Raw genomic sequence first — 55,449 nt, forward strand, 5'->3', positions numbered from 1 at the left:
AAACGCCCGGTTACATTCCGAACCCGGAAGCTAAGCCTTACAGCGCCGATGGTACTGCAGGGGGGACCCTGTGGGAGAGTAGGACACCGCCGAACAAAAATTGAGAAAACCCCCGGCCGGGGATACCGGTTCGGGGGTTTTCTGCATTTCAGGACCCTTTCCGAGCCGTCTAGGCTCGTACTCATGCGCTATGACCTCGTCATCTTCGACAACGACGGCGTGCTCGTGGACAGCGAGCCGATTTCCAACAAGTTGCTCGCCGCCTATCTCACCGAGCTCGGGCACCCGACCTCGTACGAGGACTCGCTTCGCGACTACATGGGCGCCGCCATGCATCGCATACACGATCTTGTGCTGGAGCGGACCGGTCAGCGGTTGCCCGAGGACTTCGACGAGGTCTTCCATGAGCGGGTATTCGCCGCATTCGAGCGGGAGTTGGGCCCCGTGGCCGGGGCTGTGGAGGTGCTGGAGAAGCTGGCTGCGGACGGGGTTGCGTACTGCGTGGCGTCCTCCGGGAGCCATGAGCGGATTCGGGTGGGACACCGGGCTACCGGGCTGGAGCAGTGGTTCGAGGACGCACGGATCTTCAGTTCGCAGGATGTGGGACGGGGGAAGCCGGCGCCGGACCTGTTTCTGTACGCGGCCGAGCGGATGGGGGTCCGGCCGGAGCGTTGTGTGGTCGTCGAGGACAGTCCGCTCGGGGTGCGGGCGGCCGTCGCAGCGGGCATGGACGTGTACGGGTTCACGGCGATGACGCCCGCCGAGCGGCTCGCGGGAGCCACGGGGCTCTTCGGCGCGATGCAGGAGTTGCCCACGCTCCTCACCTGAGGCCCTCTCCGGAAGATGAACAAAATTCATCTTCCAATCTGTCTACCCACGAGTAAGCCGCGCCCGTACGCTGATCGGCCATGACAGATGTGCTGCGGCGTGGCCGGGCCTCGTTGGCGTTCAGCTTCTTCGCTCAGGGTGTGGCCTTTGCGCTGCTGGTGACGCGGATTCCCGCGATCCAGGACCAGTACGGGATATCCGACGCCCTGCTGCCCGCCTTTCTCGCCGCTGTGCCGGTCCTCGCCGGCGTCGGGAGTGTCGGCACGGAGTTGCTGGTCAAGCGGCTTAGGCCCAGTCACGTACTGCGCTGGTCGCAGCCCGTCGTACTGCTCGCGCTGCTCGGTGTCGGGGCCGGCGACGGGCTGTGGGAGATCGGTCTTTCGCTGGCGGCGTTCGGGCTGGCCGTCGGTGCGCTCGACGCGTCCATGAACATGCTCGGGGTCAGCCTTCAGCACGCGTACGGGCGCAGCATCATGCTCGGCTTTCACGCGGTGTACAGCCTGGGCGGGATCGTGGGGGCCTCGCTCGCGTGGGTGGGGGCGCACTGGGATCTGCACCTGTTCGTGTCGTATCTGCCGGTCGTCGTGGTGCTGCTGCCCGCCGCGTTGGTGGGGAGTCGGTGGTACGTCGACGGGGGCAGGCCCGGCGAGGAGAGCGAGGAGAAGCCGAAGGACGCGGGTGGGCAACCCGTCGCCTTCAAGCTGCTGTTGCCGCTGTGTCTGGTGATGACCTTCGCGTACATCGGGGACTCGACGGTCTCCAACTGGAGTGCCAAGTATCTGCAGGACGTGCTGGGCAGTTCGGAGCAGTTGGCGACCGTGCCGTACAACGTCTACATGGTCACGACGCTGCTCGGGCGGGCTATCGGGGACTTCGGGGTGCGGCGGTTCGGGGCCGTGACGGTCGTACGGCTGGGGTCGATCATTGCGGCCGTGGGGTTCGCGGTGGTGGCGGTGGCGCCGGGGGCGTGGGTCGGGATGCTCGGCTTTACGTTGCTGGGGCTCGGGTTGTGTGTGCTCGTACCGCAGACCTTCGCGGCGGCAGGTCGGCTTTTTCCGGGTGCGGCGGATGCTGCCATCGCGCGGCTGAATATCTTCAACTATGTAGGGTTCTTGATCGGTTCGCCCCTCGTGGGGGCCTTGGGCGATGCGTGGACGTACCGGGGGGCGATGCTTGTGCCGATGGTGTTGGTGCTGGTGACACTTCTGTACGCCCGTTCGTTCGCTCCTCAACCGGACCGATACGGTGACGGGCATGAGCGGCCGCGCACAGCTGATGTGGGACGAGGCAGTAACGGGCTATGACTTCGGTCCGGATCACCCGATGGATCCGGTCCGGCTGGCGTTGACCCGTCGACTGGTCGATGCCTTTGGGCTCGATCGTGAGATGGACGTGGTCGCGGCGAAGGCGGCCGGGGAGTCGACGTTGCGGCTCGTGCATCGCGCGGACTACGTCGAGGCGGTCAAGGCCGCTTCCGTGAACCCTCGGGCGGCGGACATGTCGTACGGGCTGGGAACCATGGACGATCCCGCCTTCGCCGGGATGCACGAGGTGTCCGCGCTGATCGCCGGGCAGTCGGTGGGCGCGGCCGAGGCAGTGTGGCGCGGGGAGGTCTCGCACGCGGTGAACTTCGCGGGCGGGCTGCATCACGCGATGCCCGGCGGGGCGTCGGGGTTCTGCATCTACAACGACGCGTCGCTGGCGATCGCGCGGCTGCTGGAGCTGGGGGCGGAGCGGGTCGCGTACATCGATGTGGACGTGCATCACGGCGACGGGGTGCAGGCCGCGTTCTGGGAGGACCCGCGGGTGCTCACGATCTCCTTGCACGAGCACCCTCGGACGTTGTTCCCGCAGACCGGGTGGCCGGAGGAGACGGGAGCGGACTCCGCGGAGGGCTCCGCCGTGAACGTGGCGTTGCCGGCCGGGACCGGGGACGCGGGGTGGCTGCGGGCCTTCCACTCCGTGGTGCCGGAGCTGATCGCGGACTTCCGGCCCCAGGTGCTGGTGACCCAGCACGGCGCCGATACGCACTTCGAGGATCCGCTGGCTCATCTGGCCGTCTCGCTGGATGCGCAGCGGGCGGTGCAGGTCGCCTGCCATGAGCTGGCGCATGAGTACGCCGAGGGGCGGTGGATCGCTCTCGGTGGCGGCGGGTACGCGGTGGTGGATGTCGTGCCCCGGTCCTGGACGCACCTTGTCGCCATCGCCGCCGGGCGGGAGATCGCGCCGGAGGCGGAGATCCCTGAGGAATGGCGGCAGGAAGTCTTCGCTCGTACGCGGCAGTTGGCGCCGGCACGGATGACGGATGGGCGGTGGCCGGTGGCCTGGAGGTCGTGGGAGGACGGGTACGATCCGGCCGACCGGCTCGACCAGGCGATCGTCGCGGCTCGGCGGGCCGTGTTCCCGCTGCGGGGGTTGCTGGCGTAGCCGCTTGCCTCCAGCGGTGCGGACGGCCGTGTAGCGCCTTGTACTCCGACCGTGCGGGCTTTTCCCTGTTCTGGGCGTGCGCCAGTGGCACATGCGCCAGCATCGCTGTGTGTTGAGTGCTGGAGCGTTGCGTGCGCATCTGCTGGCGGCGCGGTTGGCCGGGCCTGTGGCGACCTCGCGGGAGCAGAGTCTGCGGAGTTATCGGCTCTTCGCGGCCCGCGATCCTCGCGTGATGATCGGGCTTGACCCTGAATGGACGTGGAAACAACCGGATTTGGTCGCTTTGATGGCGGACAAGTGCGGAGTCTCAGCCGATCCACGGCATACATCGGGCCATGATGTGATCGATCCGGAGCGGACGTTGGCTGCTCTTGATGCCTTCGCGGAGCGGCTCCAGGTGGCGGCCCGTAACCGTTCCCCGGTGCTCCTGGGCACCGGCCACCCGCACCGACTGCTCGGTTTCTACGCCGCTCTCGCGGACGCCCTGTCGGCGGCGGGATGTGCCGTGCTCACCCCCGCGCAGGGTAGCTCTGTCGACATAACGACCCGGTTCGGTCTACGCACGCACAACCTTGACTACGTACAAGGTGTCGCGCTGGTGCGCGAACCAGGGGCCCGGGCCACGGAATGTGAGCCCGGCGCACACTCGCATTCCCCGCTCCCGGTTCGACTCGCGCTGGCCGCCGCTGCGGAGGCCGGCGGCCCTCTCCCGGAACTGGTGATCGGAGACCATGGCTGGGTCTGCGGTGCAGGTCAGCTGGGGTTCGAGGCCATGGGTCTTGGGGATACGGACGATCCGGCGCTGTTCGTCGGGGAGGCGGAGGGGCGGGTGTCCGTCGCCGTTCCGCTTGATGACGCTGTGCGGTCTGCTTACTACCGACCGCTTACTCGCTATGTACTCAATCGAGCGTGTCTGTCACAGTAGGCGCCTGATGGCATCCCCTCTTCCCCACTCGCATCACCCGCCCCTACATTGGGGAGTGAGCACGCAACGACGAAGTGTCACCGGAAGGGGAAGCCGGTGACCGTCGAGTGCGGAAGGTTCAGGTGTGTCATGGCTGCTGGCGAGAGGCCTCTGAACGAGGTTCAGTTCCTAACCGTGGCGGAAGTCGCCTCGGTGATGCGAGTGTCGAAGATGACCGTGTACCGGCTGGTGCACAGCGGTCATCTGCCCGCGATCCGGGTCGGGAGGTCATTCCGAGTCCCGGAGCAAGCGGTTCACGAGTACCTTCGCGAGTCCTACGTGGGGGTGGAAACCGCCTGACGGCGACTCCGGTGGATGCCGGTGACGGCCCTCGCGGTCGTCCCCGGTTTCCCCCCGGATCACCTCGATTACAAGCTCGGAGCTCTGTCGGGGTAGGCTGGCCCCCCGTAGGTCGTGTGGGCCCCAATGCAGCCCCGCACCGAGTGATTGTCCCCGCTGCTGCGGGGGTTGTCCGAGAAGTGAGCGAGGGTAGTCGTGGGCTCTGTTATCAAGAAGCGGCGTAAGCGGATGGCTAAGAAGAAGCACCGCAAGCTGCTCAAGCGCACGCGCGTTCAGCGTCGCAACAAGAAGTAGGCAGCAGGTCGTAGGGCCATGAACCCGCCCCGGCGGATCCGCCCTCACGGCCGTGCCCACGGTGTTGCGCGCCGCTGCGACAAGCAGGCGCTCTGTGGCCTCCCACCTGTTGGTGGGAGGCCACAGCCATACCCGGTTGGCGCGGTCTGGTCGTACGACGTTGGCTTGGTCTGGTCGTACGTCCGCGTTCCGTCGTGACTTCGTGCATCGAGTGGTCACCACAGCGCAACATCGACCCGCTAACGTGGGCCGCCACGGGGAACGCGGCAGAGTACGAGCAGGAAGCCACCTAGGGCTGGAAGGAAGGCGCTGATCTTGGGGAAGGTCGTGCTCGTAACCGGAGTGGCCCGGCAGCTCGGGGGCCGTTTCGTACGGCGGATCCAGCGTGACCCCGATGTGGACCGGGTGGTCGCCGTGGACGCGATCCCGCCCGAACACCACCTGGGCGGAGCCGATTTCGTGCGGGCCGACATAAGGCAGCCCACGATCGCCCGCCTGCTCGCCGAGTACTCCGTCGACACGGTCGTGCACATGGACGTCACGGGCACTCCGTTGGGCAGCGGCAGCCGGACCTCGGTCAAGGAGACCAACGTCATCGGCACCATGCAGCTCCTTGGCGCCTGCCAGAAGTCCCCGGCGGTCAAGCGGCTGGTCGTGAAGTCCAGTACGAACGTGTACGGGTCGGCGCCCCGCGATCCGGCCGTGTTCACCGAGACGACGCCACCCAAGTCGCTGCCCAGCGGTGGCTTCGCGAAGGACACGGTGGAGGTCGAGGGGTACGTACGCGGCTTCGCGCGGCGCCGGCCCGATGTGGCCGTGTGCGTGCTGAGGTTCGCGAACATCCTCGGGCCGAGCGCGGATTCGCCGCTCGCCGCGTACTTCTCGCTGCCCGTGCTGCCGACCGTGTTCGGCTACGACCCGCGGCTGCAGTTCGTCCACGAGGACGATGTGATCGACGTGCTGCGGATCGCCTCGCACGAGCCGGAGCGCGGGACGCTCAACAGTGGGACGTTCAACATCGCCGGCGACGGGGTCCTGCTGCTTTCGCAGTGCGCGCGCAGGCTCGGCCGGCCCACGGTGCCGCTGCTGCTGCCCGCGGTCAGCTGGGTGGGCACGGCGGTGCGTACGCTGGGTATGACGGATTTCTCGCCCGAGCAGCTGCGGCTGCTCACCCATGGCCGGGTCGTGGCGACCAAGCAGATGCGCGAGACACTGGGCTTCCGGCCGAAGTACACGACCGCGGAGACCTTCGCGGACTTCGCGCGCAGCCGCGGACCCGGACTCCTGCCGCCGGAGGCCCTTGCGGGGGCCGTCGACCGGATCGCCGGACTGTCCCTCCTGGGCGGTGGCCACCCCCCGACGCAGAGCGCCAACTGAGGAGCGCATCAACGATGGCGGACGCCAAGGTCATTCCGTTCGACGACGACCGCTCCCGTGGGAGCGCCGCGCACAGGCCGCCGCGGCGCCGCGGTGCGGCGAGCCGGCTCAAGGGCGAGCCCGCGGGGGTACGTGAGGTCCAGCCCCTGCCTGGCCGAACGATTCTGCAGGATGATGTTCCTGTGACAGATGTGCCGGTGACGCACGAGGAACCGACGTCCCCGCCGGAGCGGCAGGGCGGCGGCTGGGATCAGCGCGTCGCGAGTGGTCTGGCCTTCCTGCGGCGGCGGCTGACGGGCGACTACGAGGTCGACGACTTCGGTTACGACCAGGAGCTCACCGACCAGGTCCTGATGTCGATGCTGCGGCCGGTCTACGAGAAGTACTTCCGCGTCGAGGTGAAAGGCATCGAGAACATCCCGTCCGAGGGCGGGGCGCTGATCGTCTCCAACCACTCCGGGACGCTGCCGCTGGACGGCCTGATGATGCAGGTCGCGGTGCACGACAACCACCCCGACGGCCGCCATCTCCGCCTGCTGGCCGCGGACCTGGTGTTCATGCTGCCGGTGGTCAACGAGCTGGCCCGCAAGGCAGGTCACACGCTCGCGTGCGCGGAGGACGCGGAGCGGCTGCTGCAGCGCGGCGAGCTGGTCGGCGTGATGCCGGAGGGCTTCAAGGGCATCGGCAAACCGTTCGGCGACCGCTACAAACTCCAGCGCTTCGGCCGCGGCGGCTTTGTGTCGACGGCCCTGCGCCAGGGCACGCCGATCATCCCCTGCTCGATCGTCGGAGCGGAGGAGATCTACCCGATGATCGGCAACGCCAAGACGCTCGCTCGCCTGCTCGGTTTCCCGTACTTCCCGATCACGCCGACGTTTCCGTGGCTGGGCCCGTTGGGTGCTGTGCCGCTTCCGACGAAGTGGACGATTCAGTTCGGGGAGCCGATCCCGACGGATGGTTATCCGCCGGAGGCTGCTGAGGATCCGATGCTGATGTTCAACCTGACGGATCAGGTGAGGGAGCAGATCCAGCACACGCTCTACAAGTTGTTGGTGCAGCGGAGGTCGGTTTTCTTCTGAGCGCTGCCGAAGAAGCCTGCATACGTCGGTGGGGGCGCCCTCTTCGAAGAGGGCGCCCCCACCGACGTATGCAGCAGAAACCTAGTTCCTGTCCTCGTTCTCGACGCCCACTCCCGGGAGAAGGCCCGGGAGCAGGGGTGGGACGGTGACGTCGGGATCGGTCGGCGTGGTGGGCTCGCTGGACGGGGTCGTACTGGTGTCGTCCTTGGGTGGTTCCAGGAGGCCACCCGTGTTGCCGCCGAGCAGGCCCTCGTCCTGAGTGCCGGAGGTGGACGGCTTGGGGTTGCCGCTGCTGGAGTCGTTGCCGTCGGGGGAGTCGCCGGTGGCGCTGGGGGCGGTCGGGCGGTCCGTGCCGGAGGAGCCGGTGGAGGACTGGCCGGAGTCCGGCCGACGGCTTGTGCCGTCCCGCGAGGGGGGCTCCGGCAGCAGCGAGCGCAGCGGATCGACCTCTTCGTCTATGGCGTCGAAGACCGAGCTGACCTGCCGGCTGACATCGCCGAGCTGCGCGGGCAGCCGGTCGCTCAGCGCGCCCCACGCGTCGCGGTGCGACTGGGAGAAGGCCGAGAGAGTCTGGATGGGGCCCAGGGAGTCGGGGTCGCGCTCGTACGCCTCGTGCAGCAGCCTGTGGCCTTCCGAGGCGTCGTGCCGCATGCCGGACAGCGCACGGCGGATCTCGCCCATGGACTCGTGGTCGAGGGGCCCGGAGCGGTCGCGCTCGATCAGCCGACGCGCCTCGCTCAGCCGCGTGGAGGCCTGGTCGAGGTAGAGTCGGCCGCGGTCGCTGTCGCCGTCGGCCATGCCTCGCTTGAGGTCCTCCATGCTGCGCTTGAGCCCGTAGAGCGAGTCACCGGGCAGGGCGTCGGAACTGGCGGCGGCGACGCCGCTGAACGCTCCCGCCGCCACACCCACGGTGAGTCCGCCCGCGGCGAGCCCCTTGGACAGCCGGGACCTCGGGAAACGCGGTCGCAGCTTCCCAAGGCCGGTCGCCCGATGAGCACCCCGCCCTCGGCGCGACCTCTGCCCGGGCACGGAGGGTTCCACCGCGTCGCCCGCCGCGGCCGTTCCCTCCTGCAGCATGGCCTCCATCGCGGCCACCAGCTGGGCCCGCTGAACGACCTTGACCTCGGGGTCCAGCGCCGGCTTGGGCAGCTCGCCGAGACCGGTCGCCAGGGACAGCATCCGGCTCCGCTCGGACCGACCGGACTGGCCGGACTGGTCCGTGGGTTCCGGCGCCGGACCTTCGGACTGCTCGGCCGCCGAGCCCCGGTCGGACTGCTCCTCCAAGTCCTGGGCGAAGGCGTTCGCCCGCCGGTGTGCCGATACGTTCGCGATCACTGGCGGCACCTCCTCTCGTCATGACGGTCGACTCCCCAGGGGGTCCTGAGGGTTGCACTCTCTGATCAGTTCCACACGATCGGGTGATCGGGGACGGCCAGAGGTGACCACAGGGAGCCTGTATCCCGCACAACGAGCCGCTCGGCGCTTGGGTTACGGACGACGGATGATCGGACCGCGGAGCCAACGGGCGGCGACAAAGGGTGAGTTGAGCGTCGCTGAGGGTGAGGGGGTGCACGGGGTGGGTGAGAGTGCGCTTACGGTTCTCAGCGGGCGTCGTCGGGCAGGAGCCGGGCCAGCGTGCGCACGGCCCGGTACTGGAGGGTCTTGATCGCGCCCTCGTTCTTGCCCATCACGCGGGCGGTCTCGGCGACCGAGAGGCCCTGGAGGAAGCGCAGGGTCACGCACTCCTGCTGCTGTGGGTTGAGGCGGCGTACGGCGTCCAGGAGTGCCGCGTTCGACAGGGACTCCAGGACGGAGTCCTCGGGGGAGCGTGCGACCTCGTTGGCGTCGAGCATCTCGCCGGTGGTCACTTCCAGGCGGAAGCGGCTCGACTTGAAGTGGTCGGCGACGAGGTTGCGGGCGATCGTGACCAGCCAGGCGCCGAAGTCGCGGCCCTGCCAGGTGAAGGTGCCGATGCGGCGCAGGGCCCGCAGGAAGGTCTCGCTCGTGAGGTCCTCCGCTGTCGCCTTGCTCCCCACGCGGTAGTAGATGTAGCGGTACACGGTGTCGCTGTACTGGTCGTAGAGGCGCCCGAAGGCCTCGGCCTCGCCGTCCTGGGCGCGCTCCACGAGATCCAGCATCCGGGCGCTGTCACTGTCCGCGGCCGGGCGGCGGGCGGTGGTGGCCGACGCACTCGTACGGCCCCGTCTGCCGACAGCCCGTCCGTCACCAGGCCCCCGCCCCTCAACGACGGCGCTTCGCGCCGGCCCTCGCTCGATGCCGTCGGCCAGTGCATAGCACGGGCCGACGGGCGCGGCGGAGACAGCGAGGGCGGGGACGGCGTACGCGGTGGGGACGAAACCGCGCAGGTGGTCGAGGACCGCCGCGCGGAGCGTAGCCAGGCCCGAGGCGTCAACCCCGACGTGTGGGTACACGGGACTCCCAGAGGCAGAGCTTCCATCACGTGCAGTACCGGAACATTCACTCGTCGTAGCGACGTGTGAGGTCCGTCATGCGTCTGAGGAGAATAACGCTTCGTACAGGCAGCACTACGCCCAGTTGCTCAAATCATCGAATACGTCGCTTCTGTTACGCATTGGCGGCTGATCAAGTGCCACACGGTGACCGGTAGTTGATCGAATCGCTTCGCATTCCGGCCGGGCCCGGGGCGTGTTGTGGCCGTCTGTCGCCAACGGGACTGGCGGGGGCGGTGTGCGGGTAGGACAGCAGAATTGCCCGCGTGTTCGTACACGCGGGCACTCTTCGACGGTGGTGCCGGTGTCAGCGGCGGCGGCGGTGCAGGGCGATCGCGGCTGCCGTGCCGCCCGCCACCGCACCGACGCCGGCTGCCGCGGGGATGCCGACCTTCGCCGCCTTGCGGCCCGTGCGGTAGTCGCGCAGGCGCCAGTCGAGGGTGCGGGCGTGCTTGCGGAGCTTGGTGTCGGGGTTGATCGCGTACGGATGCCCGACGAGCGAGAGCATCGGGATGTCGTTGTGCGAGTCGCTGTACGCGGCGCAGCGGCCCAGGTCCAGGCCCTCCGCCGCCGCCAGGGCCCGTACCGCCTCCGCCTTCGCGGGGCCGTGCAGAGGTTCGCCGACGAGCTTGCCGGTATAGACGCCGTCGACCGACTCGGCGACCGTGCCCAGGGCTCCGGTCAGGCCGAGGCGCCGGGCGATCACCGTGGCGATCTCGACCGGGGCGGCCGTGACGAGCCACACCTTCTGGCCCGCGTCGAGGTGGGCCTCGGCGAGGGCGCGGGTGCCGGGCCAGATGCGCTCGGCCATGTACTCGTCGTAGATCTCCTCGCCGATCGACATCAGCTCGGAGACGCGGTGGCCCTTCACGATGGACAGCGCGGAATCGCGCGCGTCCTGCATGTGCTCGGGGTCCTCGACACCGGCCAGCCGGAACCAGGCCTGCTGCCAGGCGAATCGGTAGAGGTCGCGGGTCTCGAAGAACTTCCGCTTGTAGAGGCCGCGGCCGAAGTGGAACAGCGCGGCGCCCTGCATCACGGTGTTGTCGAGGTCGAAGAAGGCGGCGGCCTTGTCGTCGCCGAGGACCGGGAACTCCGGTTCCTCTGCGGCGGTTTCGGGCGTGGCTTCGTGCGCGAGTTCCTCCAGTTCCTGGGAGGACTTGCGCGCTGCCTCCGCCGAGGCCTCGCCTGCCAACACGCTCCGCGCCGTGGCGGAGCGCCTACGGGGAGTGAGCCATCCGAAAGCGGCCATGGCGTGAGCATAGCCAGTCAGTGCGTTACTTCCGGAGTCGGGAGGTTTGAAGGGTGTGAACTCTCCGCGACCGTGTCGTTACGGCTGCGGGCCGCATCTGACTGTTCGTGCCCAGGTGGTGGCGTCGGATGCGTGAAGAACCCGTACCCGACGGGGTGTGGCCGTGGGGGGAGAATGGCTCGTATGAGTCCCATCTTTCGGCGTACTGACCGCCGTGCGGAGAAGAAGGCGCCGCCTGAGCGGCTGGTCACGCTGATCGGGAAGCCCGACTGTCATCTGTGCGAGGACGCGGAGGTCGTCGTCGAGAAGGTGTGCCGGGAACTCGGCGTGCCTTGGGAGAAGAAGGACATCACGCGGGACGAGGAGCTGTATCGCGCGTACTGGGAGCAGATCCCGGTGGTGCTTGTGGACGGTGCGCAGCACACGTTCTGGCGGGTGAACGAGGAGCGGCTGCGGAGGGCCCTCGCGGAGTGACGGCGTGCGCAACCGCGCACGTTGGCGGGCGCAACCGAGTCGCGAGGGCATGCGCAAAGGGCTGCGGAGGCGTGCGTAACCGAACCGTGGCCCGTCCGGGCACTCCAAGTGGCTCGCAAAGTCACTTAGGATCGGGGGCGGTTTGGCCTCGGGGGCGGGGAGCGTAGAGGAGTGTGTACGGCTTTGCCCCCATCAAGCAGGGAACGAAGGTGCCTTTGCGCCGGTTCCATACACATGTGGCGGAGTCGCGTGACCCCGGTCACGTTGGGCGGGCAAATCGGACACCATCTTTGTGCATGCATTCACAAAGACATAGCCTGCTGTCGACGGGGCGGTCGGACGTGTGACCGCCTGCAGCCCCGCTCTACCCGCAGGAGCACCGTGGCAACTGGCCGAACTCACCGACCGGCGACCCGCAGCCGAGGGATTCCCGAGGCCACCGTCGCCAGGCTTCCGCTGTACCTCCGTGCCCTGACCGCACTGTCGGAGCGCTCGGTACCCACGGTCTCCTCCGAGGAGCTCGCGGCCGCCGCGGGGGTCAACTCCGCGAAGTTGCGCAAGGACTTCTCGTACCTCGGGTCGTACGGGACGCGCGGTGTGGGTTACGACGTCGAGTACCTCGTCTACCAGATCTCCCGCGAGCTGGGTCTCACCCAGGACTGGCCGGTTGTGATCGTCGGTATCGGTAACCTCGGCGCGGCGCTGGCCAATTACGGTGGGTTCGCCTCGCGCGGCTTCAGGGTTGCCGCTCTCATCGACGCCGATCCCGCGATGGCCGGGAAGCCCGTTGCCGGAATCCCCGTGCAGCACACCGACGACCTCGAGAAGATCATCAAGGACAACGGTGTGTCGATCGGTGTGATCGCCACCCCCGCCGGCGCCGCCCAGCAGGTCTGTGACCGGCTGGTCGCCGCGGGGGTGACTTCCATCCTGAACTTCGCGCCGACCGTGCTCGCCGTGCCGGACGGCGTCGACGTACGCAAGGTCGATCTCTCCATCGAGCTGCAGATCCTCGCCTTCCACGAGCAGCGCAAGGCCGGCGAGGAGGCCGAGGCACTGATCGAGGCCGAAGCCGAGGCCGCGGCGGCGAAGGAGACAAGGAAAGGGCCGGACGGGGATGTCCCCGCCGTGATGCCGGCATGAGTCTTCTCGTCGTCGGGCTGAGCCACCGCAGCGCTCCGGTCAGCGTGCTGGAGCGGGCCGCGCTGTCCGCGGACGCGCAGGTCAAGCTCCTCCAGGACACCATCGCCGCCGAGCCGGCCACCGAGGCCGCGGTGCTCGCCACCTGCAACCGGATCGAGCTGTACGCCGACGTGGACAAGTTCCACGCGGGCGTCGCCGAACTCTCCACACTGCTCGCGCAGCACAGCGGCGTCGGGCTCGAGGAGCTCACGCCTTATCTGTACGTGCACTACGAGGACCGGGCGGTTCACCACCTGTTCTCCGTGGCCTGTGGTCTGGACTCGATGGTGATCGGCGAGGGCCAGATCCTCGGCCAGATCAAGGACGCGCTCGCCACCTCGCAGGAGCTGCACACGGCGGGGCGGCTGATGAACGACCTGTTCCAGCAGGCGCTCAGGGTCGGCAAGCGCGCCCACTCCGAGACCGGCATAGACCGGGCGGGGCAGTCCCTGGTGACGTTCGGCCTGGAGCAGTTGACCTCGGGGGCGGACGTCCCGGGCTGGGCCGACGGCAAGCGGGCCCTCGTGATCGGTGCGGGCTCCATGTCCTCGCTGGCCGCGGCGACGCTCGCGCGTGCCGGGGTGGCCGAGGTGGTCATCGCCAACCGCACGCTGGACCGGGCCGAGCGCCTCGCCGAGATCCTGATGGAGGGCGGCGATACGGACGTGGCGGCCCGCGCGGTACCGATGGAAGAGGTGCCGGCCGAGCTGACACGTGCCGATGTAGCGGTGTCCTGTACGGGTGCGACAGGTCTTGTCCTGACGGCCGAGGCGGTCGCCGCGGCGGTCGAGGGCCGTACGGGGGCGCCCGCCGAGGAGCGCACGGCCACCCCCCGTGTCGTACGCGGGGACCTGCCGCCCACCAGCGTCGGCACCGACGACGGCTGCCCGCTGGACGTGTCGGCCGTGCAGGGCGCCACCGGCTTCTCCGTCATGGGGGAGGCCGCGGTGGCGGGCCTGGACGCGGCGGCCCTGGAGCAGCACGCGGCCTGGGTGGACAACGCGACGGTCGATCGGCGCCGTACGCACGATGCTCGCTCGGGCGCTCGTACGCCCGAGTCCGACGCCGAGGTCATCGCCGCGCTGGCCGCGACCGCGGCCGCCATCGGGCGGGTGCCCGAGCGTCGTAAGCCCGAGCCCGTCGTCGAGGCCCCGCGCCCGGCGCCCGTGCTCTCGCTGCTCGACCTCGCCATGCCGCGCGACATCGACGCTGCCGCGCACCGGCTGCTCGGCGTGCGCCTCGTGGACATCGAGTCGCTGGCCGAGGCCTCCGCGGACGTGCCGATGGCGGCGGACGTGGACATGGTGCGGCGGATCGTGTCCGACGAGGTCGCCGCCTTCGGGGCCGCACAACGGGCCGCGCACATCACACCCACCGTCGTCGCGCTGCGCACCATGGCCGCCGATGTCGTCGCGAGCGAGATCGCGCGGCTCGACGGGCGGCTGCCCGGGCTCGACGAGAAGGAGCGGGGCGAGATCACCCAGACCGTGCGGCGCGTGGTGGACAAGTTGCTGCACGCGCCGACCGTGCGGGTCAAGCAGCTCGCGGCCGAGCCCGGCGGCGCCGGGTACGCGGACGCACTGCGGACCCTGTTCGACCTGGACCCGGAGACGGTCGCCTCCGTCTCGCGGGCCACCGATGACATCAGCACCGAGAACGCCAAGAACCGAGGGCGAGCATGACTGAGCGGCGAACGGGGCCGGAAAGCGGCCCCCTGAGGCTGGGGACACGGCGCAGCAAGCTCGCCATGGCCCAGTCCGGGCAGGTGGCTAACGCCGTGAGCCGGGTGACCGGGCGGTCCGTGGAGCTCGTCGAGATCACCACGTACGGCGATGTCTCGCGCGAGAGTCTCGCGCAGATCGGCGGCACGGGCGTCTTTGTGACCGCGCTGCGCGAGGCGCTGCTGCGCGGCGAGATCGACTTCGCCGTGCACTCCCTCAAGGATCTGCCGACCGCGCAGCCCGACGACCTCGCACTGGCCGCGGTGCCGGTGCGTGAGGACGCGCGGGATGTGCTGGTCGCCCGTGACGGGCTGAAGTTCGCCGAGCTGCCGGACGGCGCTCGGGTGGGCACAGGTTCGCCGCGGCGCATGGCCCAGCTGAACGCGTACGCGCGCTGCCACGGGATGACGATCGAGACGGTCGCGATCCGGGGGAACGTCGACACCCGGATCGGGTACGTGCGCGACGGCCAACTGGATGCCGTCGTACTGGCCGCCGCCGGGCTCAACCGGATCGGCCGGACCGACGAAGTGACCGAGTTCCTCTCGGTCGACATGGTTTTGCCCGCCCCCGGCCAGGGGGCGCTCGCGATCGAATGCAGGGTGGGGCACACCCCCCAAGACACTGCGCTCCTCGCGGCGCTCGCCGCACTCGACGACCCGGTCACCCGGGCCGCCGTGACCGCCGAGCGGTCCCTGCTCGCCTCCCTGGAGGCCGGCTGCAGCGCACCTGTGGGCGCGTTGGCCGACCTTCCCCCGGTTCTCGACTCCGCTCGAGCCTGGGGGGACCCCCAGGCCGGCGGGCAGATTGTCAAGGAAATGCGCCTGCGCGGCGTCGTCGGCACGACCGACGGCTCGACGCTGGTGCAGTTGTCCACCACCGGTCCCGTGCCCGAGACGTACGACCAAGCAATGGCGCTCGGCCGTGAACTCGCCGCCGAGATGCTTGCCAAGGGCGCGGCCGGTCTGATGGGGGAGCGAGTACATTGAGCCCCACCACCCTTCCCGCCGGTCTGGAACACGGCTCCGTCACCTTCCTCGGTGCCGGACCCGGAGATCCGGGACTGCTCACACTGCGCGCCGTTCAGGCGCTGGCGAACGCGGATGTCCTGATCGCCGAGCCCGAAGTGCTCGACGTCGTCCGTGCGCACGCCAGACAGGGCGTGACCGTGCTGGACACGGAATCGGGCCCGGACACGCCTCAGCTGACGGTTGTTGACGGCACGTCAACGACCGCTGGTGCCCCCGCGTCGAGGGACGCGGCCCATATTGTCATGGAGGCCGCACGCAGCGGCAGGCGGGTGGTACGTGCCGTCACCGGTGACCCCGGGCTCGACACCCACGCCGCCGAGGAGATGCTGGCCTGCGCCGCCGCGGGCGTGCCCTTCGAGGTCGTCCCCGGTATCGCCGCGGCTGTCGGAGTGCCCGCGTACGCGGGTGTTCCGCTGCGCGACGCACAGGGCGCGGACGTGCGGTTCGTGGACGCGGCCACGGCCTCGGAGCGGCTGTGGACCGAGGTCGGCGCGTCCGACGGGACCGTCGTCGTCTCCTCGACCCTCGACTCCGTCGGCGCCGCCGCGAGCGAGCTCGTGGCCGCCGGACGCAAGCCCGATACGCCGCTGACCGTCACCATCGCCGGTACGACCACCCGGCAGCGGACCTGGTGCGCGACGCTCGGCACGATCGCCCAGACGCTGAAGCAGGCGAAGGTGCTGCCCTCGCCGGAGGGCGGGCGGCCGGTGATAGCCGTGGTCGGTGAGCATTCCGCCGCTGCCCAGCGTGACCAGCTGTCGTGGTTCGAGTCCAAGCCGCTGTTCGGCTGGAAGGTTCTCGTGCCGCGTACGAAGGAGCAGGCGGCGTCGCTCTCCGACCAGTTGCGGTCCTACGGGGCTGTGCCGCACGAGGTGCCGACCATCGCCGTCGAGCCGCCGCGGACGCCTCAGCAGATGGAACGAGCGGTCAAGGGGCTGGTGACCGGGCGGTACGAGTGGATCGCCTTCACCTCGGTGAACGCGGTCAAGGCCGTACGGGAGAAGTTCGAGGAGTACGGGCTTGATGCGCGCGCCTTCGCGGGCATCAAGGTCGCTGCCGTGGGGGAGCAGACGGCGAAGGCGCTGGTCGCCTTCGGTGTGAAGCCGGACCTGGTGCCTTCCGGGGAGCAGTCGGCTGCGGGGCTTCTTGAGGACTGGCCTCCGTACGACCCTGTCTTCGACCCGATCGACCGGGTGTTCCTGCCGCGGGCCGACATCGCCACGGAGACGCTGGTGGCCGGGCTGATCGAGCTGGGCTGGGAGGTCGACGACGTCACGGCGTACCGGACGGTGCGGGCCTCGCCGCCGCCGGCCGAGACGCGGGAGGCGATCAAGGGGGGCGGGTTCGACGCGGTGCTGTTCACGTCGTCGTCGACGGTCCGGAACCTGGTCGGTATCGCGGGCAAGCCGCACAACGTGACGGTGATCGCGTGTATTGGCCCGGCCACGGCCAAGACGGCCGAGGAGCACGGGCTGCGGGTCGATGTGATGGCTCCGGAGCCGTCCGTTCACAAGCTGGCGGAGGCGCTCGCCGACTTCGGCTCGCGCCGGAGGGCTGCCGCGGTGGAGGCCGGGGGGCCGGTTACGCGGCCCAGCGAGCGGAGGCCGGGGTCGCGGCGGCGGCGGACCACCACGTAACCGCTCCGCGGGGCTGTATCCATGCGCGGCTGGTCGCGCCCACGCGGCGGAGCCGCACATTGATACAGCCCCGCGCCCCTGAAAGAGGCCTGCGGTCTCTTTCAGGGGCGACGGCATCACACCCCCCTCAAGCCGCCGCCGGAGGCACCGTATGCCCGAAGCGGAGGAGGTTTTCGGGGTCGTAGGTCTGCTTGGTGTGGCGTAGGTGGTCGTAGACCTCGGGAGTCCAGGCTCGGGCTCGGTCCAGGGCGTCCCCGGGGCGGCCGTGGAGGTTGACCAGGGTGAGGCCCGTGCCGTACGGGGACATCGCGGAGTGCAGGGCGGACGTGGCCGTTTCGGCTGCGGTGGCGATGCGGGAGTCGGGTACGACGGCTACCGAGGCAAGGACGTACTCGGCATCGCGGGCACAGATCGCGTCCTCTACGGCGGCGGGGCGGGCCAAATTGCCGCCCATATGGCGGAGTTCGACGAGCAGGAGCGGGTAGTCGGGGGGCGCCGTCGGCCCTGCGTTCTCCAGGAATGTGCGGATCGCGTCGGGGGTCAGGTCGCGCAGCAGGGTGCTGCACTCCCGTGCGGGAAGCGGGTCGTGCGGATCCGAGTAGATGTCGTCCATGGACGTGTAGTCCATCTCCGCCACCGTGTCGACCGTCACGGGCGCGGCCTGGCGCATCGGGGCGACCAGCCGCTCGCCCTCGGCCGTGTCGCCGGTCCAGGCGATCGCGACGCGGGCCCAGAAGCCGCCGCGGTGGGGGCCCCTCCCACGCCCTTTGGGCAGTGGGGGAGGCTCGGGGATCTCCGGCAGGGGCGGCCGGCGCAGCAGTGTGAACGCCGAGCACATCTCGTTCGGGACGGTGCGGGTCCAGTCGGTCCAGGCGCGCAGCAGGGGTTCGGCGTGCTTGCCCGGGCAATAGATCCCGCCGCCGAGGATGCGGGACAGTGGCAGCAGCTCGCAGACCATCGAGGTCACCACGCCCACGTTGCCCTTGCCGCCGCGCAGGGCCCAGAACAGGTCGGGCTCGTGCTCTGCGTCGGTCTCGCGCGCGGTTCCGTCGGCCGTGACGACCTCGAAGGAGCGTACGTAGTCGGCGGCGTAACCGTAGGCACGGCCGAGTACCGGCAGCCCGCCGCCCAGCGTGCAGCCGACGGCGCCCGAGTCCGTGGACGAGCCGCTGAGCCCGGCGAGGCCGTGCGGCGCGCCCGCCTCCATGACGTGCCGCCACTTGGCTCCGGCGGCGATCGTCGCGGTGCGTTCGCGGGGATCGATCCGTACGTCGGTCATGCGGGCGGTGTTGATCAACAGGCCGCTCTCGATGGGGAAGTTCGCGCCGTGCCCGGTGGCCTGGACGGCGACGGGGGTGCCGGTGGCGTGCGCCCACCGCATCGCGGCCACCACGTCGTCGGCGCCGGTCGCCCCCACGACCAGGTCGGGCGTGTGCCGCGCGGCCAGGTTGAAGCCGGTGACCTCGTCGGCGTAGCCGGGGTCGTCGGGCCGTAGCACCGGGCCGTGGATGTCGGAGAGGGCGAAGAGGTCGGGGAGGTGGTCGGCGGTGGTCATCGCGTCCTCCGGGGAGCGCGGGCGTGCGGGCTGCGCGGTGGAGGGGCCCCTTTTCCACCCAGCATGGACCCGCGGTTTGGGCTTCGCATGCGGAGGCGGATCGTGGGCGCGGGGGCCGGGAAGCGTCCGGTGATCCCCGACTCCGCGTCGGCAAAGGTGGTCCTGGGGCGGGCGTAGCGTAGAGGGCATGACGAAGTACGGATCCTTCCCCGGTACGCGGCCGCGGCGGCTGCGTACGACTCCCGCCATGCGCCGCATGGTCGCCGAAACCCGGCTGCACCCGGCCGACTTCATCCTGCCCGCGTTCATCCGCGAAGGCGTCAGTGAGCCGGTGCCCATCGCCGCGATGCCCGGGGTCGTGCAGCACACGCGGGACAGCCTGAAGAAGGCGGCGGTGGAGGCGGTGGAGGCCGGGGTCTCCGGGATCATGCTGTTCGGTGTGCCGGAGGAGTCCAAGAAGGACGCCCTCGGGACGCCGGGGACCGACCCGGACGGGATTCTGCAGGTCGCCCTTCGTGACGTACGGGCCGAGGTGGGCGACGAGCTGCTCGTCATGTCCGACCTCTGCCTTGACGAGACCATCGACCACGGGCACTGCGGCGTCCTCGACGACCAGGGCCGCGTCGACAACGACGCGACGTTGGAGCGGTACGCGGAGATGGCCCAGGTGCAGGCCGACGCGGGTGCGCATGTGGTGGGGCCGAGCGGGATGATGGACGGTCAGATCGGTGTCGTCCGCGATGCGTTGGATCAGATCGGTCGTGAGGACGTCGCGATCCTCGCGTACACCGCCAAGTACTCGTCGGCCTTTTACGGTCCGTTCAGGGAGGCTGTCGCCTCGTCGTTGAAGGGTGACCGGAAGACGTATCAGCAGGACCCCGCCAACGTACGGGAATCCATGCGGGAGTTGGCTCTCGACCTGGAGGAGGGCGCCGACATGGTGATGGTCAAGCCGGCGGGGCCTTACCTGGACATTCTTGCGCGGGTTGCGGAGTCGGTGGATGTGCCGGTGGCCGCGTACCAGATCTCCGGGGAGTACTCGATGGTCGAGGCCGCGGCGGAGAAGGGGTGGGTGGATCGGGATCGGGCGATCCTGGAGACGCTTACCGGGATCAAGCGGGCGGGGGCCCAGAACATTCTGACGTACTGGGCCACGGAGGCTGCGCAGAAGTTGCGCTGACGCTCCGCGCGGGCGCTCCGCTGTGCCTCGCGCCCCTGAAGGGGCGCTACCGCCGCCGTGGGAAGTCCCGTACTCTCGCGACTCGTTGTGCCGTCGAGCGGGGAGCGTCGCGTATGCCGAGTGGGCTTATCGCGTTGGCGCTCGGCGGTTTTGGTATCGGGCTGACCGAGTTTTTGATCGCTGGGCTGTTGCCGCAGGTGGCGTCTGGTTTTGCGGTGTCCGAGGCGGCGGCGGGGTGGCTGATCTCCGGGTATGCGTTGAGTGTCGCGGTCGGTGCGATCGTGCTGACCGCGGCGACTACGCGGTTGCCTCGTAAGCAGGTCCTGGTCGGGCTGGTCGCCTTGTTCGTCGTCGGCAATCTGTTGTCCGCCGTCGCGCCCAGCTATTCGGTGATGCTGTTCGGGCGGATCGTTGCGGCGCTGTGCCACGGGTCGTTCTTCGGTATCGGCTCGCTGGTTGCACGCAGTCTGGTCGCGCCGGAGAAGAAGTCCCGCGCTGTGGCGGTCATGTTCGCCGGGCTGACAGTCGCGAACGTGCTGGGCGTGCCGTTCGGTGCGCTGGTCGGTGAGCGCTGGGGTTGGAGAGCGGCGTTCTGGGCGGTCACCGCGATCGGCGTGTTCGCGCTGGCGGGAATCATCGCCCTTGTCCCCGGCTGGGCGGGAGAGACGCGGTCGTCGGCGGTGAAGGGCGGCTCGGGCTCGATATCGGCCGACGGCTTGCGGGACCAGTTCCGGGCGTTCCGGTCCTGGCAGGTGTGGCTGACGCTGACGGCCACAGCGCTCAGTTATGGCGGGATGTTCGGGGCGTTCAGCTATATCGCCTACACGTTCACCGAGGTCGGGGGCTTTCGTTCCTCGGACGTCGCCTGGCTGCTGATGGTGTACGGAGTCGGCCTGGTCGTCGGGAACGTGATCGGCGGACGGGCCGCCGACCTCGATCGTGACCGCGCCCTGGTCCTCGCTCTGCTCGGACTCACCGTCACCCTGGCCGTGTTCGGGCTGTTGGCCGGCAGCGCCACGGCGTCGGTGATCCTCGTGTTTCTGATGGGGGTGACCGGGTTCGCCAGTGTGCCCGGAATGATCACCCGCGTCACCGACTTCGCCCATGGAGCGGCGCTGGCCGCCAGCGCCAACGTATCCGCGTCCAACGTCGGCAACGCCCTTGGCGCCTGGCTCGGGGGCCTGGCCATCACCGCGGGCTTCGGCTACACCGCGCCGCTCTATGTCGGTGCCGGGATCGCCCTGACCTCCGTCATCGTCATGGTGGTAGCCGCGCGCCAGGTCAGGTCGCCCGCTCAGCAGGCTGACCACCTCGTGTAGCACGGGAGTCGCGGGCCGCTCCGCGTAACCGCGCACTGCCCTGCCCCGAAGCGCTTCGGGTCCACCCGTCTCTTGCGATGCGTCACTCAGTGACAACACACTCGTGACCCCACGCGGCCTTCACGGCTCAAGCGCCGGCCCACTGGAACCCCGCCCAAGCCCAGCGCGGCGGCCGGGCACCATCAAGTCGCCCCAGGAGTTAGGTTGTTGCCGATTTGATGAGCTGACGTTTGATGAACTGAAGAGGGATGGTCTCCATGAGCGGTGATGCTCTCAGCCAGGACCCCGCCGAGCTGAGGAAAAGGATCGACACCACCAAGGCGCACCCGGCACGCGTCTATGACGTCTTCCTCGGGGGCAAGGACAACTACCCCACCGACCGCGCCGCGGCGGCAGCGGCGCTCGCGGCCAACCCGCGCGGTTACCTCGATGTGCGGCACAACCGGGACTTCATGCGGCGGGCCGTGACCCGGCTGGCCCAGGAGGACGGGATCCGGCAGTTCCTCGACATCGGTACAGGGCTGCCGACCGCCGAGAACGTCCACCAGATCGCCCAGCGGATCAACCCCGAGTCACGGATCGTGTACGTCGACAACGACCCGGTGGTACTCGCGCACGCACGCGCCCTGTTGACCAGCGGACCCGAGGGCAGGACCGACTACATCGACGCGGACTTCAAGTACCCCGCGCAGATCCTCGAACAGGCCGCGAAGACCCTGGACTTCGACGAGCCGATCGCGCTCGCGCTGGTGGCGATCCTGCACTTCGTCGACGACGAGGAGGCATACCCGGTCGTACGCGAGCTGATGGACGCGCTGCCGTCCGGGAGCCGTCTCGTGCTCAGCCACATCACCGAGGACCTCAACGCGGAGAACGTTCGCGCGGTGCAGCGGACGTACACGGAGCGCGGGTTCACGTTCGTGCTCCGCACCAAGGAGGAGGTCGAGCGCTTCTTCACCGAGACGCCCGGCGTCCAGCTCGACGAGCCCGGTGTCGTCCCCGTCCACCACTGGCACCCGGGCCCGGCGCCCGCCCCCGAGGCCGCGGACTCGACTGACTTGGAAACCCTCGACGACATCGACAAGCTCCGCTACCTGGACATCAACGACGTCACGGACGCAGACATCAACGTCTACGGAGCGGCCGGCCGCAAGGCATGAGGCAGGGGCATCACCCCGTGCCGAACCACGTCTCCGCCAGCGCGTCCAGCGTCGGCTTCGGCGGGGCGGGGAGTTCGCGGAGGTACCAGGGCAGATTGCTGTAGATGTGCAGGAGGGCGTAGGCCATGAGGGTGCGGGGGGCGAACGGGGGGCGGCCGTACGCCTCGTAGAACCGCTTGAGCAGGCGCGGGTCGCCGCACGTCACGAACAGGCCCACGCCCACGAAGTCGTACGCCGGGTCGCCGATCATGGCGGGTTCGAAGTCGAACAGTCCGGTCAGGCGCCAGCCTTGGGGGTCCACCGTCAGGTGCTGGCGCATGAACTCGGTGTGCAGCAGCACGCGTCGCGGCGGAGGCGGCAGCGGGACCGAGTCCAGGAACCAGGGGATCTGTTCGAGCCAGGATGGCGCGAGGCCGACGGCCCGCTGCTGCTCGACCACCTGCGCCCGCTGGGCGGCGATCAGCGTCCGCCAGTCCGCAGGGCCCACCGCGGTCGCGATCGGTGCCGGGTTCAGGGCATGCAGCGCGGCCAGGGTCTCGGCGGACTCCGTGATGATCCGGTCCCGGTCCGCGGAAGGGATCCGCGGCCACGCCTGAGCGAGGTCCACGCCGGGCAGCCGGGACATCAGGAGGTAGTGCCAGCCGTTCTTGTACGCGCCCGCCGAGTGCAACTGCGGTGTGGACAGCGGGAGTCTGCCGTACAGATGGCTCAGCACCTGCTCCTCGCGTACGCACTCGGCCTGCTCGAAGGCCGGAAACAGTTTGACCACGTGCGCCTCACCGATGGCGTACACGGGCAGCGAACCCTCCTCGAAGCGGACGATCCGCTGCCCGGCCAGGCGGAGTCGTTCACACAGGTCCGCGACGGCGGGCCGCAACAGCGCCTCGTCTCCGACGACTTCGTCCAGTTCCTCGCCGGTCTCCACGAGTGGCAGCATGGGTGCTCTCCCTGCTCTCCCAGCTAGCGATCCAAAGCGGTCCAAAGCGATCAACAGGGCTTTGAATTCCGCCGAGTTGGGGCTCCCTCGACGGTTAGAGGGCCTGCGCCGCCCCGCAGCATCGCATACTTCGGGACAAGATCAGACACTTCAACCTTTGGCCTTGGCTTGCAGTGCCTTTCCGAACGGTCAGCGTCCCTTTTCGCCGAGATCAAGGCGAAGCCCGGTGACGAACTGCGGCTCCGTCTGTGGAGCGAGTTCGTCACCGGGCAGGTGGTGCTGCCTCAGGCCGAAGCGGCGATCACAGGCGCTCCGGCGTCCTGATGCCCAGCAGGGCCATGCCCTGGTGGAGGGTCTTGGCCGTGATGTCGCACAGGAACAGACGGTTCTCGACCTGGGCCGGCGTGTCCGCCTTCAGGACCGGGCACTTGTCGTAGAACGACGTGTACAGGGACGCCAGTTGGTACAGGTACGCCGTCAGCTTGTGCGGCGCGTACTCGGCGGCGGCCTCCGCGAGCGTCTCGGCGAACCGGTCGATGTGCAGGCCCAGGGCCCGCTCGGCGTCGGTCAGTTCGAGTTCCGGGTGGGCGGCCGGTTCGGTGCTGCCCGCCTTGCGCAGGATGGACTGGATACGCGCGTACGCGTACTGCAGGTACACGCTCGTGTCGCCGTTCAGCGACACCATCTGGTCCAGGTCGAACTTGTAGTCGCGGCTCGCGGACGTCGACAGGTCCGCGTACTTCACCGCGCCGATGCCGACCTGCGCACCGCGCTCGGCGATCTCCTGCTCGGAAAGGTCCTGCGCCTTCTCCCGTACGACGGCCGAGGCGCGCTCGATCGCCTCGTCCAGGAGGTCGACGAGGCGGACCGTCTCGCCCTCACGGGTTTTGAAGGGCTTGCCGTCCTTGCCGAGGACCGTGCCGAACGCCAGCTGTACGGCCAACGCGCCGCCGTTCAGCCAGCCCGCCCTGCGTGCCGTCTCGAAGACCATCCTGAAGTGGAGGGACTGGCGGGCGTCCACCACGTACAGGAGGGTGTTCGCCTTCAGGTTGAAGACGCGGTCCCTGATCGCGGAGAGGTCGGTCGCCGCATAGCCGTAGCCGCCGTCCGACTTCTTCACGATCAGCGGGACCGGGTTGCCGTCCGGGCCCTTGATGTCGTCGAAGAACACGCACAGCGCGCCCTCCGAGCGGACCGCGACGCCCGACTCCTCCAGCAGGCGGCAGGTCTCGTCCAGCATGTCGTTGTAACCCGACTCGCCGACGATGTCCGGGTCCTGGATCTCCATGTCCAGCTTGTCGAAGACCGAGAAGAAGTAGATCTTCGACTCGTCCACGAACTTCTGCCACAGCGCCAGAGTCTCCGGATCACCTGCCTGAAGATCGACCACCCTGCGGCGGGCCCGGGTCTTGAACGCCTCGTCGGCGTCGAAGAGCGTGCGGGACGCCTTGTAGAGCCGGTTCAGGTTCGACATGGCCTCCTCGCCGGAGACCTCGCTCTCCTCGTGATCGAGCTCGTGCGGGTGCTCGATCAGGTACTGGATGAGCATGCCGAACTGGGTGCCCCAGTCGCCGATGTGGTGCCTGCGCACCACTGTCTCGCCGACGAACTCCAGGATCTTGACCACCGAGTCGCCGATGACCGCGGAACGGAGGTGCCCTACGTGCATCTCCTTCGCCACGTTCGGCTGGGCGTAGTCGATGACCGTGGTGCCGGGGTTCTCGGCATACGGCACGCCGAGGCGGGCCACCGGGTCCGTCGCGCGCTGCGCGAGGTTCTCCACGATCGCCTTGTCCGTGATCGTGATGTTGAGGAAGCCCGGGCCCGACACCTCGATGTCCTTGATCACATCACCGGTCACGACCTGCTCGACGACGCCGCTCGCCAGCTCCCGCGGGTTGGCCTTCGCCTTCTTCGCCAGCGCCAGAATCCCGTTGGCCTGGAAGTCGGCTCGGTCGCTCCGTCGCAGCAGGGGGTCGACGTCGGCGTCGGCCGCCGACGCCGGGAGGGCGGCGGTGAGCGCGTCCGCCAGGCGCTGGTGGACGTGGGCGGTGAGGGACGTGACCGAGGCCATGGGATGGGTGCCGTTCTCGTCTTGGGTGCGGTGGATGTCGCCAGTATCCCATGGGGGGTAAAGCGGTTTTTTGTGCGCGTGGGTGGGGGTTGGGCGGGTTGTTTTCACCCAGGCGGCGTCCAGCGGCGGAGCCCCTGGTGGGCGTTCGGGGCGAAGCCGCGGGGATGGGACGGGCAGGGGCGGCGGGGGCGATGAAAAGGCGTTTTCGTGGATGGTGGCGGAGCTGGGAGAATGGTGTGGTCAGCCGGGCGGAACCACATGGCGCCGGGCGATGGCGAACCCCTGAGGAAAGAAGGACGTGCCGATCGTGGGTCAGAGCACCGAGACCACCGACTGGGTCTCCCGTTACGCGGATGAGGTCATCGAGGAGTCGGAGCGTCGGGCCCCGGGCAAAGTGACATCAGTCGCTACCGCTCCGGTCGTTGTCGTCGCGTCCGGCCTCTCGCCCTCCGGGCCCATCCACCTGGGGAATCTGCGGGAGGTCATGACGCCGCACCTCGTCGCCGACGAGATCCGTCGGCGCGGGCACGAAGTCCGGCACCTGATCTCCTGGGACGACTACGACCGGTACCGCAAGGTGCCGAACGGCGTCGCCGGGATCGATGAGTCGTGGGCCGAGCACATCGGCCGCCCGCTCACCTCCGTGCCCGCACCCAAGGGCTCCCCCCACCCCAACTGGGCCGAGCACTTCAAGTCCGCCATGACCGAGGCCCTGGCCGAGCTGGGCGTCGAGTTCGACGGGATCAGCCAGACCGAGCAGTACACGAGCGGCGTCTACCGCGAACAGATCCTGCACGCCATGCGGCACCGCGCGGACATCGACGCGATCCTCGACCAGTACCGGACCAGGAAGACCCCGGACGGTCAGCAGAAGAGCAAGAACAAGCAGCAGCAGAAGCCCGTCGACGCAGCCGAGCTCGAGGCCGCCGAGGGTTCGGGGGCCGCTGCCGAGGACGACGGGACCGGGTCCGCCGGGTACTTCCCGTACAAGCCCTACTGCGGCGGCTGCAACAAGGACCTCACCACGGTCACGGCGTACGACGACGACACCACCGAGCTGACGTACACCTGCACCGAGTGCGGCTACTCGGAGACCGTTCGGCTGAGCGAGTTCAACCGCGGCAAGCTCGTGTGGAAGGTCGACTGGCCGATGCGCTGGGCGTACGAGGGTGTCGTTTTCGAGCCCTCCGGCGTCGATCACTCGTCCCCGGGCTCCAGCTTCCAGGTCGGCGGACAGATCGTCGGCAGCATCTTCGGCGGCAAGCAGCCGATCGGCCCCATGTACGCCTTCGTGGGGATCAGCGGCATGGCGAAGATGTCGTCCTCCCGCGGCGGCGTGCCCACACCCGGCGACGCCCTGAAGATCATGGAGCCCCAGCTCCTGCGCTGGCTGTACGCCCGCCGTCGGCCCAACCAGTCCTTCAAGATCGCCTTCGACCAGGAGATCCAGCGGCTCTACGACGAGTGGGACAAGCTGAACGCCAAGGTCGCCGACAGCACCGCCCTGCCCGCAGACATCGCCGCCCACTCCCGCGCCGTAGGGACCGCCGCGGGCGAGCTCCCGAAGACCCCGCGGCCCATGCCATACCGCACGCTCGCCTCCGTCGCCGACATCACCGCAGGCCACGAGGACCAGGCCCTGCGCATCCTCAGCGACCTCGACCCCACCAACCCGCTCGCCTCGCTCGACGACGTACGGCCGCGGTACGACAAGGCCGAGGCGTGGATCAACACCCAGGTACCGGCCGAGCAGCGGACCGTCGTCCGTCACGAGCCGGACGTCGAACTGCTGAAGTCCCTCGACGACCAGGCCCGCGAATCGCTCCGGCTGCTGATGGAGGGGCTCGACTCGAACTGGTCCCTCAACGGGCTGACCCACCTCGTGTACGGCGTGCCCAAGGTCCAGGCCGGGTTCTCCCCCGATGCCACGCCCAAGGAGCTGCCGCCGGAGATCAAGTCCGCCCAGCGTTCGTTCTTCGCGCTGCTCTACCACCTCCTCGTCGGCCGCGACACCGGGCCCCGGCTGCCCACGCTGCTGCTCGCGGTGGGGGCGGACCGGGTACGGAAGCTGCTCGGAGCGTAGGAGTTGGTGATACGTGGCTGGGGGCGCCCGGAGCCACGCGGCGGTAGCCGCACAATCGGCAAGGTCGGGCGCCCCCAGCCACGTACGCACGACGGCTATGCGATGTGGTCCTCCTCCAGTTCCGTGTTGAAGCGGTTCTGGAAGCGGTCCGAAAGGCGCTTCAGTTCGCTGTCGGTGAGCTTCTCGCCGTACTGGGCCGCGATGTTGTCGCCGAACTCACGCGGAGTGGGGAAGCTGCCGTTGATCGACTGGCGGAACACCTGGTAGTAGCCCTCCTCGGACGGCTCCGCATGCTCCTCCCGCTGGGCGGGGATGGGGAGTTGGCGCGGCGGTGCCGCCGCCGGCTCCGGTGTCCCACCGCCCTCGCCCAGCTGGCGGGTGCGACCGCCCGGGCCCGTCGGGATGCGCCAGCTGCCCGTGTCCTCGGGGCCGGGCTCGTACTCCTGGGCCTGGTCCTGAGCCTGGTCCTGGAGTTGGTCCTGGGCCTGGCGCTGTTCCTCGTACCACTGCTGGTCGTACTGCTGGCCGTCATACTGCTCCACGGGCTCGTACGACGGGTCGTAGCCGCCCTCGTAGACGACCTCCTGGTGCGGGGGTGCGAACCAGGGGCTGGACTCGGGTTGCTGGGCCTGCGCCTGTTCCTGGACCTGCTGCTCCGGAACGGAGTCGTCCTCGGGGACGCGTTGCTCCCTGGCAGGGGTCCCGGGCGTCCCGGCCCGCTGCGAAGGCTCCAGCTCCCGTTCCGGCTGCCGCGGGGCCGGAGGCAGCAACACCGGCTCGATGCCCGCCGCCGCGAGGCCCGAAGGGGCGGTCTCGGCGAGCGGGACGCCATAGCGGGCCAGACGCAGCGGCATCAGGGACTCCACCGGAGCCTTACGACGCCAGGCGCGGCCGTAACGGGAGCGGAGACGGGCCCGGTAGACCAGACGCTCCTGCTCCAGCTTGATCACCGCGTCGTACGAACGCAGCTCCCACAGCTTCATACGGCGCCACAGGAGGAAGGTCGGGACGGGGGAGAGCAGCCAGCGCGTGAGGCGTACGCCTTCCATGTGCTTGTCGGCCGTGATGTCCGCGATCCGGCCGATCGCGTGCCGGGCCGCCTCCACGGAGACCACGAACAGGATCGGGATGACGCCGTGCATACCGACGCCCAGCGGATCCGGCCAGGCGGCGGCGCCGTTGAACGCGATCGTCGCCGCCGTCAGCAGCCACGCCGTCTGACGCAGCAGCGGAAACGGGATGCGGATCCAGGTCAGCAGGAGGTCCAGGGCCAGCAGGACGCAGATCCCCGCGTCGATGCCGATCGGGAAGACGTAACTGAAGTTCCCGAAACCCTTCTCGACTGCGAGTTCCCGCACCGCCGCGTACGAACCGGCGAAGCCGATACCGGCGATGACGACCGCCCCGAAGACGACGACCCCGATGAGGATCCGGTGCGTCCTGGTGAGCTCCATTGGCGCGGCCACCCGTACTCCCCTCCTTTTTGCGACGTGTTGCGCGGAACAGGGTGGCACATGTGTGCGGCTCGCGGGTGTCCGAAAGGGTGCCACAACCGCTTCGGTACGGCTTCGGTATACGGCGTGAGCCCGGCCCCGTGCGGGCCGGGCTCCGTCAAAAGGCTGAGGCGGACCGGGAGTCGGGACCGGCCGCGCCGGCCGCGCCAGTCCTTCCGCAGCCCTTCGTCAGTTCTTGTCCTCGGTCAGTTCTTCGCCGGGGACTTGCTGGCCGAGGCGGAGGGCTCGCTGCCCTTGGCCGGGGACTCGCTCGCGCCCTTGCTCGGGCTCGCGCTCTCGCCGGAACCGGAGCCCGATCCAGATCCGCCGGACTGATTGGCGGTCACCACCGCCTCCACGGCCTCCTTCGCCGCCTTCAGCGCCGCCTTCGACAGGTCCTCCGCGCTCGGAGCCTTGTCACCCGCGAGACCCGCGCCGTTGTAGTCCAGCGACACAACGATGTTCTCGGCCCGGGCCACGACCACCTGCTGCTTGAAGGTGCCTTCCTTCTTCTTCAGGTCGTAACTCACCGACGTCGCCTCGTTGCCCGTACCGGACACCGGCTCGGACTTGGCGTTCGTCGCGCCGGTCTCCGCGCGCACGTCCTGGACCTGGTCGGCGTAGTACGCCGACGCCAGCTTCTCGCCCGTACCCCGGGTCTGGTCCGACTCGAAGCGCAGCAGGGACACGCTCAGCCAGCGGAACTGGGAGCCCTTCACACCCTTGTCCTCCAGGCTGTCCCAGGAGCAGCTGCCGCGCGTCGCCGTGTCGTCCGACCTGCCCTCCTTGCCGGACTTGGAGGCCTTCGGCACGAGCTCGCCCAGAGTCTTCGACGAGAACACCTTGCACGGCTCCGGCAGCTTCGCGTACGCGGCCTCCTTCACCACCGCCGCCTTCGTGGCGGAGGCGGACGCCTTCGCGTCGGAGTCCTTCTTCGCGGCGTCACCGGAGTCGGAGCCGGAGTCCGAGGAGCAGCCTGCGGCGACGAGCATCACCGGAACAACGGCTGCGCTGATGAGGATGCGGGGGAGTCGCTGTGCGGGTCGGTGCATGGTTCCTTCACTCAAGACGCGTTTTGTGTGCGTGCGGTCGGGTCCGAGGGGCCACGGTACGCCGTACGGGACGGATGTGACTTCCATACCGCCCAGCCTCACGACCCTCCTGCGACCGCTACTCGTTCAACGTGCCGTCGAGTTGATCCGCCAGTTCCCGCACCCTGTCCTGCATGTCCTCGCTGCTCGGGACGTCCGTCGTGCTCGTCGGCTGCTCGTCGTACCGGATCGTCACGAGCACATTGGACGTGCGGAACACCACAGTCACCGTGCGCTGCCGCGAGGCGCTCAGCGCATCGTCCAGGAAGGCCTCGTCGCCGAGATCATCGAGAGTGCGGGGCTGGAGGGAAGCGGGGGTGGCGCTGGGGGAAGGGGTGCCGTCCGACGTGGCGCTCGGATCGTCGGTGGGGATGGGGGAGCCGGCGTCGCCGTCGCCTGCGCCGCCCGTCGCCCCGCCTGTCACTTCGTCCGATGCGCCTGAGTCATCCGTAGTCGGGGTCGACGTGGAGGTGGCACTCGGGGACGACGGGGCGGGCACGGGCAGATCCGCCGCCTCCTCCTTCGTCGCGTAGATCTCGGAGGCGCGGCTGTCGTCGCTCACGACGCTCTCGTACGAGACCACGCGCTCGAAGTCCACCCACAGGTGATCCGTCGCACTCGTAGCCTCCGCCTTCCAACGGCAGCCGACCTTCCGGTCCGTGTCGTACGTCAGCGTCGGCGCCCCCGCATACGCCCTCTCCCGCTGCTCCGCGTCAGTGACCTGCCTGAGCCCCGGCAGCAGAGCGTCGAGCGTGCCCCGCTCGACGGCACCGCACGGCTCCGGGAGCGTGCGGTACCGGCCGGGCTCCGCCGTGGCAGCCGTCGCACCCGAGCCGCCCTGCTTCGAGTCCGTCGGCTCGTCACCGCCGTCCGAACCGGTGCAGCCGGCCAGCGTCGCCGTCGCCGCGAGGAGCGCGGCGACGCCGAATACGTACGCCTTCCGCTGCACGGGGGCTCCTCTCGCTCTGCTTATTCGCTTGCCGCCCGAAGGCGGCCGATGACCACAATGTGTATCGCACGCACGGCCGTGAACGCCGGTTCGCCTTCCCTTTCGTAGACCTTGGCCCCGGTATTTGCGATGCCCGAACTTTGTTTGTCTTACGGGGGATTGAGGACGTTATGTCGTATGTAGAGGTACCGGGAGCGAAGGTTCCCATCCGCATGTGGACGGACCCGGCCGCGGTCGAGACCGGCGCCCTCCAGCAGCTCCAGAACGTCGCCACGCTGCCGTGGATCAAGGGGCTGGCTGTCATGCCGGACGTGCACTACGGGAAGGGCGCGACGGTCGGGTCGGTCATCGCGATGCGGGGAGCTGTCTGCCCGGCTGCTGTTGGTGTCGACATCGGGTGCGGGATGTCGGCGGTGAAGACGTCTCTGACGGCGAATGATCTGCCGGGGGATCTGTCTCGGCTGCGGTCGAAGGTTGAGCAGGCCATTCCGGTCGGGCGGGGGATGCATGACACTGCCGTTGAGCCGGGGCAGTTCCATGGGTTGGCCGCCGCGGGGTGGGATGACTTTTGGGGGCAGTTCGACAGAGTTGCGGAAGCGGTGCGGTTCCGTAAGGGACGGGCAACTATGCAAATGGGAACCCTTGGGCAGGGAAATCATTTCTGGGAGTTTTGCCTCGATTCGGACAATTCCGTCTGGATCATGCTGCATTCCGGTTCCCGGAACATCGGTAAGGAGCTCGCGGAGCACCACATCGGTGTCGCTCAGAAGCTCCCGCACAACCGGGGACTTGTCGACGGCGACCTGGCTGTCTTCGTCTCGGACACGACGCAGATGGCGGCGTACCGGCATGACCTCTACTGGGCGCAGGAGTACGCGAAACGCAACCGCGCCATGATGATGGCGATTTCCAAGGAAGTGATTCGCCGCGAGTTCAAGAAGGCGAAGGTCACCTTCGAGCCTGAGATCTCGTGCCACCACAACTATGTCAGCGAGGAGCGGTACGAGGGCATGGACCTCCTCGTCACCCGCAAGGGCGCGATCCGCGCGGGCTCCGGCGAGTACGGGATCATCCCTGGCTCGATGGGCGCGGGTTCGTACATCGTGAAGGGCCTCGGCAACGAGAAGGCCTTCAACTCGGCCTCGCACGGGGCCGGTCGGCGTATGAGCCGCAATGCGGCGAAGCGCCGCTTCACGACGAAGGACCTGGAGGAGCAGACGCGGGGCGTGGAGTGCCGTAAGGACTCCGGCGTCGTCGACGAGATCCCGGGCGCGTACAAGCCGATCGAGCAGGTCATCGACCAGCAACGCGACCTCGTGGAGGTCGTGGCGAAGCTGAAGCAGGTTGTCTGCGTGAAGGGCTGAACTGTGGGCGGGGCTCGGGCTGTTGTCAGCCCGAGCCCCACTGTTCAGTGCCTCACTGGTCCTTCGGCATCAGCAGTCGGCAGTCACGTAGTCGCCACAGGCGCATGCGGCAGCTCATCTCGGTTCGACCGAGTTCTTTGGCTGCTGCTACTGGGTCACTGAGCTTGAGCAAGAGCTGGTCCTCCGATGCCTTCCAGCTGCGCTGCGAATGCAAGGCCCTCATGTCAGCCGGGCGCGACCATGAGGCGATTGAGTCGGCCTTGACCTGCTTTCGCCCGAGGGAGAGGCAACCCGGGTAGTACAGGTCCGCAACCAGCATCTGGGCGATGTCCTTCTCGTACCCGATGTTGTAGATGTCGTCACGCGTGTTGCGCTTGATGAGACGCTGAGCCCCTGTGACCTGCTTGGCGTAGAAGCACAGGTAGGCGCCGATGGCTGTGCTGGCTGTCGTCAGGGAGATGAATGGGGAGCCCTGACCCGTGTAGCCCACTGAACCGTCGGCGTCGATGACACCTCTGAGATAGTCGCGGCGTGAGAACTCGACGCGGGGTGGGGTGATCTTCTTCGACTTGCGGCCGTAGGGCAGGCCGAGTTGGTGGAGTTTGCTCCTTGCTTCGAGGGAGCACAGGGTCCAAGTCGCCGAATGATACTCCTCGGTGAAGTTCGTGGATCGGACGCGTTCGATGACGCTGCTGTTGTAGGGCGTCAAGTGCTTGAACCTGTACAGCAGATCGACGTCCCTGATGTTGAGCTCGACAGACAGACGGCCCTTTTGGCCAGACCCTTGGTGTAGATGCCCGTCGGCCTGCAAGAAGCCGAACATGTAGGCGTACTCAGGGACTCCGAGGTTCATGAACTCAGCGCACTGCTGGGCGTTAGGCTCGCGTTCAGCCACAGGGAAGGCCTACTTCCTTGGTGGTCAGGCCCTCGGTTGGGATGCCGGTCCCGGCCGAGGGCCGTCGTTTTTGATGTTGTGGCGCGAGCCTAGATCGGGAGTTCAGGTCCCGTATGGGCGATCTACCTGGTTCACCCTTCTGGGTTACTGGGGCACCACCTCTGCACGCACGCGTGACCGCGTAAATCACGAGCCGGTTGCGTCCGTGGAGTTCACACTGCGGAGGTGACTGAACCCGTCGTGCTGTCCAGTGAGTTGTTGGGATTTCCTGCTGACGCCCGTGTCCTCATCGTCAACTGCGATGACTTCGGGATGCGTCGCGGGATCAATGCCGCCGTCATCGAGGCGATCGAGCGTGGGATTGCGAGTTCGTGCAGCCTTATGGTGCCGTGTCCCGGAGCCGGAGAGGCCATGCGGTTGTTGCGGGAGCGGCCGGGGATTCCGTTCGGGATTCATCTCACGCTGGTGTGTGAGGCGGAGCGGGAGGGGGCATGGGGGCCGGTTGCCTCGAAGGAGCGGGTGGGATCGTTGCTTGATGAGGCCGGGGAGTTGTTCTCGCCTGACAGAAGTGATGAATTGCTTGGGCAGGCTCGGATCGAGGATGTCGAGGTCGAATTTCGGGCTCAGGTCGACGCCGTGGTGGGGGCCGGGTTGGCGCCCACTCACCTCGACTGGCATTGCCTTGCCGATGGCGGGCGGGACGACATCTTTGAGCTGACCTTGTCCTTGGCCGGCGAGTACGGACTGGCTGTACGGGTTTGGGGTGAGGCCGGGCGGCAGACGGTGCGCGGGCTGCCGGTTACCGACAACGACTTCCTCGACAGCTTCTCGCTGGGGCTGGAGGGCAAGGCGGCTCGGTATGCCCGGCTGCTGCGTGAGTTGCCGGTTGGGCTCAGTGAGTGGGCGGTGCATCCCGGGGTGCGGGATGAGGAGTCGCGGGTGGTCGAGCCGGGGGGATGGCGGGTGCGGCAGACCGATCATGAGTTTCTGATGTCGGCCGAAGCCCGTGAACTCCTGCGGGAGGAGGGGATCTTCGTGATCGACTACGGAGGTATTCAGGAGCGGTGGCCAGGGAGCCGTCGGCCGGGCGGGCGGTGAACCGTGGTGAGGGGAGTTGGGGTTGGCGCGGGGCAGCAGTGGGCGGGCCGGGGATCTATCGCCGGGCAACCCGCTCCCGTTACCGCCCGGCCCGGGCCCAGTGTGGATCGCGTCCCGTCTCCGCGAGCAAGCGGTCGAGCGGTGACGCGGTGTCCGGCACCTCCACCGGAGTCGCGAACATCCCCATCGCGCGGGCGGTTGGTGCCATTTCCTCAACCGTCGCGGTGACTTGGTCCAGTACCGGGTCGGTGGTGTCGTTCAGTCGGTACTCCTGGTCCGTGGCGCGGGCCAGGTCCCAGGCGTGGACGGTGAGGTCGAGCAGGGCCAGCGAGGCGACGGTCCGTGCGGGCATGTTCATGGTGCCGGTCGTGCCCTCCTCGGCGCCCGGTGCGGACCAGGCTGCCGCGAGGCGGCTCGCCTCGGTTGCGAAACGGTCCCTCCAGGCGGGATCCGCGGCGATGTAGTCCGGGGTCTCGGTGAAGTCCGAGTCCTTCTTGGCGGCCAGGTTCTGGAATTGCACGGTCACGTGAAGAAGGTGGTTGACCAGTGACTTCACGTCGTAGTCGGCGCATGGTGTGGGGTCGGCCAGCCGTTCGTCGGGCAGCGCGCGTATCACCGGCAGGGCCCGTTCGGCCGCCGTCGCCAACAGATCTCCGAGGGCGTACGTCCGTGGGTTCACAGCCTGGTTCGTGTCCATGCGACGACTGTACGAACGTTCCGCAGCCCTCTCTTGAAGAAACGCGACGGCATACGATCCGGACATGGCCGTACGCCGCCGCGACAAGCGTGGGATCCGCGACACCCGGGGCATCGTCGACCCCTCCGGGCTCCTGACCCGCGTGCGGTTCCGTCGTCACGAGCCCGCCGAGCCGCTGCGGCGCCACATCGAGACGTACTGGTTCATCGACTGGGACCTGCCCGAGCCGTACGTCTCCCAGGTCGTCCCGCACCCGTCCGTCAACGTCTCCTTCCAGTGGGACGGGGACGGGGACGAGAACGAGGGCGCCCCGCCCTACGGCGAGGTGCACGGTGTCGCGCTCGGGCTGTTCGCCAGGAAGCTGACGGGGCGGGGGCGGGTGTGCGGGGCGAAGTTCTGGCCCGGCGGCTTCCGGCCGTTCGTGCCGGACGTGCCCGTGTCGCGGTGGACGGGCCGCGTACTGCCCGCCCAGGACGTGTTCGCGCAGGCCACCTGCGACACCGCCCGCCAGGTCGTGAGCCCCGCCGATGACGCAGCCCGTGTCGCCGCGCTCGACGCCTTCCTGCTCTCCCTCGCCCCGGCCCCCGACCCGCAGGCCGACCTGGCCATCGACCTCGTCACCCGCATCCGCGCGAACCGCACCGTACGCCGCGTCGACGACTTCGCCGGCGCGGAGGGCGTCTCGGTACGGGCGCTGCAACGTCTCTTCGCGGCGTACGTCGGCGTCAGCCCGAAGTGGATCATCCTCCGCTACCGGATCCACGAGGCCCTGGAGCTGGCCGGCACCCGGCGTGACATCGACTGGGCCGCCCTCGCCGCCGACCTCGGCTATGCCGACCAGGCCCACCTCATACGCGACTTCACGGCGACGGTGGGGGTGCCTCCGGCGGCCTACGCTCAGGCGCACAGCTCTCAAGGGGCGTAGGGGCATAAGAGACTTAAGGGGCTTAAGGAACGAGCACGATACGTCCCCGCACGCCGCCTTCCGCCAGCCGGGCGTGCGCCTTGACCGCGTCGCCCAGGGCGTACGTCTCGGCCACCCGCGCCGTCAGTACCCCCTCGTCCAGGAGCGCCACCAGCCCCGCGAGGCGCGCCCCGTCGGGGGCCACCGACACCGCGCCGGTCCGCACGCCGCGTACGGAGGCGGGGGCGGCCTGCGGAATGACGCCGAGGTACGCACCGCCGTCCCGCACCCACTCCAGCGCGGCCTCGCCGAGTATCGCGGCGTCGAGCACCGCGTCCACGCTGCCCGCCTCGACACCGTCCGACGACGCGAAGTGGGCCGCCCCCAGGGAACGTACGAGTTCCTCGTCGCTCTCGCGGGCCAGGGCGGTCACGGAGATCCCGCGGTGGGCGGCGAGCTGGACGGCGTAACCGCCTACGGCGCCCGCCGCGCCCGTCACCAGGAGTTCCTGACCCTTCTGGAGGTCCAGCTGATCCAGGGCCTGGGCGGCCGTGAGGGCGTTCAGCGGAAGTGTGGCGGCGTGCGAGGCGTCGACCGTGGTGGGCGCCTTGGTCACCGCGTCGGCTTCCACGATCACGTAATCGGCGTGGGTGCCAAGGGACGCCCCCATGGCGAACAGGAGCGCGACCACCTCGTCGCCGACGCTCCAGCCGGCCGTTGCCCCAGCCGTCGCGTCGACCCTGTCGACCGTTCCGGCCACGTCCCAGCCCAGGCCGTGCCGCTCGCCCGCACCGCCGAAGATGCCCGCGAACGCGCCCGCCCGCACCTCCGCGTCGACCGGGTTGAGGGTGGCGGCCGCGACCTTGATCCGCACCTGCCCTGCGCCCGGCTCCGGGACGTCCGTCTCGATGATCTCCACGGCTTCCGGACCGCCGAAGGCCGTAACAACTGCTGCACGCATGACAACTCTCCCCATTTACAGGTGTTTTGTGCTGGTATTCATCCCGTTGCGACAACCCTAGGGAGAGCTGCTATCTTTCCGTAAGTAGGCACCTGAAGGTGCGTACATCACCCGGAGGTATGCGGAGGCGCGAGCCATGGCCACCAAGACGGCAGCCCAGCGGCGTGAGCAGGCACGCATCGAGTACGACGCCTTCCTCCAGGCCTGCCCGACCAACCAACTCCTCGCCCGTCTCAGCGACAAGTGGGTCAGCCTCGTCGTCGCCTCGCTCGCCTCCGGGCCCATGCGTTACAGCGACCTCGGCCGCAGGATTGCGGGGGTCAGCCCCAAGATGCTGACGCAGACGCTGCGTTCACTGGAACGGGACGGGATCGTGGCGCGGACCGTCACTCCGTCCGTGCCGGTGCGCGTCGACTACGAACTCACTCCGCTCGGCATGAACCTCTGCAGCCTCCTCGTGGCGGTGAAGGACTGGGCGGAGCTGCACATCGAGGAGGTCATCGAGGCACGGGAGCGATACGACGCGGAGGCTTCCCAGGCCGAGGCCAAGGCCCAGACCTAGGCTTCGGTTTCGGTTTCGGTTTCGGGGGAGTCGGGCGCACCGCCCCGCAACCGGGCGGTCTGTGTCGCCGTGAACTCCGCCGTCCGTCTCATGTGGCCGATGAGCAGGGCGAGTTCGTCGTCCCCGAGTTCCTCGAACAGGGCGTACCAGTCGCCGCTCAGCCGCCGCCACATCCGGCCGAACTCCTCGGCCTTCTCGGGCACGGTCGCCACGAGTACCCGTCGCCGGTCGCCGGCATCCCGCTGCCGTACGACGTACCCGGCCCGCTCCAGCCGGTCCACGAGCCGCGTCGCCGATCCGGTCGTCAGTCCCGTCAGCTCGGCGACGCGTCCGGTCGTGACCGGCTCCCTCTCAAGGCTGAGCAGGTTGAGGCACTGGAGGTCCGTGGGATGCAGATTCAGCTGGTCGGCGACGGCCTGGTTGAAGAGGGCGTACAGGGCCATGCAGCGGCGCGACTCGGTGGCCAGCTCGGAGAGCAGACGGCTGCGCCGCGCATCGGTGGTGGTGCCGGACCCGGACATGAACATGGACCTGGGCAGGGTCATACGGGCATGTATCCCACCAGGCACCCCCGACAAGCCCCGCGAACAGGTGACGGAACCGGCCCGTCGGCATACGCCCCGCCCCATGCGAAGCTGCACCCATGCTCGTCGCCCGCTCCGCCGCCCTGTTCGCCCTCGCCGCGTTCTTCGAGATCGGCGGCGCATGGCTGGTCTGGCAGGGCGTACGCGAGGATCGCGGCTGGCTGTGGATCGGCGCCGGGGTCATGGCTCTCGGCGCGTACGGCTTCGTCGCCACCCTCCAGCCCGATGCGAACTTCGGCCGCATTCTCGCGGCGTACGGCGGAGTCTTCGTCGCGGGGTCGCTCGCCTGGGGCATGGTCGCGGACGGCTTCCGGCCCGACCGCTGGGACGTGACGGGCGCGCTGATCTGCCTCGCGGGCATGGCGGTGATCATGTACGCGCCGCGAGGCTGACCCGCTGAAGGAACAAGGACCTCAGGCCGGCAGCCTCCTCAGGCCGGCAGGTCCTCAGGCAGGGAGGTCTTCCGGCAGCAGCCCCAGCTGTCCGAGGAAGTCCAACTGGTCGAAGTAGAGCCGGTAGTCGGCGATCCGGCCGTCCTCGTCGATGGTGGCCAGGTCGACCCCGCGGATCCTGATCTCCTTCTGGGTCGCGGGCAGCGACTCCCCGGAGGGCAGGTGGATCGGCCCGGTGTTCCTGCCGCTGAAGAAGCCCTCGTCGACGGCGGTGTTGCCGATCTCGTACGAGTGCACCGGCTCGAACGCGCCGTCCGGGATCGCGTCCGTCATCTGCCGCCAGTACTCGACGATGTTGTCCCGCCCGTGGATCTCTCCGCCGTCGGACGTCACGGCGACCGCGTCCGCCGCGAACAGCTCGTTGAGGGCCTTGATGTCCGGGGGCGCGGTGACCGCCTCGGTGAGCCGGTCCATGACCTCACGTGCCTGTCCCATCGATCCACCTCCCGTTGCGGGGGATCACCCACCTCGATTTTCCCACCGTCCCCGGACCCGTGCATCAGGTCACCGGCCGGCCGTACGCCCCGATCGCCGGGACGCGATCGGCGCCCTGGTCTGCCCGGCCGGAATGGCCGTGATCATGTACGCGCCCGGGGAGGCAGCTGAGCTCGAAGAGGAACAAGCTGGAAGGACATGCTCCTGAAGAAGGGCGAGGAACCATGACGGCGACGACACAGAGCGAGACGCCCGTCGCGTTCGAAGGCGAGGGCACGGAGCTGCGCACGCAGGAGATCGGCGGCGACATGTCCGTCGCGTTCGTGCGGTTTCCGCAGGGCACGGACATGGCACCGGTCCTGAAAGGGCAACCGGACGACCTGTGCCAATGCCCCCACTGGGGATTCCTGCTCAAGGGCCGGCTGAAGATGCGTACGAAATCCGGGGACGAGATCTACGAAGCCGGACAGGCCTTCTACTGGGCCCCAGGGCACGCCCCGGAAGCCCTCGAGGACTGCGAGTACGTCGACTTCTCGCCGACGAAGGAGTTCAACGAGGTCATCGACCACGTGAAGGCACAGATGGGATGACGGGGCGGGGCGGCTCCAGGGGGGCGTTGGCTGCGTCAGGGCATTCGACGTCCGCACCCGCCACCGGCCTATCCTGGCGGGGATTCGAACGCCGACTCGCGCGAGCGAGCGCGGACCCGCACCCCGCCCGAGGAGCAGCCCATGACCGCCCCCGCCGCCAAGTCCCGTATCGCTGTCGTCACCGGCGCGAGCAGCGGCATCGGGGCCGCGACGGCGCGGCAGCTGGCGGCGGCCGGCTACCGGGTGGTCCTCACGGCCCGCCGCAAGGACCGTATCGAGGCGCTGGTGGAGGAACTCGAGGCGGCGGGCCACCAGGCGACGGCGTACGCGCTCGACGTCACCGACCGCGCGGCGGTCGACGAGTTCGCCACCGCCTTCAAGACCATTGGCGTGCTGGTCAACAACGCGGGCGGCGCGCTCGGCGCCGACCCGGTCGCCACGGGCGACCCGGCGGACTGGCGCCAGATGTACGAGACGAACGTCCTCGGCACGCTCAACGTCACCCAGGCCCTGCTCCCCGCCCTGACCGCGAGCGGCGACGGCACGGTGGTCGTCGTCTCCTCCACCGCGGGCCACGGCACGTACGAGGGCGGCGCCGGCTACGTCGCCGCCAAGCACGGCGCCCACGTGCTCGCCGAGACCCTCCGCCTGGAGATCGTCGGCACCCCGGTGCGTGTGATCGAGATCGCCCCCGGCATGGTCAGGACGGACGAGTTCGCCCTCACCCGCTTCGGTGGCGACGAGGAGAAGGCGGCGAACGTCTACGCGGGCGTGGCCGAGCCCCTGACCGCCGACGACGTGGCCGACACGATCACCTGGGCGGTCACCCGCCCCTCCCACGTCAACATCGACCTCATGGTCATCCGTCCCCGGGCCCAGGCCTCCAACACGAAGGTCCACAGGGAGCTGTGATGCCGGACGCCGAACCCGCCCGGGAACAGGAGCAACGCCGCCTGGCCCAGGAGAAGAAGAACGAACGCTACGTCTGGTGGTATCTGGCGTACTTCCTCTTCGGCATCCACATCGTGGCGTTCGTCATGATCTACGCGGTCATGCACGCGAAGTAGGCGCTGCGCACGCGAGGTCGGCGGTCACGCACGCGGAGCAGCCGCCTCCTCGGAGCGCCCGCCCCGCCCCGGAACCAGCCGACGAACCCTCCGCTTCCACTCCTCGATCCGCGCCTTGCGCCGCACAGCCCTCAGCTCCCTGAACAGCCCCTCGTAGCGCGCCACGATCGGCTCAGCGTCGTATCGATGCGCGCTCTCCAGCGCCGCTCGTCCCATCTCCCGTCGGGCGGACTCGTCCGCGATCAGGTCGAGCATCGCCTCCGAGAGGGCGCGGGCGTCGCCCATGGGGACGAGGCGGCCGTTGACGCCCTGCGTGATGATCTCGGCGGGCCCGAGGGGGCAGTCCGTGCTGATGACGGGCACGCCGCAGCGCATCGCCTCGACGAGCGTCATCCCGAACGACTCCCCGTCCGAGGCACTGACCACGAGTGAGGACTGGGCGAACTCCGCCTCGATGGGGGTGTGCGGGCCCATGAGCTGGGCACGGTCGGTCAGGCCGAGGCCGTCGATCAGCGACTGGAGCTTGTCCTTCTGAGCCCCGCCGCCGTAGATCCGCAGCCGCCACTCCGGCTCCTTCGCGGCGACCGCCGAGAACGCCTCGATCAGCAGGTCGAACCGCTTGCCGGGCACGAGCCGTCCCGCCGCAGCGATCACCTTCGCGTCCCCGGTGGAGGGGGCAACGCCCTTCGGCGCCGGCACGATGTTCGGCACGGACGTGACCCGTACGCCCGGCAGCGGCATCCGCCTCCGGTACACCTTCGCGTCCGCCTTCGTCGTCGTCACGAGAGCGTCCAACTCGACGTATTCCTCCGCCAGTACGGCCCGCAGCCGCTTGCTGTGCGCATCGTGACTCAGGTGTTCCTGGCCGATGCGCAGAGCGCGGGGCGCCGCGAAGCGGGAGACGTACACGTTGATTCCGGGGCGGGTGCCGATGACGACGTCCGCGTCGCTCTTCGCCAGGTAGTCGCGTACGCGGAGGTCGGTCAGGCGGTTGTACTGCTTGTGCCGCTTGTCGGAGGAAGGGAAGTCGGTCGCCGGCTCCGCGTGCAGGGGGTCCGTGAGGTCCGCGCTGCCCTCCTGTGTGTCCACGAGCGGTACGAGCGTGATGCGGGGGTCGACGTCGAAACGCGGCACGTCCCGGTGGCGTGACATCGACACGATCGTGACCTTGTGCCGGTCGGCGAGCGCTGAAGCGAGGTTGAGTGTGGTGCGGACGGTGCCCCCGATGGCGTAAGCGTTGTGCAGCAGGAACACGATCCTCATGCGTTTCGCGGCCTTCCTACGCTTCATACGGTGCGTGCCTTCCCCGTCGCGGCTCACCGCCCTTGGTCCCACGGGAGACAGTGGCCGGGCGAGGTAAGCCACCGGTCCCAGCGGGGTGAGAACCGGGTAAGAGACCCGGCGTACCCCTGCTCATCAGGTACTACGTATCGCAGGCCTTGGCAGACTGGTCGCGTGCCCCACACCGTGCTGCTCGCCGAGGACGACCGCGCCATCCGCCACGCCCTGGAACGCGCCCTGACCCTCGAAGGGTACGAGGTGACGGCCGTCGCCGATGGCGTGGAGGCACTCGCGCAGGCCCATCGCAGGCCGCCGGGCGTACTCGTGCTCGACGTGATGATGCCGGGCATCGACGGCCTCCAAGTCTGTCGCGTCCTGCGTGCCGAGGGCGACCGTACGCCGATCCTGATGCTCACCGCGCGCGTGGAGACCGCCGACCGCATCGCCGGCCTGGACGCCGGAGCCGACGACTACGTCGTCAAACCCTTCGACGTCGACGAGGTGTTCGCCAGACTCCGGGCACTGCTGCGGCGTACGGACCTTGCCGTCGGCGTACCCGAAGAACAACAACCCATACCCGGCGCCCCACTTGCCGTGGCAGGGCTGCGCATCGACCCGCCGGCCCGGCGCGTCTGGCGCGGGGAGCGTGAGATCGAGCTCACGCGGACGGAGTTCGACCTCCTGGAACTCCTCGCCCGCAACGCGGGCATAGTCCTCGACCACTCCACGATCTACGACCGCATCTGGGGCTACGACTTCGGCCCCGGCTCCAAGAACCTCGCGGTGTACGTCGGTTACCTTCGGCGCAAGCTCGACGAGCCGGGTGTGCCCGCCCTGATCCACACGGTGCGGGGCGTTGGGTACGTACTGAGGGAGGACTGAGTGCCTTCCGCGGCGCGGCGGTTCGCGAGGTCGCGGGGGCTGTCCTCGTTGCGGGCCAGGTTCGCGGTGTCGTTCGCGCTCGTCGCCGCGGTCGTGACCGTACTCGTGGGATTTCTCTCGTACGACGCTGCCGCCCGGCTCGTCCGGGTGGACCAGCAGACCGTGTTCGAGGACGTGGTCCGTGACCTGCGCGCCCAGGTACGCCAAGACGCCCTGACGCCCGAGGACTTCGCCGCCTCCGACACGACGGACGGCGGCCCGCGCGAGAACCTGATCCGGCCGAGCGGCACGGTCGTTCAGGTCCTCGGCCCCGACGGCACGGTCGTGGACGCCGGCAGCTCTCCGCTGCCGGCCGACGCAGACGACCGGCGGGCCGCGTCGGCATCGACCGCCGGTCGGCTGGCGGAACACCGCGACGTCGAGGTCGGCGGCGAGGTGTACCGGATCGCGACCGTCGCGCTCGGCGGGGGCCGGGGCGCGGTGCAGGTCGCGCAGGAGTTCTCCGGCACGGAGGACCTGCTGCGCGAACTCCAGCAGCGGACCGTGCTGTTGGCGGCCGCGGTCGTGGTCGCCGCGGGTCTCTTCGGCTGGTGGCTGGCCCGCCGGATCACCTCCCGCCTGGTCCGCCTCGCGGGCGCCGCCGAGGACGTGGCCCGCACGGGCCGACTCGCCACCCAGGTTCCGGTCACCGGCCGAGACGAGGTAGCCCGCCTGGGCCGCTCCTTCGACCGCATGCTCGGCCGCCTCGCCCAGTCCGAGGAAGACCAACGCCGCCTCGTCCAGGACGCGGGCCACGAACTCCGCACACCGCTGACGTCCCTCCGCACCAACATCTCGATGCTCCGCCGCATCAACGAACTCCCGCCCGCGGCCCAGGAGGAACTGGTGGCGGACCTGACCGATGAGTCCCGCGAACTGACGGACCTGGTCAACGAGTTGGTCGATCTGGCGGCGGGCCAGTCCGCCACCGAGCCGCTCCAACGGGTCGCCGTGGCCGACATCGCGGAGGACGTGGTGGTGGCGGCCCGCCGGAGGACAGGGCGCGAGATCGTCGTACGGGCCGCCGGCGGGACGACGGTGAACGGTCGCCCGGTGGCGCTGCAACGCGCACTGTCCAACCTGGTGGAGAATGCGGCGAAGTTCGACCGGGGAGGAACGGCCCCGATCGAGATCGCGATGACGGGCGACGACGGCTCGGTCCGTATCGAGGTCCTGGACCGAGGCCCCGGCATCGCGGAGGAGGACCTGGAGCGGGTCTTCGACCGCTTCTACCGGGCGCCGGACGCGCGAAGCCTGCCTGGCTCGGGGCTCGGTTTGTCGATCGTGCGGGAGGTGGCGACCTCGCACGGGGGTGAGCCGTTCGCCCAGCGCAGGCAGGGCGGAGGCTCGGCAATCGGCTTCACGGTGGCCGACGGTCGCGCCCCGTAGGAGCGCGCGGCTGTGTCAATGTCGCCCCTTGCGAGGGGTCTCCCGGAGGGCAGGTGTCGCCAAGTACACCTGCCCATACGGGCCTTGCACCCAATGTGCCGCCCCCACCCCCTCCGTAGCGTCATTCGCGAGGCACGGCGAGTGCCACGCATGGCCGGAACCGGATGATGACGATCACGCTCAGCCGAACCCAACGCACGCCCAACACCAACACACCCCCCACCGAAGCCCTGCGCCTGGTCAAGGTCACCAACGACTTACCGCAGCCGCGAGTTCGGCCGGCAGCGCCTCGCGGGCGCGACGCCGGGCCAGGTTCTCGGCATGGTCGGCGTGGAGTCCCTCGTCCTCACCGCGACGGGCGTGTTCTTCGGTACGGCGGCCGGGCTCGCCGGGATCATCCCCTTCACGGCGGTCCGTTCGGACTCACTCCTGCCGGACGAGGGCCTGGGCACCTGGCTGGCCATTGTCGCGATCGCCACGGCCGCGACCTTCGTTACCAGCCTCGCCACGGCCCGCCGTACGCTGCGGACACCGGCGGTGGGGGCAGTGACACTGGCCGCGTGAACGGGCGTAGGAAAGAGTCGCAGAGGGGAAGAATCCTCCGCATGGTGCCTGAAACCACCCCTGACGCCGCTCCCGCCCACCCCAACCCGCTCGGCCAACTCTCCCTCGACGAACTCCGCCGCCGTACGAGCATGAAATGGCGCGCCTACCCGGAGGACGTGCTGCCCCTGTGGGTGGCCGAGATGGACGTCGCGCTCGCCGAGCCGGTCGCGCGTGCCCTCACGGACGCGATCGCGCTCGGCGACACGGGCTATCCGGCCGGGACGGCGTACGCCGAGGCGCTGGCGGAGTTCGCCGGGAAGCGGTGGGGGTGGGACGACTTCGCTGTGGAGCGTACGGCGATCGTGCCGGATGTGATGCTGGGCATCGTCGAGATGCTGAAGCTGGTGACGGGTCCCGGCGACCCCGTGGTCGTCAACTGCCCTGTCTACCCGCCCTTTTACCCGTTCATACGGAACATGGACCGCACCGTGGTCGAGGCCCCGCTGGGCGGGGACGGCCGTCTGGACTTCGCGGAGCTTGAGTCGGCGTTCGACCGGGTCACCGAGGGCGGGCGCCGCCGGGCCGGGTATCTGCTCTGCAACCCGCACAATCCCACCGGCACGCTCCACACCACCGCCGAACTGACCACCGTGGCAAGGCTTTCCCACACCTACGGCATACGCGTGGTGGCCGACGAGATCCACGCCCCGATCGTGTCCCCCGGCGCCCGCTTCGTCCCGTACCTGACGGTCCCCGGCGGCGAGAACGCCTTCTCCCTGATGTCCGCCTCCAAGGCCTGGAACCTGGCGGGTCTGAAGGCGGCCCTGGCCATCGCGGGCCCCGACGCGGCAAGGGAGTTGGCCGAACTCCCCGAGGAGGTCAGCCACGGCCCCAGCCACCTGGGCATCCTGGCCCACACGGCTGCCCTCCGGGACGCGGGCCCCTGGCTGGACGCACTGCTGCTGGGCCTCGACGAAAACCGCCGGCTCCTGTCCGGCCTCCTGGCCGAACTCCTCCCGGCCGTCCGCTACACCCCTTCCGAGTCCACCTACCTGGCCTGGCTGGACTGCCGAGCCCTGCCCCTCGGCGACGACCCGGCCTCCGCCTTCCTGGAACGGGGCCGAGTCGCCCTGAACTCCGGTATCCCCTTCGGCACGGGCGGCTCAGGACACGTACGCCTGAATCTGGCGACGTCTGAGGAACTGCTCACGGAGGCGGTGCGGCGGATGGCGCGGGCGCCGGCTTGAGCACCAGCAAACCGTCAGACTGCCGGTCACCTCACCAGTCGTGCGAGGAGGGTGGCGAGGTCGGTCACGATCTGCAGCCAGGGACGGGCCCGCTCGGCTCGCCCTCCCAGGCGCCGGAGCCATCCGCCGGACGGCCTGCCCTCCCGCCGCCGCAGCGCCTGGTCCCGCGCCTGTTGTAAGGCCCTGATCCGCCGTGTCCCGGTCCGTCTACGTCGCGTACGTCGCGTCATGGCGAGACGCTGACGAGCCCGGGTCCGCGGACGCAGGAGAGAGGATCGCCAAAGAGGCCGGACGTTTATTGGGGGTAACCCGTAAGACTCTTGGGCCTGCCCTGCCGGCGCCGGCGGTCGGTCGGCGTCGGCCCCCTCAGGCCCTTGTGCCTGTGGCGCGGGCGCCTGCGCTCCAGCGGCCGAGTACGGGTTCCGCGAGGGTGCGAGCCGGGCGGCACAGCGTCTGCCCGTGCGTTTCGAACAAGTCGTCACGAGAGTCGAAGTGCCCGAGATCGACGAGTACTTGGGCGGACAGATCGCACGCCGTGCCGCCCTGCGCACCGCAGCTCACCGATCCGCTCCAGTCCACGCCGACCCGCGCCACGGCGTCGAAGAGGGTCTCGCCACCTTTGTTGGTGAAGGCTTCGGCCGCGGCCACCCCCTCGAACAGCTCCCCGACGGGCACCCACTCCCGATCCAGCAGAAACTCGGGCCAGGCGAGCAGCACATCAACGGCCTTGAGCCGGGGAAACCGCGGATACCAGAAGGCCCCGTCGACCAGCAGACCCCGCACTCGCGTACGTACGCCCATCGCCCGAGCGACGGACTCCAGCACGGCCATCCGCTGACTACAGGAACCACGCCCCAGCCGCAGTGTCCGCGAGGCCGGGTGCCGGTCCTCCACGGAGTACACCGGTCGTACCTCACGCGAGATGATCCCGTGCGCCACCCGAAGCGCCGCACGAGCCGCGGCCCCCGGCCCCGCCTCGCGCCTTACGCGCTCCACGAGTGCCGCCACGAGGGGCTGCTCCCAGTCCAGAATGGCGGTGGCCCGCGTCGAACCACCCTCGCCTGCCGCCGCTCCCGCCCGCACGTGCGCACCCCGCCACGGCATCAACAACCGACTGGTCACGCCTGCCCCCGCCTCCGGCTCCGATTGCCAGCAGCGTATGCGACGGCCTGCCGCCGGTCACTGGCTGCCGGCGAGCTCCCCGCTGAGCGTGGCGTGGCCGGCGCCGTGCGTCCGGCGGGGTGGGCGAGGTGGCCGATTTCATGACGCCGCTTCCCGCCTCCGGGCCCATCGACCGGCACCGCCTGGTCAGGCTGGTGCGGGTTGTGCGGGGCAGCAGCGAGGAGGAGCCGGACCGAAGATTCAGACCGACGACGTGGCGTGCTGTTCCCGGCCCGGGAACAGACGGCCCAGCGCCAGCCGTGTCACGCGCGGCCAGTCGGCCACCGCACCGCTCGCCCGTGGCGTGCCGGGGCGATGGCGTGGCACGCGGACCCGGAGTGCCCCGGGCGCGCTGCGGCACCGGACGGGTGACGGCAGAACGACGTGTTCTCCGTCGATGCCGACCGGGAGGGTGTCCGTGTCGGCTTCAACGACGACTACCCCGGCGCTCAGCCGGACGAGTCCCCCGGAGCGCGGACCGCGCACCATGCGCGCCGCCTGAGCGGTGTTGCCGACCCGCACGCACACCACACCGAGGAGTCCGGTGTCCAGCCGCTCCCTGCGCCCCGGATGTGCCGCGTCGACGGCACGTCCGTAGGGATTGTTGCTGACCAGCAGCGCCTGAAGTCCGTCGACGTACGTCCGGTCGGCCCGCGTCCGCAGCCTGGGCGCGCCCTCGCCGGTGAGGAGGCCGGGGAGGGTTCGCAGGGTCGTGCGGGCTTTGGCCTCCCGATACGCGGGGTCGGTGACGACGGACGCGTATGTGCCGAACGAGGCGTTGTTGACGAAGACGCGGTCCGCTGCGTAGCCGAGGTCGATGCGGAGTTCGACGCCGTGGGTCAGGGCTTCCAGGGCGGCCGCCGGATCGTCACGGTCGAGGCCGAGATCGAGGGCGAAGTGGTTGCGCGTACCGGCGGGAATCACCACGAAGGGAAGGTCGTGGAGCGCCGCGACCTCGGCCACCAGTGCCTGGGTGCCGTCGCCGCCCGCCACCGCCAGCAGATCGGCCCCCTCGGTCGCGGCCTGTCGGGCCAGCTCGGCGACATCCTGTCCCGCGTCGAGCAGGACCACCCGGCAGTCTGCGGCCCGGGCCTTCTCCACCAGGCCGAAACGACCCACCTTGCCGCCCCCGGAGCGCGGATTCATGAGGACCCAGGGAGCGCGGGGCGCCTCGGCGACAGCCTGTTCGGAGGCGGTGTGGCCAGGTGCCAGGGCCGTACGTGCCGCCGTGAGAGCCAGCACCCACAGGGCCAGGGACACCAAGGCCGGCCCCAGCATGCCGAATGTGGCAAACAGGGCGAGGACAGCGACCGGCGCGGCCACCGACAGGGCCGCGCCCAGGGCACGCAGCCCACCGGTGTGCGCAAGGGTCCACCACACCCCGACGGCGGCGAGCGCCAGTCCGGCGATGCCGACCAGGGCCCACAGCACGCTCCGCAGACCGGCGGCGACGAGCGGCACCAGGATGCTGCCCAGCAGGGCGAGCACGGCGAGGCGAGCCCGTCCGGCGCTGCCCTCGCGTACGGCTGCGGCCCCTGCCTCTCCCGGCCCCCTCGCGTTCCCGCCGTGTCGTCCCACCGGTCGGCCCTTCTTCTCTTCTGCCTCACACCTTGTGCGGAGGGCGCTCCTCGGACAGTGGGCGCTCCTCGGACAGGTCGAAGAGGTTGTCGCGCTGGACCACGCACAGGGCCCAGATGATGAAACCCGAGAGCGCGATCATCACGATCGACCACACCGGGTAATACGGCAGGGAGAGGAAGTTGGCGATGATGACGAGTCCGGCGATGGCCACGCCGGCGACACGCGCCCACACCGAGACCTTGAGCAGCCCGACGCTGACGATCACGGCGACCGCGCCCAGAGCGAGGTGGACCCAGCCCCAGCCGGTCAGGTCGAACTCGAAAACGTACTGGCGCGTCGTGACGAAGATGTCGTCCTCGGCGATGGCCATGATGCCCCGGAAGATGTCGAGCAGGCCGACGAGGAAGAGCATCACGGCCGCGAAGACCGTCAGGCCGGTTGCCCATTCCTGCTTCGCCGTGTGTTCCGGCCGGGTGTGTGTCGCGGTCATCTTGCGCCTCGATTCGTGGTGTGCGGATGCTCAGCGACCGGTGGTGCGGGCGGTGGACTCCGCCGGACCGTGGCCGGTCAGGACCAGTTCCTTGGCCCTGCGGAACTCCTCGTCGGTGATGTCGCCGCGGGCGCGGATGTCGGACAGCTTGGCGAGTTCGTCGATGCTGCTGGGCCGGCCCATGCCGCCTGCGGCTTCCTTGATGCGGGCGTCGAAGGCTTCCTGCTGTGCTCGGGCCTGCGCTATTTCCCGGCGGCCCATGTCCTTGCCGCGGGCGATCACGTAGACGAAGACACCCAGGAAGGGCAGCAGGACGGTGAGCACCAGCCAGCCGGCTTTCGCCCACCCGCTCATCTCGTCGTCGCGGAAGATGTCGACGACGACGCGGAAGAGCAGGACGAACCACATGATCCACAGAAAGAACAAGAGCATGCTCCAGAAGATGCTCAGCAAGGGGTAGTCGTACGCCAGGTACGTCTGCGTGCTCATGTCTCTTCTCCGTCCCGGGCGCTCGCCCCGACGCCGTTGCGTGCTGTCTTCAGCGTGCGCACGGTCAGGGCCTGGTGGCCTCACCCGACGCGGGTGAGCCTGCGGGCGGCCCGGCACTCGATGGATGCGCTCCTGCGTCAGGATCAGGGTTCCGCCCGTGTACGGCGGGGCACGGCGGCTGCCCGGTACCAGTCGGAGGAGGCGACGTACTGGCCGAGGGCGAGGCCCGAGACGGCCACCAGGAACACGGCGATCAACCAGGAGAGGAACGTGAAGACGGGCCCCAGCGGGCCGAACTCCTGCAGGCTGCGCTCCATGACCGTGGGCATGAACAGGCCGGCGGCCCAGCTCAGCATGACCGTGCCCGTGCCCGCGAACAGCGCTCCCGGCAGCAGGTTCCGCCAGCCGATCCTGCCGCCGAGCAGCAGATGCTGGGACCACCAAGGAGGGAGTCGGCCAGCAGGTCCTGCACCGTTCCTGTGGACTGAGCAAGAGTGAGTCCGCTCAGCCGCACGCCCCGAACGGTCCTGGGCGCACTGGTCCCCGACGTACTCGACCCCGGGGCAGCGACACGGATCCTGTCCGTGGTCCGATCCCGGGAGGCCGGTTCCCTAACGACCTGGCCAGATGAGTACGGCCAGAGGCGACGGGGAGGCCCCGAACCATCACTCCGGTGGAGCGAGGGCCCCGCACGCTGGCGCCGTACCCGGCGTCCCAGATCGCACGATCACCCTAGCCCGAACGGCCCAGGGCGCTGCAAGCCAGGAAGCCGACCATCACACGATCGAGCTAAACCCCTCGGGGGGCGAACGCCGCGACGGTCATCAGCAGCGGGAGCGCGGTGATGAAGGCCTGCGCGGCCAGCGGCACGGAGCCCTCCACGACGTTGAGCGCCGACAGGCGGGGAAGCAGCCGGGCCACCGGACCGGACCGCAGGCTCGCCAGGGCCCGCTCCACCGATGTGCGCCTGCGGGACGCCGGGTCGGGGCCGGGATTCCTTGCCATGACTCACGGGGCCGCCGCCCGCTCCTCATGCCCAGCGGTCGGGCCCGCGGCGGCCGCGAGGGCCGCCACCACGATCATGACGGCCAGGGTGATGCCCAGAACGAGCGCCACCGCTCCGACCGTGGGGTGGTTCCAGAGCACCAGCGCCAGCGCTCCGGCCGCGATGACGCCACCGGTGGTCCATACCCGGTGGTCCGCCAGCCAGCGTCCGGTGGACCCGGTGCGCACTCCGGCTCGGCGCAGCCCCATGCCGGCGGCCGTCGTGCCCCTGTTCGCCGCCGTGCGGACGGCGCGGGCGGGACGTCCGGGACCGTACAGGTACGCCACCAGTGCCGTGACCACCGCGACGACCAGCAGCGTGCGCGTGCTGTCACGAAGGAACCGGACGAACGTGTCGTAGATCGCCGCCGCCGCGTCGGTGGGCAGCGTCGTGGGCGGGACCGAGTCCAGATAGACCTGTCGGACCACCGCCAGCGCGACGAGCAGCACCACCATCATCACGCCGACACCCGTCGCGGTGATCACCAGCGTCACCCGGTGTGCCGGAGCGGTCCACACGGCGAGCGCGGCGAGCACGACGGTCAGGACGGGCAGCCAGGTGCCGAGGATGTCCAGCAGCCGCATCATGTCCTGCGCCTTGCCCAGTTCCTCGGTGTGGAACAGCGTGACCGTCCGGTCGGTGTCCGGGATGGCGGCGGCCTTGTCGAAGCCCGCGTCGACGAGCCGCTCCCGTACCTCGTCGACGACCGCCCCCACGTCCAGTCGGACGGCGTCGCCCTCGGCGCGCACGACACCCTCCCTCTCACCCGTGAGCATGTTCACCACCGCGGCGTGCGACCGCCGGTTGGCGCCCTCCCACACCTGCTGGAAGGCGTCGCTGGTGATCACGCGGGTCACGGTGCGGTCCACGACGGCCCTGACCGCGCTGCGCAGCGGACCCTCAAGGGACTCGGCCCCCTCCACAACGCGAGGTGGTGCCCCGGCGTCCTGGAGGACCCTGGTGAGAGAGTCCGTCACCGCCTCGACGTCCACGTTGTCCACCACGCGGTCCGTGAGCCGGTTGATCACCACCTCCTGCACGGGCGGCTCGGACGCCAGCGGTGCGACGGTCTCCACGTACCTGTCGGTGTCGGAGACAGTGTCCTGGACCCAGGCCGCGACGACGGCCAGGGGCGCGAGCAGCAGGGCCAGCAGGAGGAGAACGGAGGAGCCGGCCCGGCGTACCCGCCGGTGGCGCACCGCCGCGTGCCGTCGCAGTCGCTCGTATTCCGCTCGCTCCTCGGCGGTCATGACGTGTTTCTGGTGCGAGGCTCCGCCGGAGTCCGGCGAATCCGGGGTCGCGGCCGGGTTCATGGGTGCTCCTTTCCGTACGCGCCGCTCCGGCCGCGACGGTCGCTGCTCGGGATGACGGTGTGGAGGGGACCGGCCGGGTCCGGTGCGTCTGCCGCGCCCGCCGGAGCGGCGGGTGCGGTGTGCGGTGTGCGGCGTCAGGCTGTCTCGGCGGGGGCGTGCGGCCCCGTGGTGTGCGTCTTTCGGAGCGCGGCCCGCCACGCGAGGGCGACCACCGCCTCGGCCAGGCCGAGCAGGACGAGCCACAGGCCGAGCAGTCGGGTCAGGGCGCGGGCCGACTCGGCCGGCAGGGCGAGCACCACGATCCCCGCGACGATGCCGAGCATCGCGGCGCCCAGGACGACGCCACGGTGCGGCAGGTCCTTCGTGGCGAGGGCCGTGTAGAGGGTGAGGATGCCGGACACGAGCCACACGAGCCCGACGATCAGCGAGAGCGCAGTGATGGTCTGCAGCGGGTTCCGCAGGCACAGCACTCCGGCCAGGACGTACAGCACGGCCAGGAGCAGCCCCGGGAGCCGTTCGTGCCCCTCCCGCGCGAAGGCGGCGACGAACCGGAACGCTCCGGTCACCAGCAGGTACAGGCCGATGAGGACCGCGAGGACGTGCAGGGTTCCCTCCGGCCAGACCAGTATCAGGACGCCCGGCACCAGCGTCGCGACGGCCGAGCCCAGGAGCCAGGTCCATGAACGGCCCAGCCGCCCCAGTGCCTGCGCGGGGTCGTCCAGCGGACCGGGGGCCGTCCCGTCGGGCTCGTGTTCCTGTCCGGTGCCCGATGCCGGACCATGCGGCATGGTCATGACTCCTCCTCGCGTGATAGTGGCCGCCTCCGGACCGCCGGCGGGGCGGAGTGTGACCGGGTGGTGTGCGAGGACCTGACCGCTTCAGGCTCACGCCTGTCACGGGTGCCGGGGTCACCCACTACGGGTGATCCGGCGACGCCGCCGTGGCGGTGAAGTGGGAATCTCCCAGTGCCCGGCCCATCGGCCCATCGGCCCATCGGCCTGCCGGCCGGACGAAACGAAGAGACACGAGATGAGCGATCCGAGCACTGCCCGGACCGACCGCGCCCGGTCCGGGCCGGGCGGGCACCGGTGGCGCCTTCCGCTCCGCCCCCGCCGGTGGGCGGCGGTCGTCGCCGTCGCCCGCGCCGTGCTCATCGCCGTCGGGCTCGTCGCCGCCTACTACCTGCTGCCCCTGGACGAGCGCGGTACGGCTGGTGCGTCGGTGCTGCTCGTGTGCGGCCTGGCGGCGGTGCTGCTGGTGTTCGGGTGGGAGGTGCGGGCCATCGCACGCTCATCCCACCCGCGCCTGAAGGCTGTCGAGGCCCTGGCCGCCACGCTGGTGCTGTTCCTGGTCCTTTTCGCCGGTGCCTACTACCTGCTGGACCGCTCCACCCCGGGCTCCTTCAGCGAGCCGATGAGCAGGACGGACGCCTTGTACTTCACCCTGACCACGTTCAGCACCGTCGGCTACGGGGACATCACGGCACGCTCCCAGACCGGGCGCGTGCTGACGATGCTGCAGATGGCGGGAGGGCTGCTGCTCGTGGGCGTCGCCGCACGGGTGCTGGCGAGCGCGGTCCAGGCGGGGCTGCGCCGGCAGCGCCGAGGGCCGTCGGCTCAGCCGCCATCCGGCACAGACGCCGGGAGGCCGGACCGGGAGGCCGGACCATGACCGTACCCAGCGCTTTCACCACGTCCCTGTCACCGGCCGAGCGAGCTGCCTACGGCAGGAACGCGCGCAGGCGGGCGTCGCGTTCCTGCCACGGCTGGTACGAGACGGCTCAGCGGCGACCCGATCCGATTGAGTTGATAGAGCATCAGTCAGCCGACCGGGTACCGGAGTTGGTGCCGATCCGCTACGGCCGCATGCTCGAGTCGCCGTTCCGCTTCTACCGCGGCGCGGCCGCGATCATGGCAGCGGACCTGGCGCCCCTCCCCAACACCGGGCTGCAGGTGCAGCTCTGCGGGGACGCCCACCCGCTGAACTTCCGGCTGCTCGCCTCGCCGGAGCGCCGTCTGGTCTTCGACATCAACGACTTCGACGAAACGCTGCCCGGGCCGTTCGAATGGGACGTCAAGCGGCTGGCGGCCGGTTTCGCGACGGCGGCCCGCGCGAACGGCTTCTCGCTCAAGGAACAGAACAGCACCGTGCGGGCCTGTGTGCGGGCGTACCGGGAGCGGATGCGTGAGTTCGCCGGCATGCGCACCCTGGACATCTGGTACGCCCAGGACGACGCCGACCGGCTGAGGGAACTGCTGGCTACGTCGAATGGCAAGTCGTTGGAGGCCAGGCGCCGCATCGCCGAGGCCACGGCGCGGGCCCGCACGCGTACGCACCTCCGGGCCTTCGAGAAGCTCACCCGCGTCACGGCCGAGGGCCGGCGCATCGCACCGGACCCACCGCTGATCACTCCGCTCGGCCAACTGCTGCCCGCCGACTCGTCCGAAGCCGGGCGGGAGAAGGAACTCCGGACGCTCCTGGACGGGTACGCACGGACCCTGCCGTCCGAACGCCGGCACCTGTTGCGCCACTACCGCCTGGTGGACATGGCCCGGAAAGTGGTCGGCGTCGGCAGTGTCGGTACGCGCTGCTGGGTGCTGCTCCTGCTCGGCAGGGACGACGACGATCCCCTTCTGCTACAGGCCAAGGAGGCCCAGGAGTCGGTGCTGGCCGCACACACGGGCGGCGAACGCTACGACAACCAGGGCCGCCGGGTGGTGGCCGGCCAGCGCCTGATGCAGACGGCCGGCGACATCTTCCTCGGCTGGACGCACGTCGTGGGCCTCGACGGGAAGGGCCGGGATTTCTACGTGCGCCAGCTGTGGGACTGGAAGGGCATCGCACGGCCGGAGACCATGGGGCCACGCCTGCTCTCCCTCTTCGGCCGGCTGTGCGGGGCATCCCTGGCACGGGCCCACGCCCGCTCGGGCGATCCCCTCGCCCTCGCCGCCTACCTGGGCGGCAGCGACCGTTTCGACCGCGCGCTCACCGCGTTCGCCCAGTCCTACGCCGACCAGAACGAGCGGGACTTGGAGGCGCTGGAAGCCGCCTGCCGCTCCGGTCGGATCAGGGCGGAGCGACGCTGAGGACCCATGCCGGTCACCACACGAGGTCGCTCGGTGTCCATGAGGAGGCTGAGGGGCTGCGTGCCCCACGGCGGCTGGGCGGCAGCACCGCCGTTCCAGGGGTATTACCTGCACGGACACCGTCATCAGGATGTGCACGGCTTGCCGTCCAGCGGGCCGTCCGGTTGCTCATGGCCCTCGGAGCGATCCGGTATCGCACCCCGCCCGGTCCCGTCACTCCGGCACCTGCCGCATCTCCACGACGCGCAGTCCCAGTGACTGGCAGCGCGCCAGCAGCCCGTACAGGTGCGCCTCGTCCACGACAGGGCCGAACAGGACGGTCTGGCCGGACATCACCACGTGGCCCAGCTCCGGGAAGGCTTTGGCCAGCGTTTCCGACAGGTGTCCTTCGACTCGGATCTCGTAGCGCACGA

At 69.5% G+C, this 55,449-nt stretch carries 54 protein-coding genes, 1 rRNA gene and 1 pseudogene; 32 read left to right on the forward strand and 24 right to left on the reverse strand.

What is annotated here, in order from left to right:
- The 9 genes from rrf to ACFYO0_RS28580 all read left to right on the forward strand — a co-directional run.
- Positions 1–95: ribosomal RNA gene (gene rrf / locus ACFYO0_RS28540) — 5S ribosomal RNA — on the forward strand; the annotation flags it as partial.
- A gap of 88 nt (positions 96–183) precedes the next feature.
- Complete coding sequence (locus tag ACFYO0_RS28545) at positions 184–828, forward strand: HAD family hydrolase (RefSeq protein ID WP_388681626.1); 645 nt, start codon at positions 184–186, stop codon at positions 826–828.
- 80 nt (positions 829–908) lie between these two features.
- Positions 909–2,132 (forward strand): MFS transporter, encoded by a 1,224-nt coding sequence (locus ACFYO0_RS28550; protein WP_388681629.1) that lies wholly within the window; start codon positions 909–911, stop codon positions 2,130–2,132.
- Complete coding sequence (locus ACFYO0_RS28555; protein ID WP_388681631.1) at positions 2,083–3,255, forward strand: acetoin utilization protein AcuC; 1,173 nt, start codon at positions 2,083–2,085, stop codon at positions 3,253–3,255. Before ACFYO0_RS28550 ends, ACFYO0_RS28555 begins: the two co-directional genes overlap by 50 nt.
- 109 nt (positions 3,256–3,364) lie before the next feature.
- Positions 3,365–4,180, forward strand: coding sequence for a phosphatase (locus ACFYO0_RS28560; protein WP_388682250.1), 816 nt, complete (start codon positions 3,365–3,367; stop codon positions 4,178–4,180).
- A gap of 129 nt (positions 4,181–4,309) precedes the next feature.
- A complete protein-coding gene (locus ACFYO0_RS28565; RefSeq protein WP_093781815.1) occupies positions 4,310–4,519 on the forward strand; it encodes a helix-turn-helix domain-containing protein in 210 nt (69 codons plus the stop codon).
- Positions 4,520–4,714: 195 nt separating this feature from the next.
- Positions 4,715–4,813, forward strand: a complete 99-nt coding sequence (locus ACFYO0_RS28570; RefSeq protein WP_003948845.1) for a 30S ribosomal protein bS22 — start codon at positions 4,715–4,717, stop codon at positions 4,811–4,813.
- 315 nt (positions 4,814–5,128) lie between these two features.
- Positions 5,129–6,190, forward strand: coding sequence for an NAD-dependent epimerase/dehydratase family protein (locus ACFYO0_RS28575; protein ID WP_388681634.1), 1,062 nt, complete (start codon positions 5,129–5,131; stop codon positions 6,188–6,190).
- A gap of 14 nt (positions 6,191–6,204) precedes the next feature.
- Positions 6,205–7,269, forward strand: a complete 1,065-nt coding sequence (locus tag ACFYO0_RS28580) for a lysophospholipid acyltransferase family protein (RefSeq protein ID WP_388681637.1) — start codon at positions 6,205–6,207, stop codon at positions 7,267–7,269.
- An 81-nt stretch (positions 7,270–7,350) separates the two neighbouring features.
- Here the strand turns inward: ACFYO0_RS28580 and ACFYO0_RS28585 are convergent, their stop codons facing one another.
- The 3 genes from ACFYO0_RS28585 to ACFYO0_RS28595 form a co-directional block, all read right to left on the reverse strand.
- Positions 7,351–8,604: a DUF5667 domain-containing protein gene (locus ACFYO0_RS28585; protein WP_388681640.1), complete on the reverse strand. Its 1,254-nt coding sequence runs from the start codon at positions 8,602–8,604 to the stop codon at positions 7,351–7,353.
- A gap of 266 nt (positions 8,605–8,870) precedes the next feature.
- Complete coding sequence (locus tag ACFYO0_RS28590; RefSeq protein ID WP_388681642.1) at positions 8,871–9,701, reverse strand: ECF subfamily RNA polymerase sigma factor, BldN family; 831 nt, start codon at positions 9,699–9,701, stop codon at positions 8,871–8,873.
- A 346-nt stretch (positions 9,702–10,047) separates the two neighbouring features.
- Positions 10,048–10,992, reverse strand: a complete 945-nt coding sequence (locus ACFYO0_RS28595; protein ID WP_388681644.1) for an HAD family hydrolase — start codon at positions 10,990–10,992, stop codon at positions 10,048–10,050.
- A 174-nt stretch (positions 10,993–11,166) separates the two neighbouring features.
- On the opposite strand from ACFYO0_RS28595, the gene ACFYO0_RS28600 reads away from it, so the two are divergent.
- The 5 genes from ACFYO0_RS28600 to ACFYO0_RS28620 all read left to right on the forward strand — a co-directional run bounded on the left by ACFYO0_RS28600 (position 11,167) and on the right by ACFYO0_RS28620 (position 17,037).
- Positions 11,167–11,466: a glutaredoxin family protein gene (locus ACFYO0_RS28600; RefSeq protein ID WP_388681646.1), complete on the forward strand. Its 300-nt coding sequence runs from the start codon at positions 11,167–11,169 to the stop codon at positions 11,464–11,466.
- Positions 11,467–11,847: 381 nt separating this feature from the next.
- Positions 11,848–12,609 (forward strand): redox-sensing transcriptional repressor Rex, encoded by a 762-nt coding sequence (locus ACFYO0_RS28605; RefSeq protein ID WP_344391848.1) that lies wholly within the window; start codon positions 11,848–11,850, stop codon positions 12,607–12,609.
- A complete protein-coding gene (locus tag ACFYO0_RS28610) occupies positions 12,606–14,330 on the forward strand; it encodes a glutamyl-tRNA reductase (RefSeq protein WP_388681651.1) in 1,725 nt (574 codons plus the stop codon). Before ACFYO0_RS28605 ends, ACFYO0_RS28610 begins: the two co-directional genes overlap by 4 nt.
- A complete protein-coding gene (gene hemC, locus ACFYO0_RS28615; RefSeq protein WP_388681653.1) occupies positions 14,327–15,358 on the forward strand; it encodes a hydroxymethylbilane synthase in 1,032 nt (343 codons plus the stop codon). The genes ACFYO0_RS28610 and hemC overlap by 4 nt, the downstream gene beginning before the upstream one ends.
- Complete coding sequence (locus ACFYO0_RS28620; RefSeq protein ID WP_388681656.1) at positions 15,355–17,037, forward strand: uroporphyrinogen-III synthase; 1,683 nt, start codon at positions 15,355–15,357, stop codon at positions 17,035–17,037. The genes hemC and ACFYO0_RS28620 overlap by 4 nt, the downstream gene beginning before the upstream one ends.
- Before the next feature lie 127 nt (positions 17,038–17,164).
- Here ACFYO0_RS28620 and ACFYO0_RS28625 read toward each other — a convergent pair whose 3' ends face one another.
- Positions 17,165–18,592: an FAD-binding oxidoreductase gene (locus tag ACFYO0_RS28625; protein WP_388681658.1), complete on the reverse strand. Its 1,428-nt coding sequence runs from the start codon at positions 18,590–18,592 to the stop codon at positions 17,165–17,167.
- A gap of 187 nt (positions 18,593–18,779) precedes the next feature.
- Between ACFYO0_RS28625 and hemB the strand changes: the two genes are divergently transcribed.
- The 3 genes from hemB to ACFYO0_RS28640 all read left to right on the forward strand — a co-directional run bounded on the left by hemB (position 18,780) and on the right by ACFYO0_RS28640 (position 22,251).
- A complete protein-coding gene (gene hemB, locus ACFYO0_RS28630; protein ID WP_388681660.1) occupies positions 18,780–19,772 on the forward strand; it encodes a porphobilinogen synthase in 993 nt (330 codons plus the stop codon).
- Positions 19,773–19,885: 113 nt separating this feature from the next.
- Positions 19,886–21,091, forward strand: coding sequence for an MFS transporter (locus tag ACFYO0_RS28635; RefSeq protein WP_388681663.1), 1,206 nt, complete (start codon positions 19,886–19,888; stop codon positions 21,089–21,091).
- Positions 21,092–21,348: 257 nt separating this feature from the next.
- Positions 21,349–22,251: an SAM-dependent methyltransferase gene (locus ACFYO0_RS28640; protein WP_388681665.1), complete on the forward strand. Its 903-nt coding sequence runs from the start codon at positions 21,349–21,351 to the stop codon at positions 22,249–22,251.
- 10 nt (positions 22,252–22,261) lie between these two features.
- On the opposite strand, the gene ACFYO0_RS28645 is transcribed toward ACFYO0_RS28640, so the two are convergent.
- Positions 22,262–23,188: a phosphotransferase family protein gene (locus ACFYO0_RS28645; protein ID WP_388681668.1), complete on the reverse strand. Its 927-nt coding sequence runs from the start codon at positions 23,186–23,188 to the stop codon at positions 22,262–22,264.
- 301 nt (positions 23,189–23,489) lie between these two features.
- The gene (argS, locus tag ACFYO0_RS28650) at positions 23,490–25,262 is read right to left on the reverse strand and encodes an arginine--tRNA ligase (RefSeq protein ID WP_388681671.1); all 1,773 of its coding nucleotides are present in this window, start codon (positions 25,260–25,262) and stop codon (positions 23,490–23,492) included.
- Positions 25,263–25,560: 298 nt separating this feature from the next.
- Here argS and lysS point away from each other — a divergent pair, with 298 nt between their 5' ends.
- Positions 25,561–27,345, forward strand: a complete 1,785-nt coding sequence (gene lysS, locus ACFYO0_RS28655) for a lysine--tRNA ligase (RefSeq protein WP_388681674.1) — start codon at positions 25,561–25,563, stop codon at positions 27,343–27,345.
- Between the two features lie 95 nt (positions 27,346–27,440).
- On the opposite strand, the gene ACFYO0_RS28660 is transcribed toward lysS, so the two are convergent.
- The 3 genes from ACFYO0_RS28660 to ACFYO0_RS28670 form a co-directional block, all read right to left on the reverse strand.
- The gene (locus tag ACFYO0_RS28660) at positions 27,441–28,811 is read right to left on the reverse strand and encodes a DUF2637 domain-containing protein (RefSeq protein ID WP_388681676.1); all 1,371 of its coding nucleotides are present in this window, start codon (positions 28,809–28,811) and stop codon (positions 27,441–27,443) included.
- 233 nt (positions 28,812–29,044) lie between these two features.
- The gene (locus ACFYO0_RS28665) at positions 29,045–29,890 is read right to left on the reverse strand and encodes a DUF3558 domain-containing protein (RefSeq protein WP_388681679.1); all 846 of its coding nucleotides are present in this window, start codon (positions 29,888–29,890) and stop codon (positions 29,045–29,047) included.
- 118 nt (positions 29,891–30,008) lie between these two features.
- On the reverse strand, positions 30,009–30,878 hold the full coding sequence (locus tag ACFYO0_RS28670; protein WP_388681682.1) for a DUF3558 domain-containing protein: 870 nt from the start codon (positions 30,876–30,878) through the stop codon (positions 30,009–30,011).
- 170 nt (positions 30,879–31,048) lie between these two features.
- On the opposite strand from ACFYO0_RS28670, the gene ACFYO0_RS28675 reads away from it, so the two are divergent.
- Positions 31,049–32,242 carry an RtcB family protein gene (locus tag ACFYO0_RS28675; RefSeq protein WP_388682252.1) on the forward strand — a complete coding sequence of 398 codons (1,194 nt, stop codon included), beginning with the start codon at positions 31,049–31,051 and terminating at the stop codon, positions 32,240–32,242.
- Between the two features lie 52 nt (positions 32,243–32,294).
- Here the strand turns inward: ACFYO0_RS28675 and ACFYO0_RS28680 are convergent, their stop codons facing one another.
- Positions 32,295–33,137 carry a hypothetical protein gene (locus ACFYO0_RS28680; RefSeq protein ID WP_388681685.1) on the reverse strand — a complete coding sequence of 281 codons (843 nt, stop codon included), beginning with the start codon at positions 33,135–33,137 and terminating at the stop codon, positions 32,295–32,297.
- A 225-nt stretch (positions 33,138–33,362) separates the two neighbouring features.
- On the opposite strand from ACFYO0_RS28680, the gene ACFYO0_RS28685 reads away from it, so the two are divergent.
- On the forward strand, positions 33,363–34,235 hold the full coding sequence (locus tag ACFYO0_RS28685) for a polysaccharide deacetylase family protein (RefSeq protein WP_388681687.1): 873 nt from the start codon (positions 33,363–33,365) through the stop codon (positions 34,233–34,235).
- A gap of 79 nt (positions 34,236–34,314) precedes the next feature.
- Here the strand turns inward: ACFYO0_RS28685 and ACFYO0_RS28690 are convergent, their stop codons facing one another.
- Positions 34,315–34,932: a TIGR03086 family metal-binding protein gene (locus ACFYO0_RS28690; protein ID WP_388681690.1), complete on the reverse strand. Its 618-nt coding sequence runs from the start codon at positions 34,930–34,932 to the stop codon at positions 34,315–34,317.
- Positions 34,933–34,996: 64 nt separating this feature from the next.
- On the opposite strand from ACFYO0_RS28690, the gene ACFYO0_RS28695 reads away from it, so the two are divergent.
- Positions 34,997–35,857, forward strand: a complete 861-nt coding sequence (locus ACFYO0_RS28695; protein WP_388681692.1) for a DUF6597 domain-containing transcriptional factor — start codon at positions 34,997–34,999, stop codon at positions 35,855–35,857.
- 22 nt (positions 35,858–35,879) lie between these two features.
- On the opposite strand, the gene ACFYO0_RS28700 is transcribed toward ACFYO0_RS28695, so the two are convergent.
- Positions 35,880–36,797: an NADP-dependent oxidoreductase gene (locus ACFYO0_RS28700; RefSeq protein ID WP_388681694.1), complete on the reverse strand. Its 918-nt coding sequence runs from the start codon at positions 36,795–36,797 to the stop codon at positions 35,880–35,882.
- 136 nt (positions 36,798–36,933) lie between these two features.
- Between ACFYO0_RS28700 and ACFYO0_RS28705 the strand changes: the two genes are divergently transcribed.
- On the forward strand, positions 36,934–37,359 hold the full coding sequence (locus ACFYO0_RS28705; protein ID WP_388681698.1) for a winged helix-turn-helix transcriptional regulator: 426 nt from the start codon (positions 36,934–36,936) through the stop codon (positions 37,357–37,359).
- On the opposite strand, the gene ACFYO0_RS28710 is transcribed toward ACFYO0_RS28705, so the two are convergent.
- A complete protein-coding gene (locus ACFYO0_RS28710; RefSeq protein WP_388681701.1) occupies positions 37,356–37,904 on the reverse strand; it encodes a MarR family winged helix-turn-helix transcriptional regulator in 549 nt (182 codons plus the stop codon). The two genes, ACFYO0_RS28705 and ACFYO0_RS28710, sit on opposite strands and share 4 nt — an antisense overlap.
- A gap of 98 nt (positions 37,905–38,002) precedes the next feature.
- On the opposite strand from ACFYO0_RS28710, the gene ACFYO0_RS28715 reads away from it, so the two are divergent.
- A complete protein-coding gene (locus tag ACFYO0_RS28715; protein ID WP_386347242.1) occupies positions 38,003–38,335 on the forward strand; it encodes a YnfA family protein in 333 nt (110 codons plus the stop codon).
- A 54-nt stretch (positions 38,336–38,389) separates the two neighbouring features.
- Here the strand turns inward: ACFYO0_RS28715 and ACFYO0_RS28720 are convergent, their stop codons facing one another.
- Positions 38,390–38,830 (reverse strand): ester cyclase, encoded by a 441-nt coding sequence (locus ACFYO0_RS28720; RefSeq protein ID WP_388681705.1) that lies wholly within the window; start codon positions 38,828–38,830, stop codon positions 38,390–38,392.
- A 224-nt stretch (positions 38,831–39,054) separates the two neighbouring features.
- Between ACFYO0_RS28720 and ACFYO0_RS28725 the strand changes: the two genes are divergently transcribed.
- The 3 genes from ACFYO0_RS28725 (at position 39,055) to ACFYO0_RS28735 (ending at position 40,487) form a co-directional block, all read left to right on the forward strand.
- Entirely contained in the window at positions 39,055–39,420 is a 366-nt protein-coding gene (locus ACFYO0_RS28725; protein ID WP_388681708.1) for a hypothetical protein, read from the forward strand.
- A 141-nt stretch (positions 39,421–39,561) separates the two neighbouring features.
- Positions 39,562–40,332, forward strand: a complete 771-nt coding sequence (locus ACFYO0_RS28730; protein ID WP_388681711.1) for an SDR family NAD(P)-dependent oxidoreductase — start codon at positions 39,562–39,564, stop codon at positions 40,330–40,332.
- A complete protein-coding gene (locus ACFYO0_RS28735) occupies positions 40,332–40,487 on the forward strand; it encodes a hypothetical protein (protein WP_386347234.1) in 156 nt (51 codons plus the stop codon). The genes ACFYO0_RS28730 and ACFYO0_RS28735 overlap by 1 nt, the downstream gene beginning before the upstream one ends.
- Positions 40,488–40,511: 24 nt before the next feature.
- Here ACFYO0_RS28735 and ACFYO0_RS28740 read toward each other — a convergent pair whose 3' ends face one another.
- Positions 40,512–41,750 (reverse strand): glycosyltransferase family 4 protein, encoded by a 1,239-nt coding sequence (locus tag ACFYO0_RS28740; protein WP_388681714.1) that lies wholly within the window; start codon positions 41,748–41,750, stop codon positions 40,512–40,514.
- Positions 41,751–41,942: 192 nt separating this feature from the next.
- On the opposite strand from ACFYO0_RS28740, the gene ACFYO0_RS28745 reads away from it, so the two are divergent.
- The 4 genes and pseudogenes from ACFYO0_RS28745 to ACFYO0_RS28760 all read left to right on the forward strand — a co-directional run bounded on the left by ACFYO0_RS28745 (position 41,943) and on the right by ACFYO0_RS28760 (position 45,871).
- Complete coding sequence (locus ACFYO0_RS28745; RefSeq protein WP_388681717.1) at positions 41,943–42,650, forward strand: response regulator transcription factor; 708 nt, start codon at positions 41,943–41,945, stop codon at positions 42,648–42,650.
- Complete coding sequence (locus ACFYO0_RS28750; RefSeq protein WP_388681719.1) at positions 42,651–44,078, forward strand: ATP-binding protein; 1,428 nt, start codon at positions 42,651–42,653, stop codon at positions 44,076–44,078. It begins immediately after the preceding gene.
- Positions 44,079–44,330: 252 nt separating this feature from the next.
- Positions 44,331–44,642: pseudogene (locus tag ACFYO0_RS28755) on the forward strand (FtsX-like permease family protein); the annotation flags it as partial.
- A 41-nt stretch (positions 44,643–44,683) separates the two neighbouring features.
- Positions 44,684–45,871 (forward strand): MalY/PatB family protein, encoded by a 1,188-nt coding sequence (locus ACFYO0_RS28760; RefSeq protein ID WP_388681721.1) that lies wholly within the window; start codon positions 44,684–44,686, stop codon positions 45,869–45,871.
- Between the two features lie 366 nt (positions 45,872–46,237).
- Here the strand turns inward: ACFYO0_RS28760 and ACFYO0_RS28765 are convergent, their stop codons facing one another.
- From ACFYO0_RS28765 to ACFYO0_RS28800, 8 genes are all read right to left on the reverse strand, one after another.
- Positions 46,238–46,993, reverse strand: a complete 756-nt coding sequence (locus ACFYO0_RS28765; RefSeq protein WP_388681723.1) for a transglutaminase domain-containing protein — start codon at positions 46,991–46,993, stop codon at positions 46,238–46,240.
- Between the two features lie 240 nt (positions 46,994–47,233).
- A complete protein-coding gene (locus ACFYO0_RS28770) occupies positions 47,234–48,610 on the reverse strand; it encodes a diacylglycerol kinase family protein (RefSeq protein WP_388681726.1) in 1,377 nt (458 codons plus the stop codon).
- Positions 48,611–48,635: 25 nt separating this feature from the next.
- A complete protein-coding gene (locus tag ACFYO0_RS28775) occupies positions 48,636–49,103 on the reverse strand; it encodes a hypothetical protein (RefSeq protein ID WP_388681729.1) in 468 nt (155 codons plus the stop codon).
- A 30-nt stretch (positions 49,104–49,133) separates the two neighbouring features.
- Entirely contained in the window at positions 49,134–49,592 is a 459-nt protein-coding gene (locus ACFYO0_RS28780; RefSeq protein ID WP_388681732.1) for an SHOCT domain-containing protein, read from the reverse strand.
- 143 nt (positions 49,593–49,735) lie between these two features.
- On the reverse strand, positions 49,736–49,948 hold the full coding sequence (locus tag ACFYO0_RS28785) for a hypothetical protein (protein ID WP_388681734.1): 213 nt from the start codon (positions 49,946–49,948) through the stop codon (positions 49,736–49,738).
- 433 nt (positions 49,949–50,381) lie between these two features.
- A complete protein-coding gene (locus ACFYO0_RS28790; RefSeq protein ID WP_388681737.1) occupies positions 50,382–50,597 on the reverse strand; it encodes a hypothetical protein in 216 nt (71 codons plus the stop codon).
- A gap of 3 nt (positions 50,598–50,600) precedes the next feature.
- Complete coding sequence (locus tag ACFYO0_RS28795) at positions 50,601–51,950, reverse strand: hypothetical protein (RefSeq protein WP_388681740.1); 1,350 nt, start codon at positions 51,948–51,950, stop codon at positions 50,601–50,603.
- Between the two features lie 134 nt (positions 51,951–52,084).
- Positions 52,085–52,744, reverse strand: coding sequence for an HdeD family acid-resistance protein (locus tag ACFYO0_RS28800; protein ID WP_388681743.1), 660 nt, complete (start codon positions 52,742–52,744; stop codon positions 52,085–52,087).
- A 235-nt stretch (positions 52,745–52,979) separates the two neighbouring features.
- Between ACFYO0_RS28800 and ACFYO0_RS28805 the strand changes: the two genes are divergently transcribed.
- Together ACFYO0_RS28805 and ACFYO0_RS28810 are read left to right on the forward strand one after the other, a co-directional pair.
- Positions 52,980–53,621, forward strand: coding sequence for a potassium channel family protein (locus tag ACFYO0_RS28805; RefSeq protein ID WP_388681746.1), 642 nt, complete (start codon positions 52,980–52,982; stop codon positions 53,619–53,621).
- Positions 53,618–55,036, forward strand: coding sequence for a DUF2252 domain-containing protein (locus tag ACFYO0_RS28810; protein ID WP_388681749.1), 1,419 nt, complete (start codon positions 53,618–53,620; stop codon positions 55,034–55,036). The genes ACFYO0_RS28805 and ACFYO0_RS28810 overlap by 4 nt, the downstream gene beginning before the upstream one ends.
- A gap of 213 nt (positions 55,037–55,249) precedes the next feature.
- On the opposite strand, the gene ACFYO0_RS28815 is transcribed toward ACFYO0_RS28810, so the two are convergent.
- Positions 55,250–55,447 carry a hypothetical protein gene (locus tag ACFYO0_RS28815; protein WP_386349600.1) on the reverse strand — a complete coding sequence of 66 codons (198 nt, stop codon included), beginning with the start codon at positions 55,445–55,447 and terminating at the stop codon, positions 55,250–55,252.
- Positions 55,448–55,449 lie beyond the last annotated feature (2 nt).

This window comes from Streptomyces sp. NPDC006365, assembly GCF_042870755.1.
Classification (GTDB): Bacteria; Actinomycetota; Actinomycetes; order Streptomycetales; family Streptomycetaceae; genus Streptomyces; species Streptomyces xiangluensis.

Excerpts from the sequence above, each read along its gene's own strand:
- ACFYO0_RS28545 (WP_388681626.1), top strand. The coding sequence starts at position 184 with ATGCGCTATGACCTCGTCATCTTCGACAACGACGGCGTGCTCGTGGAC.
- ACFYO0_RS28550 (WP_388681629.1), top strand. The coding sequence starts at position 909 with ATGACAGATGTGCTGCGGCGTGGCCGGGCCTCGTTGGCGTTCAGCTTC.
- ACFYO0_RS28555 (WP_388681631.1), top strand. The coding sequence starts at position 2,083 with ATGAGCGGCCGCGCACAGCTGATGTGGGACGAGGCAGTAACGGGCTAT.
- ACFYO0_RS28565 (WP_093781815.1), top strand. The coding sequence starts at position 4,310 with ATGGCTGCTGGCGAGAGGCCTCTGAACGAGGTTCAGTTCCTAACCGTG.
- ACFYO0_RS28580 (WP_388681637.1), top strand. The coding sequence starts at position 6,205 with ATGGCGGACGCCAAGGTCATTCCGTTCGACGACGACCGCTCCCGTGGG.
- ACFYO0_RS28595 (WP_388681644.1), bottom strand. The coding sequence starts at position 10,992 with ATGGCCGCTTTCGGATGGCTCACTCCCCGTAGGCGCTCCGCCACGGCG.
- ACFYO0_RS28600 (WP_388681646.1), top strand. The coding sequence starts at position 11,167 with ATGGCTCGTATGAGTCCCATCTTTCGGCGTACTGACCGCCGTGCGGAG.
- ACFYO0_RS28610 (WP_388681651.1), top strand. The coding sequence starts at position 12,606 with ATGAGTCTTCTCGTCGTCGGGCTGAGCCACCGCAGCGCTCCGGTCAGC.
- hemC (WP_388681653.1), top strand. The coding sequence starts at position 14,327 with ATGACTGAGCGGCGAACGGGGCCGGAAAGCGGCCCCCTGAGGCTGGGG.
- ACFYO0_RS28625 (WP_388681658.1), bottom strand. The coding sequence starts at position 18,592 with ATGACCACCGCCGACCACCTCCCCGACCTCTTCGCCCTCTCCGACATC.
- hemB (WP_388681660.1), top strand. The coding sequence starts at position 18,780 with ATGACGAAGTACGGATCCTTCCCCGGTACGCGGCCGCGGCGGCTGCGT.
- ACFYO0_RS28635 (WP_388681663.1), top strand. The coding sequence starts at position 19,886 with ATGCCGAGTGGGCTTATCGCGTTGGCGCTCGGCGGTTTTGGTATCGGG.
- ACFYO0_RS28640 (WP_388681665.1), top strand. The coding sequence starts at position 21,349 with ATGAGCGGTGATGCTCTCAGCCAGGACCCCGCCGAGCTGAGGAAAAGG.
- ACFYO0_RS28645 (WP_388681668.1), bottom strand. The coding sequence starts at position 23,188 with ATGCTGCCACTCGTGGAGACCGGCGAGGAACTGGACGAAGTCGTCGGA.
- argS (WP_388681671.1), bottom strand. The coding sequence starts at position 25,262 with ATGGCCTCGGTCACGTCCCTCACCGCCCACGTCCACCAGCGCCTGGCG.
- ACFYO0_RS28665 (WP_388681679.1), bottom strand. The coding sequence starts at position 29,890 with ATGCACCGACCCGCACAGCGACTCCCCCGCATCCTCATCAGCGCAGCC.
- ACFYO0_RS28675 (WP_388682252.1), top strand. The coding sequence starts at position 31,049 with ATGTCGTATGTAGAGGTACCGGGAGCGAAGGTTCCCATCCGCATGTGG.
- ACFYO0_RS28690 (WP_388681690.1), bottom strand. The coding sequence starts at position 34,932 with ATGGACACGAACCAGGCTGTGAACCCACGGACGTACGCCCTCGGAGAT.
- ACFYO0_RS28695 (WP_388681692.1), top strand. The coding sequence starts at position 34,997 with ATGGCCGTACGCCGCCGCGACAAGCGTGGGATCCGCGACACCCGGGGC.
- ACFYO0_RS28700 (WP_388681694.1), bottom strand. The coding sequence starts at position 36,797 with ATGCGTGCAGCAGTTGTTACGGCCTTCGGCGGTCCGGAAGCCGTGGAG.
- ACFYO0_RS28705 (WP_388681698.1), top strand. The coding sequence starts at position 36,934 with ATGGCCACCAAGACGGCAGCCCAGCGGCGTGAGCAGGCACGCATCGAG.
- ACFYO0_RS28710 (WP_388681701.1), bottom strand. The coding sequence starts at position 37,904 with ATGACCCTGCCCAGGTCCATGTTCATGTCCGGGTCCGGCACCACCACC.
- ACFYO0_RS28715 (WP_386347242.1), top strand. The coding sequence starts at position 38,003 with ATGCTCGTCGCCCGCTCCGCCGCCCTGTTCGCCCTCGCCGCGTTCTTC.
- ACFYO0_RS28720 (WP_388681705.1), bottom strand. The coding sequence starts at position 38,830 with ATGGGACAGGCACGTGAGGTCATGGACCGGCTCACCGAGGCGGTCACC.
- ACFYO0_RS28725 (WP_388681708.1), top strand. The coding sequence starts at position 39,055 with ATGACGGCGACGACACAGAGCGAGACGCCCGTCGCGTTCGAAGGCGAG.
- ACFYO0_RS28730 (WP_388681711.1), top strand. The coding sequence starts at position 39,562 with ATGACCGCCCCCGCCGCCAAGTCCCGTATCGCTGTCGTCACCGGCGCG.
- ACFYO0_RS28735 (WP_386347234.1), top strand. The coding sequence starts at position 40,332 with ATGCCGGACGCCGAACCCGCCCGGGAACAGGAGCAACGCCGCCTGGCC.
- ACFYO0_RS28740 (WP_388681714.1), bottom strand. The coding sequence starts at position 41,750 with ATGAGGATCGTGTTCCTGCTGCACAACGCTTACGCCATCGGGGGCACC.
- ACFYO0_RS28760 (WP_388681721.1), top strand. The coding sequence starts at position 44,684 with ATGGTGCCTGAAACCACCCCTGACGCCGCTCCCGCCCACCCCAACCCG.
- ACFYO0_RS28775 (WP_388681729.1), bottom strand. The coding sequence starts at position 49,103 with ATGACCGCGACACACACCCGGCCGGAACACACGGCGAAGCAGGAATGG.
- ACFYO0_RS28780 (WP_388681732.1), bottom strand. The coding sequence starts at position 49,592 with ATGAGCACGCAGACGTACCTGGCGTACGACTACCCCTTGCTGAGCATC.
- ACFYO0_RS28785 (WP_388681734.1), bottom strand. The coding sequence starts at position 49,948 with ATGCTGAGCTGGGCCGCCGGCCTGTTCATGCCCACGGTCATGGAGCGC.
- ACFYO0_RS28790 (WP_388681737.1), bottom strand. The coding sequence starts at position 50,597 with ATGGCAAGGAATCCCGGCCCCGACCCGGCGTCCCGCAGGCGCACATCG.
- ACFYO0_RS28795 (WP_388681740.1), bottom strand. The coding sequence starts at position 51,950 with ATGAACCCGGCCGCGACCCCGGATTCGCCGGACTCCGGCGGAGCCTCG.
- ACFYO0_RS28800 (WP_388681743.1), bottom strand. The coding sequence starts at position 52,744 with ATGACCATGCCGCATGGTCCGGCATCGGGCACCGGACAGGAACACGAG.
- ACFYO0_RS28805 (WP_388681746.1), top strand. The coding sequence starts at position 52,980 with ATGAGCGATCCGAGCACTGCCCGGACCGACCGCGCCCGGTCCGGGCCG.
- ACFYO0_RS28810 (WP_388681749.1), top strand. The coding sequence starts at position 53,618 with ATGACCGTACCCAGCGCTTTCACCACGTCCCTGTCACCGGCCGAGCGA.